This window comes from Priestia sp. ST2 (assembly GCF_055810735.1).
In genome coordinates this window covers 576,716-633,015 of the sequence record NZ_JBVVNT010000002.1, presented here as the reverse complement: position 1 = coordinate 633,015, position 56,300 = coordinate 576,716, and the positions used below count along the sequence as shown (strand labels likewise).

The following is a 56,300-nucleotide window of genomic DNA, read 5'->3' as shown; positions in this document are numbered from 1 at the left end:
TGCAAACACGTGATTTCCGATTGTGATCGTAACCTGTTTTTGACGAAGCCATTGGTCGCTTGTTTTATCTGGATTAAAGAAGAATAATGAACCTTTTCCTTGACCTCTAAAAGCTAGTGCTTCATTTACAGCTTTTTTTGCTTCAGCATCAGCTGCTTTATTAATTTCACCGTTTTGTACAGGTGTAAACTGTGTACCTTGATAAATGACATCATGAATAGAGTTTGGGAAAGAATCGCTATCCACGCGATTTAAGACAACTGTTGCTACAGCCACTTTGCCAGCGTAAGGTTCGCCTTTTGCTTCAGCTTGTACAAGGCGAGCTAACAATTCTTTATCACTTTCGCTAATAGAGTTAGGGATTGTTAGTGTTTCATTTGCATTAATAGAGTCCGTAGATTTGTGATTCGCTTCTTTTAACTGTTTAACCGTAACGCCGTATTCAGTGCCAATCTTGTAAAGAGTCTCTCCGGCTTTTACGCGATGAGTTGTTTCAGCGGCATTTGCCCCGTGACTCATGCCGAACATAGGAACTGCCAGTGCTCCAATAATTGCTAGTTTCTTAAACATAAAGTAAGTACCTCCTGAAATCCTTTTGAACGCCCCTTTTATCACGGATCGGTGCGTGCTGTGCACCGAACTTTATATGTACGTTTCAAAGATTAACAGGTGTCAATACATCTTGTCACTGCTTAAAACATACCAATCTAGGAAGATATTATAATAGTTAACAGATAATTTGAAAAATACGTTGACTGATAATAAAGGAGTGAATTATAATGAACGAGTAAATAGTTAACCGTTTAACTGGAGAGATTTTATGGGAGAAAAGATAACGATTCGTGATGTAGCGAAGCATGCAGGGGTATCTGCAGCTTCAGTATCTTACGTCTTAAACGGAATTAACAAAGTATCCGATGAAACAAAAGAGCGAATTTTAACAGCGGTAAAAGAATTAAACTACGAACCAAATTTAACCGCCGTTAGTCTTTCGAAACAAAAATCAAATATGATTGGCGTTATGTTCCCGCTTACAGATGATTCACTTTCTACTATATTTAAAGATAACCATTATTACAGTGAAATGATTAGTGGAATTGAATATGTAATCCGTAAGCATGGTTATGATCTAGTCATATCTGGAGCGAGTAGCCCAGCTGATTGTCTAAAATGGATTCGAACGAGAAATATTGATGGTCTTCTGTTTTTAGGAGCCTTCCCGCATCGATTGTATGAGAAAATGAAAGCGTTATCGAATCCGATTGTGCTAGTAGATACATATGAAAGGTACGAACGTGATTATCATCATATTTCTGTAGACGATGAGTATGGAGGATATCTAGCTACAACACATTTAGTGAATTTGGGGCACAAAGAAATTGCCTTTGTTGCTCATCACCTCGTCAATAGTCCAGTGGATAAAAAGAGGTATATAGGCTACGAGAAAGCATTAAAAGAAGCGGGCATTACGCCATCAAAGACGTTTGTTTTTGAAGTGAACGAAAGTTCGTTTGATAACGGTTACAATTTAGGGAACAAGCTGCTGAAAGATCATAAGGATATTCGGGCGGTTTTTGCTTCCTCTGATACGCTGGCGCTTGGAATTATGAAAGCACTGCAAGAAAAGGGGAAAAAAATTCCGCAGGACTACTCAATCGTAGGGTTTGATGACATAACGTTTAGTAGCTATGCATCTCCCAGTCTAACAACCATTCGTCAAGATGTATTTAACAAAGGAGTCGTAGCTGCGACGTCGGTTATTCAAGCAATTGAACACCGTTTCAGCACGCTGCAGCATGTGAAATTATCGGTTGAACTTATTATTCGAGATTCGACTGCTAAGCGCGGGTGAACCGCAGTAAGTTAACCGGTTAACCAAAGTTTAGCATTTATGAAAAAAGGGGATATAAGTTAGCATTCACAAAAAAAGGGGATATGAAAATGATTAATGTTACAGTATGGAATGAAAATCGTCATGAACAGAAAAATCCGGTTGTAAGAGAAATTTACTCTGAAGGCATTCACGGTGCCATCGCTTCTTTTTTAGAAGAAGGAGGGTTTCGTACACACACTGCAACATTAGACGAAGTAGAACACGGGTTGACTGAAGAAGTATTAAATCAAACGGATGTTTTAGTATGGTGGGGTCATTTAGCACATGACGAAGTGAAAGATGACATCGTTGAGAAAGTAAAGCAGCGCGTGCTAGACGGTATGGGGCTTATTGTCTTGCACTCAGGTCACTTTTCTAAAATTTTTAAAACGTTAATGGGCACAAGCTGCGACTTAAAATGGCGTGAAGCAGATGAAAAAGAGCGCTTGTGGGTAGTAGAACCGAGCCATCCGATTGTGGAAGGTATTGGTGAATTTATCGAGCTTGAGCGCGAAGAAATGTATGGAGAGCACTTTGATATTCCAGCACCTGATGAACTGATTTTCACGAGCTGGTTTGAAGGCGGAGAAATTTTCAGAAGCGGCTGCACGTACAAACGCGGAAACGGAAAAGTATTTTATTTCAGACCTGGACATGAAACATATCCAACATACCATAACAAAGACATTCAGCGTGTCATTATGAATGCTATTAAATGGGCGAAGCCAGCAGAGAGAAAACGTCCTGTTTACGGCAATGCGCAACCGCTTGAATCAATCGCTGTTAAAAACTAATTAATAATGCTTAAGCAAAGGGGATAGGAAAGATGGCAAAAGTAAAAATTGGCGTTATTGGGTGCGGAAGCATTGCGCAACACCGTCACTTACCAGAATATAAGATGAATGAACAAGTAGAATTAGTAGCCGTTTGCGATATAAACACAGAACGTGCAAACAGCGTAGCGCAGCAGTACGGTGTAAAAGCTTACACAAACTACGAAGAACTTTTAGCAAGCGGTACAGTGGAAGCAGTGAGCGTATGTACGCCCAACTATCTTCATGCGCCTATTTCGGTTGCAGCGTTAAACAGCGGAGTTCATGTCCTGTGTGAAAAGCCGATGGCAACATCAGAAGAAGAAGCGAAAGCAATGATTGAAGCAGCAAAAACAAACGGTAAAAAACTAATGATCGGACATAATCAGCGCTTTGTAGCTTCTCATCAAAAAGCTCGTGAACTTATTGAAAAAGGGGAAATCGGTAAAATTTACAGTTTCCGCACGGCATTTGGCCACGGCGGTCCTGAAGGTTGGAGCGTGGACGGAAAAGACAGCTGGTTCTTCAAAAAAGACGAAGCGTTTATTGGGGCTATGGGGGATTTAGGCGTTCACAAAACCGATATGCTCCGCTACATATTGAATGAAGAAATTGTAGAAGTCGGTGCATTTGTAGAAAGCAATGCAAAAGACTTTGCAAATGTAGACGACAATGCTGTATGCGTATTAAAAACGCAAAGCGGGATTATCGGGACGCTTGCGGCAAGCTGGGCTTACAATGGAAAAGAAGATAACTCCACGATTGTTTACGGAGAGAAAGGGATTCTTCGTTTAGAGGACGATCCGACGTATTCATTAGTTGCACAATATGCAACGGGTGAAGTGGTGAACTATGAATTAGGAAAAATCCAGTCGAACGATGAGGGCGGACAAAGTAATTCTCACGTCATTGAACAATTTGTAGATGCAGTTGCAGAAGATAAAGAATCTCCTGTTCCTGGTGAAGAAGGATTAAAATCACTTGCTGTTATTTTAGCAGCTTTAAAATCAAGTCAAACGAAACAAATTACGCGCGTGTAAGAGGTGAAAAACGTGAGAATTGGCATAATCGGAGCAGGAGGGATTGCTGTAAGCAGGCATATCCCAGCATTCAAACAACTGGGTGATGAATGTGTGATTTGGGGGCTTAGCGATATTAATAGTGAAAGAGCCACAGAGGTAGCCAATGAGCATAATATTCCTCACGTATTTGTTGATTACAAAGATATGTTTAAAGAAGTGGATGCTGTATGTATTTGTACACCGAATAAATTTCACGCCGAGTTTGCAGTAGAAGCGCTAAAAGCAGGCGTTCACGTCATATGTGAAAAGCCAATGGCGATGTCTAAAGAGCAAGGTGAAGAAATGCTTGCTGCTGCTAGAGAATCAGGTAAGCAGTTAGCGATTGCGTATCATTACCGATTCATGAAAGAAGCGCAGGCAGCGAAAAAAATGATGACAGAGGTAGGGCGCCCATTAGTTGCACGTGTCAGAGCAATGCGTCGCCGAAAGGTTCCCGGTTGGGGGGTATTTACGAACAAAGATCTTCAAGGAGGAGGCAGCTTAATTGATTACGGCTGCCATTTGCTTGATTTAACGCTTTGGCTGATGGGAAACCCAAAGCATACTGAAGTGCTGGGAAGTACATATAATGACCTGAGTAAAACGCCTAACCAATTAAATCAATGGGGAGCATTTGATCATGAAACATTCAGCGTGGATGATCATGTAACGGCCTATATTAAATTTGAAAATGGAGCGTCGCTTCTTTTAGAAACTTCTTGGGCTGCTAATATCGCAGATGATGAAGAGCACGTAAGCATATCAGGGGTAGATGGCGGTTTAAGCGTGTTTCCGTTTGAACTATACACGTCTAAAAACGGTATGCTCATGAACAGTACGTCACCTTGGATAGATGGAGAAGATGATTACAGCCTGAGTCAGGCTAAAAATTTCGTTGAAGCGTGTAAAGGAAATGCTGAATTAGTGGTAAAGCCACAAGAAGCGCTTCAAGTCTCAGCTATTATTGACGAAATATATCGCACAGGGGGAAATTAAAATGAAACTTGGAGTATTTACGGTCTTATTTGCGGATCTTTCTTTTGAAGAGATGCTAGATAAAGTAAAAGCAGCAGGTCTTCATGCTGTTGAAATCGGAACGGGCGGCTATCCGGGAAACAGCCATTGTCCGCTAGATGAGCTGCTTGAAGATGAAGAAAAAAGAGAAGTCTATATGAAGCAGATAAAAGACCGCGGACTTACAATCAGCGCATTTAGCTGCCACGGCAATCCTATTTCACCTGAGGCAAGTTTTGCAAAAGAATCTGACGAAACGCTTCGCAAGACCATCCAACTAGCATCACTAGTAGGTGTTCCAGTGGTTAACTGCTTCTCTGGAACAGCAGGAGATCACGAAGAAGCGAAGTACCCAAACTGGCCTGTTACTCCCTGGCCTAACGAGTATGGAGACGTATTGAATTGGCAGTGGGAAAATAAGCTTGTTCCTTATTGGAAAGAAATTGGAGAACTAGCGGAGGAGCATAACGTGAAAATTGGTTTAGAACTTCACGGCGGATTTTTAGTTCATACTCCGCATACGCTCCTAAAGCTTCGCGAAAAAACAAGTCCAGCGATTGGCGCTAACCTTGATCCAAGTCATTTATGGTGGCAAGGAATTGATCCGGTAGGAGCTATTAAAATTTTAGCAAAAGAAAATGCGATTCATCATTTCCATGCAAAGGATACGTACTTGGACCAGGATAATATTAATATGTATGGCCTGACGGATATGCAGCCATACGGAGAAGTCCAAACGCGTGCATGGACGTTTAGATCCGTAGGGTGCGGACATGATGTAAAAGAGTGGTCTGATATGATGAGTGCACTTCGCACATACGGATACGATTATGTAGTCAGCATTGAGCATGAAGATCCAATCATGTCGATCGAAGAAGGATTTAAACGCGCGGTTACAAACTTACAAAGTGTATTAATTGAAGAAACTCCCTCACAAATGTGGTGGGCGTAAGCAAAAAGAAGCACCTCTAAAAAGAGGTGCTTCTTTTATTTTTGTTAATAAATCAATTCGCCTTTTGTTCACCTGAATTTCGATACAAACGGGTGATTGGCAACCCAAAAGCGCCAAGGGTAATCCTTCGCTTCACCAGAATTATCAATGCCAACGCGAGGTCCGGCGGAAATCTCTGAAGGAGTGAAGCCACGAGCAATATAAAGAGGAGGGCTGGTTAAATCATGACCGTACAAATCCATTGAAACCCCTAGTGCTTTTGTTAGTTTCCCAGGACCGTTTGTCCAATTTGTTTCGTTTTCCATCCCTCGACGTCTATTTTTCATCAAATTTTTTCCGCTAAATGGCTCAATAGCTCGAATGAGGACGCCTTCTGGACAATTGATGTCGCTGCTTACAACATTGAGTAAACAATGTGTATGCATTGTATGCGTATAGGCATGACCAGGAGGACCGAACATTACCTCCGTTCTTTTTGTGCGCCGGTTATTAAAGCTATGAGCTGCTCGGTCGAAAGGCCCTTTATAAGCCTCAGTTTCTACAATAAAACCAGATGCAGTTCCTTCTGCCGTTTCGTGAACAAGAAGACATCCTAACAGCGACTGAGCTAATTCAAGTGTAGGCTGTTGATAAAATAAAAGAGGAAGTGGTTCAATCGCTAAAAGAGAACGCGTCATTTGCTGTAGTCCATCCTTTCAAAACAGAGTCATTCACGCTGTTATGCGCATGTTTTATTATGATGTTTTCTTTGTTATTTTGCAAAGAAAGGCACTGATTAATACAGTAATCTTTCTTACTCCACGTTCAAGTATTTATCATGATTCAACTTACTCTATGAAATTATTTTATTTTAAAGAATGGTTTCGTTTTGCACGTATAGGGGGAATATTTTACTACAATACTTCGCATTTGCTGCTGGTATGATATACACAGTTCATCCATATTTTACATGCTTTTAGTTTTAAAAATTAGTGATCCGTCTTTTCTTTATTTTCGTTCTACACATGAAAGCAAAATAAAAAGATTGAATTGTAGAAAGTTCTTTATAAATGGAAATAAGGAAAAAATATCCTTCAAAGAGTATTTAAGGGATTTTAGAACATATTAAAAATAAAATTTATACACTGTGAGGAATAGCTATGAACATCCACTTTGATACATTAATGAACTTATCAATTAAACATATTTTTGGGCCTGCATCTCAAACGATCAACCATCTGACATATCATTCAAAGCAGGTTCACGACGGATCAGTATTTTTTAGTATAAAAGGTGAAAATGAAGATGGACATCAATATATTAAAGAAGCTATAGCTAGAGGAGCCGTAGCAGTCTTTGGGACAAGCATTGAGGAGCTGCGTCTTTTAAGCACTCAGTATTCTCACTGTACGTTTTTAGCTGTTGACGACGTTCGCAAAGTAATGGCGTCTTTTTCTAAAATGTATTTTGATTATACGGATGAAAAGATTGAGACAATTGGCGTTACAGGTACAAATGGTAAAACAACCGTAGCAGCTTACGTAAGGTCGCTTTTAACTCTTTTAAAATTGCCGACAGGATCGATTGGCACGACCGGCATTTGGTCATCAAAGAAGAAGTTAGTTTATAAAAAAAGTACGCCTACAACACCTGAATCGATAGACTTGCATAAAATTTTTTATGATTTGTATACAAGAGGCGATGAAGCGGCAGTGATGGAAGTATCTTCAATTGCGATTGATCAGCAGCGAGTAGAAAATATTTATTTTGATGTAGCCATTCACACAAATCTTTCAGAAGAGCATTTAGAGTATCATAAAACGTTTGAACACTATAAAAAGTGCAAGATGAAATTATTTCAGCAGGCAAAACATGCCGTTATTAATATAGATGATCAGGACATGGGTAAAGACTTAAGCAGGCTATTTAAAGGACCTAAAGTCACGTATAGCTTATTAAATAATGCGGAGGCCACTCTGCAAGCAAAAAATATTACTGTCAAAGAAGGGGGCTCTTTCTTTGATTTGCTGTATAAAGGACAGTCATACAAAGTAGCAGTGCCTGTATATGGCGATTACAACATTGCTAACGTGCTAGCAGCCATTGGTACAGCTCTTCACTTTGAATACCACATTGAGGATATTATTAGCGTGCTTCCTCAATTGGAAAGTCCAGAAGGGCGCTTTCAAGTGATAGAAGGTCCTAATAACCAAAAAGTGATTTTAGACTATGCCCATACGCCTGTTGCCCTTACGCGTCTAATAGAAGAAGTAAAAAAGATGGAGTATAACCAGCTAATTGTCATGATTGCAGGCATTGGCATTCGAGATTTTAATAAAATGCCTAAAATGGCGCGTGTCATTGAAGGAAAAGCTGATGAAATTGTCGTAACTGTTGATCATCCAGGTCATCATGATCCGAACGTAATTGTAGATCAAGTAATGACAGGCTTTTCAAATCCAAGCGCAAGTAATATTCACCGTGCCCCTACTCGAACAGAAGGAGTATTAAAGTCGCTTTCTTTAGGAAAGCCGAATGACATTATTTTACTTACAAGCGGCTGTATTAACGGCGCTCAGCTTGTAAAAGGCAACGAAATTCCGCATTCAGATGAAGAGATTATTGCCTCTTATTATGCATCGTTAAGCAATATTTCTTAATACTCTTCTTCATTTATCGCACGAACGTGGAGAAATTGAAACAGCATACGAAAGAAGGTCTCTTACTATTTTTAGAGACCTTCTTTTTGCATCAAAACTATAGGCTGTTTTCTCGCTGTGTTTTTGGTTCTTCAATTTTTACATCATGTTCTTTAGCCAGCTTTTTAATAGCTGCATTGTAATCGCGTATGCCTTTTCGTGCCTCATCAAGCATAGCATTTGCCTCAGCAATAAGGTTGCGGTCCTGCTTTTCTAAAGCGCTGACAATTTTAATGAAAGCGTTATACTGGGTATTGGCAGCCTTTATATAGCCTTCATGAACCTTTCGAAGATCGTCGGTTTCTACATCGATGTTTTCCAGTTCGTCAACAAATTTACGATAAGTAGGAATGACTTCACTCGTCATCGTATCATACATCACTGCGTCACTTGTGTAGTTAGCGCCTGTAACAGAATCGTATGCGTCAATCGCTTCTTTTTCAAGCTGAGCGGCTTTTTTTAAATCTTGGTTGTTATAGTCGATTAAATCATCTTGAACAGGATCACTAAAGCAGGCGGATAATAAAAACAAAAGAGGGACAAGACAAAATAAAACCTTCTTCAACGAATTTCACCTCCGTTTAACAATGTATGAAATATCTGCTTGGCAAAGTCGGTTTTAATAACTGGAGAAAAAGAAGGGAGTGTATAAAAGGATTTTTAAAGGTCGGCAGTGAATTTATTCATAAGTCGGTTTGTAGTTGACCACCCCTTAGTAGCAGGAAGGAAGAGAAAATGATTAAAATAAAAAGAGACCACTTAACGAACAATGAAGTTATTGAACTAGTAAGTTCTCACCTTCAAGGAATGAACTTACATTCACCCCCTGAAAGTATTCATGCTCTAAATGTTGAAAGCTTAAAACACCGTGATATTACGTTTTGGAGCGTGTGGGAAGACAGCCAGCTAGCAGGATGCGGGGCTATAAAAGAGTTAGATGAGCACCACGGAGAAATTAAATCGATGCGAACAGCCGCAGCTCATTTGCGAAAAGGAATTGCTAGAGAGCTGCTGCAGTACATAATAAATGAAGCGCAAAAACGAGGGTACCGACGCTTAAGCTTAGAAACAGGATCCGCGTCTGCTTTTGAACCGGCTAGAAAGCTGTACGCCAGTTTTGGATTTTACGAGTGCGAACCGTTTTCTACCTACAAAGAAGATCCATACAGTGTATTTATGACAAAGAAATTGAATGATTGATTAAAAGAGGCTGTAACAAAAGTATTTTAGTCAAAGAAGATCCGAACGATGAATCAAGATTCTTGATGAAGAATCCAACTCGTTCGGATTTTTTATGGTGATGGTGAACGTAGGTTTCATATATGTAGTGGCTTCTAGCGGTTGATTTAGTTATGTCTCAACCTCTTTGTTTTTTGTTTTGTCATAATTCATATAAAAAGGTATAAACTAGGTTTTTTCACTAGACAAAAAGGATTTTCCTATGTAGTATAGGTGTCAGATAATACAAAACGAATGTTCAGTATAAATAATAAATGTGCGGGGCGGTGGAAATAGCTTGAATAAAAAAAAGCTTCAAAGTGAACAAACCAAAAGAAAAGTGGCAGATGCCGCTAAAGCATTGTTTTCTCAAAAAGGCTATAAAGCTACATCTGTTGAGGAAATTGTAGAAGCTACGGGAAGCAGTAAAGGGAATATTTATTATCACTTTAAAAGTAAAGAAGGGCTTTTTCTCTATTTAATAGACGAATGGGATCTCGAGTGGGAACGAAACTGGAAAGAAAGAGAGTCTCTTTACAAAACAACAAGAGATAAGCTTTTTGGAATTGCGGAGCAAATCATTTTAGATGATTTAAATCATCCTCTTACGAAAGCTGCCGATGAGTTTTTTAACAACGAGGAAAAGGGCAGCGACATCGAAGAGCGAATTGATGAGATGGTGAAACGACACGTGGAGTTTAACCGGGAGCTTTTGCAAAAAGGCATTGATGAAGGAGAGTTTTCTCCTAAAAATGCAGAACAGCTTGCAGTGATTTTAGAAGGGCTGTTTGTTGGAATGAGCCGCATGTCTCGAAAAACGAACATGGAAAATGCCCTGCAGCTATACCATTCAGCAATCGATGTATTTTTAAATGGAATTATAGCAAGGTCTTCTTAAATAATCGGGGATGCTTATTGCGGTAATGAGTAATCCCTCATTATTTTGTATTTTTATAGACCGAACGTTCAGTATTTTTGTAATCAGGAGGTTTATATGTCATTATTGTTAAGAAATCGAGCGGCGATTTTGCTGCTCATGCTAAACATTTTTATTATTTTTACAGGAATCGGTCTCGTTATTCCAATTATGCCAACATATATGACGGAGCTTCATATCAACGGCAGCGTGATGGGCCTCTTAGTAGCGGTGTTTTCACTGACTCAATTTTTGTTTTCACCTTTAGCGGGTCGGTTATCAGATTCGTTAGGGAGAAAGAAAATTATTGTAGCGGGAATGATTGTTTTTGCCTTGTCTGAATGGTTCTTTGGTTCAGTGAGTACACCTCTTTTATTATTTGTATCGAGAATGTTAGGCGGTGTCGGGGCCGCGCTCATTATGCCTGCTGTTATGGCCTATACAGCGGACGTGACGTCTGCTAAAGAACGTGCTAAAGGAATGGGCTATGTGACGGCGGCGATTACAACAGGATTTATTATTGGACCTGGTATCGGCGGCTTTTTAGCTGAATACGGCATGCGTGTACCATTTTATATGGCCGCAGTAGCAGGAGGCTTGGCTGCAGTGATTACGCTTTTTGTTTTGCCAGAGTCTCGTCCTGTACAAAATCATGCTGTTTCAAACAATGAGAATCCAAAAGAAGATCGGCTGCTACTCCAGCTTATGAATTCCTATAAAGAACCTTATTTTCTAAGTTTAATTATTGTTTTTGTGACATCGTTTGGATTATCCAATTATGAAACGATTTTTTCGCTATTTGTTGATCATAAATTTAGCTTTACGCCCAAAGATATTGCGTTTGTTATTACGTTTGGCTCTATTGCGGGGGCCGTAGTGCAGGTTACGATTTTTGGCTGGATTTTAAATAAGTTTGGTGAAAAAAGAGTGATTTCGTTTTGCTTGATGATGACGGGACTTTTTATTTTACTTACGCTGTTTGTGCACACGTACTGGCTTATTATTGTTGTGACATTCATCGTCTTTTTAGCAACAGATATTTTACGTCCGGCAATCAGCACGCAAATGTCGATGATGGCACAAGACGACCAAGGGTATGTAGCCGGACTAAATTCTGCTTATACAAGTCTTGGGAATATTATTGGACCCGTTGTAGCAGGCTTTCTTTTTGATATAAACATTAATTATCCGTACGTATCAGCTGCACTTGTACTGCTGCTTTGTTTTCTTTTATCTTTAAGAGCAGGGAAGGACAGAAAAACAGCTGTGAGAAATCAAGCGGTTCAAGAGAAATAACCATAAGGAAAAAATGATAGAATTCTTAGGGAATTGAAGACCTCGAGTAGCTTACTGGAGGTCTATTGATTATTCTTTTAGGAATGGTGTAAGGTTTAAAGCGCCACTCACCCTATAGAGAAGCTTTATTTTATCGGCAAAACAGTGAAATGGTTGCAAATAAAAAAGGTTAATAGTAAACTTTAAACGTAACAAGAATAGTATGGGAGCTTGCGCGGGGCAGGCTGAGAGTACAGGGACGCCTGTTGACCATTTGAACCTGTTGGATAATGCCAGCGCAGGGAATGTGAGTACATACCAAAGCACTTTGCGCATGCAAGGTGCTTTTTTGTCTTTTTTTTGCAGTGTTAAAACTAAATGAAAAGAGTGAAAAAAACATGGATATTAGTAAAATTTCAGCTCAATTAGAAAAAGTAAGAGATACAAGTCCGCTTGTTCATAATATTACGAATGTTGTGGTAACCAACTTTACAGCAAATGGACTGCTTGCACTAGGAGCTTCACCTGTTATGGCTTATGCGAAGGAAGAAGTGGCTGACATGGCACGAATCGCCGGAGCGCTTGTCTTAAATATGGGTACACTGACGGCTCAAGAAGTAGAAGCGATGAGAATAGCAGGAAAATCAGCAAATGAAAATGGCGTGCCGGTTATTTTCGATCCTGTAGGAGCCGGAGCGACACCGTTTCGTACAGAAGTAGCACGTCAGCTTGTAGAAGAATTAAATATGGCAGTTATTCGTGGTAACGCTGCTGAAGTTGCGAATGTCGTAGGCGAGTCATGGCTCATTAAAGGCGTTGATTCATTAGAAGGGCAAGGAGACGTCATTGAACTTGCTGAAAAAGCAGCGAACAAATTAGATACGGTGATTGTTATCACGGGTAAACAAGATGTAATCACAGATGGAAACAAAACGTATACAGTAGACAACGGTCACCCGTTATTTACGAAAGTGACGGGGACTGGGTGTCTGCTAACATCAATTATAGGAGCTTTCGCTGCTGTAGAAAAAGAATATGTCGAGGCAAGCGTTGCTGCTTTAAGTTTTTACGGAGTGGCAGGTGAAATCGCCGCAGCGAAAAAAGGTGAAGAAGGGCCGGGAAGCTTTCAAATTGAGCTGTTAAATCAGCTTCATCTTTTATCTGGGCAGGATATTGAATCATATGCAAGAGTACATCAACGTTAAAAGGAGCCGGAAAATGACAAATGAAGAAATCAAAAAGCTGCTGCAAGTTTATTTTATAATGGGCAGCAATAACTGTAAAAAAGATCCGAAAGAAGTGTTGAAAGAAGCAATTGAAGGCGGCGTTACCGTGTTTCAATTCCGTGAAAAAGGCGAGGGTGCCTTAACAGGAGAAGCGAAATATCAGCTGGCGAAGGAACTTCAGCAAATTTGTCAGCAGCACAGCGTTCCTTTTGTGGTGAATGATGATCTGGACTTAGCGATCCGCTTACAAGCAGATGGCGTTCATATTGGACAAGAAGATGAAAAAGCTCATATTGTTCGAGAGAAAATAGGAAAAGGAATTGTGGGCGTCTCTGTTCATAATGTACAAGAGCTGCAGCAAGCGATAAAAGACGGGGCGGATTATGTAGGAATGGGACCTGTTTTTCCTACTTCTACAAAAAAAGACGCAAAAGCAGTGCAAGGTACAAAGTTAATTGAAGAAGTGCGAAACCAGAATATTGACTTTCCAATTGTAGGAATCGGCGGGATCACGCCTGAAAATGCCAAACAAGTAGTAGAAGCAGGTGCAGATGGCGTTTCTATTATTACCGCGATTAGCTTAGCAGCGTCTCCAAAAGAAAAAGCAGCTCAATTGAAAGAAGCGGTAAGAAAATAAAAAAAGCGCACAGTGTGCGCTTTTTTATTATAGCTGAACAGTTTGAGGAGTTTCTTCGCCTTCATTCATAAAGCGAATTTCGTTCGGCGTAATTTCAAGAACAACATACTCAGGGTCATTTGGACCGTCAAACCATTCTTTCATGTGATCGTTCCATATACGCCCTTTTAATTGATCACCAGTACGAAGAACAGCTGTACCAGATAATTCTAAGTATTGATCGCCATATCCTTCGCCGCTGTAGCCCAATAGTACGTGCACGTTCGGATTGGCTTCGATTTCCTCTGCCTTATGTGTATTGATATTTGTTGGTGTGTAAAGAGCGATACCATCTTCATCGCTAAAGAATGTCATATAGCGAGAGTGGGGTTTGTTGTTTACAACTGTGGCTAATGTTCCTACACGATTTCCTTCTAATACTTCGTTTACTTTTTTAGCAATTTTTTGTTCATTCATTTTATCCATCTCCTTTATTACTTTTTATGTTCCTCAATCGAAGATAAATAAAACATACATGTCTAAAAAAAATATAAGTTAACAATAAAATAATTATGTAAACTAGTAAAATGAAAAATAAAAAAAGCTAGCTACAGCTAACTAAAAAATAAGCCCGCACTGCCGTAACCCTAAGTGTCTTAAATACCCAGATCTACTAGGTGGGTGCCCTCATAGCCGGGTTTAGCGTCCCAAGAAGGGCGTGCTATCTGCAGCTAAATTTTGAGCTCCCTTTTAACACTCAAAGGTTTAAGACAACATGAGTATACGCACAGCGCAGGTATGTATAACAAATGTAAATAAAATGCCGATATATAAATGTTTTCTAATTAATCAACTTTCATCGTACAAGAAATGATTATAACGGAATAATGAATGGAACGCAAGACTTTTATTTAAAGTTTTTCTTCTCTAACATCTTGGCGGGGAAACAGCAACAAAATAAGAAAAGGGCCCGCAACTGGAATGAAACATAAAAGAAGGTAAGGCCGGGATGCTATCCTTTCTTTTGTCATAACGGAGTAAGAAAGCCACGTTAAAACAAAAAAATCAGCGGTCATCACGCTAACAAGCTGTGACTGCATAAAAGCATCTCCATAAGCTTTTATTGAACCTAAGGATAGTCCGTATGCGTAACCTGCAATCGTGAGCGCTAAGCATAATCCAATCCATAGACGAGAAGAAATGATAGCAATGAAACGTGAAGGAATACGCGAACGTGTTCGAACTTTTTGTCCTTTCCAATGATAATAGAACAAAAGAGAAAAAGCTCCAAGCGCAAATGATAGAAGAGAAAATGGCCATCCAAGCAGTTTGTATGTATCTTTTTTACAGATCATTACCATAAACAATACTGGGAAAAGTCCTAAAAAAGAGAATACTATAACCACGAGCGGATCTACCTGTTGAAAATTTCCTGTGATAAGATTTTTAAACAGCAAATCATTACCGGCGCTTGCTCCTGGAGCTAGCAGCAAGGCGTATAGTACAAGCATAGCCCATACAATGATATACATATTCTCAACTCCTTTTAATTGTTTTAGTGTACAAAAACCATTTCAGTATATTTCCCCGTCTTGTGACGAAGGGAAACGCTTGAAACTCTTCTTTAATTAGGTGTAATATTACACTAAAGAAATGTACGTGTATAGAAAGAAAGGGCTGTGAAAATGAATAAACAAGAAGTAATTAAATCAGTATCGGATAAAATACGATTAATTCGTTTAGAAAGAAACTATTCACAAGACAGAATGGCTGAAGTCATTGGTATTTCTAAAAAAACATTGGTTCAAATTGAAAAAGGGCGCACAGAAGCAGGGTGGACGACCACTGTTGCAGTATGCGGTTTGTTTGGTGACAGTGAAATCCTTCAATCGGTTTTGGGAGACGTTCCTTTAGAAGTAGTAGAAATCATTGCTCATAACGGCGTATCTTCTCCAAAAGATAAAACGCTCGGAGGAAGAGTATGGTGGAAAGAAATTCAAAAAGAAGACTTTTTTCGTCTGCAGCAAAATATGATTAGTCAGCACTATCGCATTTTAGATGACCAAGACTATCGATGGTTTAGTTCATTTGATAAAAGCGAAGCGGTAAAAAGGTTTGAACAATTAACGAATGAATAAAAAGAGGCCGGGACATAACAAAATCACTGCATATATGAAACCTACGTTCACTCTATCCATAAAAAAATCCGAACGAATTTGATTCTCCATTAAGAGTCTTGATTTATCGTTCGGATTTTTCTTCCACTGCTATACTTTTGTCTCAGCCACTACTGATTCATTAACGTACCTGATGAGGGACGACTGAACCAATTCCATAGCTCTACATCTCCAAGTGACGCATATGTGATCGACGGATCATTCTTTAATTTCAGAAGCTTTTTTGTAGGCCCTGTAATCACAACGCCGTACACACCGACGCCGTGTTTTTTTACATAAGAATATCGCTGCTTTAGCAACAGATCGGAATGGTCCAGCTGACGAACTTTTTGGACCGTTTCTTCATTATCGGCTAATAATTTCATCATATTTAAAACATTCGACTTGCTAGTAGAGTGGGTTTGATTTCCTTTGTGATCGTAAGGTAAGTCTAAAAACTCTGGAAAGCCAAATGTTGATGTTAAGTCAATTAATGGCTCATCTTTTGTGCTTGTTTTTTGTTCGTGCCCTGTATTAAGCGCGTACCAAGAGGTAGAAAAATCACGGCTGTCGATGGCGTTCATTTTTTGCTGAACTTCTTTTAGCGAATACGTATCATCAAAAGAAATAGCCACTTCGCTTACCGTTCCTTTTGGTAGATTTTCTAACGCTTTCCATGTTTCGTTTGTCCATTCCTTATACTCTTTTGCATGCAGCTTTAGTTTTTTGGGATCAGGATAGACAAAAGAAAGGTTAAGGTCGTATTTGCCGCCGGAAAATTCTTTTTCTACACCGCTTGTTTTATCAAACAGTTGATGAAATGTAAACGTCCCAATGGCCTGCTCTTCACGTCCAATTTGCTTATAAGCTTCCATTTGCGACTGCATGCGGAAAAAGGACTGTGTATCAGAAGTGGTTTCACGTATATGAACGTTCGGAAAAGCAGATTCGATAGCCGCTTGATTCACGCTGTTTATGTATTCGGTTTTTGATTGATGATAATATACAATAGATAAAAAGCTGCCGATTATCCATAGCAGAACGACAGAGCCAATGACAGTTGTCACATTTGAAAGGCGCTGCTTCCATTTGGCGATATAAATGGACTTTTTAACTTTTTTATTATCCAACATCGTATCGTCACTTAGTGAAGTAGCTGATGAAGTTGGCGATAACAGTTCATCTTCAGTTAGCAAGTGCTCCAAATGAGCCGAGCATGCTTCACAATTTTCCGTATGTTCTTCAAGTGCTTCTGCTTCTTTGTCTGTCAAAGTGCCGTTTTTATATTTTTCCCATTGATGCTTCATATCTTGACAGCTCATCCGTCCTCTTCCTTTCTTTTTTTCAATTGTTGACGACCACGATACAAGTCCATTTTCACTTTTGACAGAGTATAGCCAGTCATTTCTGCAATCTCTTCATATGTGAAGCCGTGATAATCTCGTAACAGTACAATATTCTGCTTAGCCGGAGGCAAAGCAGATACATCAGAAAGCCAGCCGTCGATTTCACTTTGAATCATCACTTGTTCTTCAGCACTTGGCTGAGGAGTAAAGTGCCATTCTTCTATTTCGACAGTAGGGCGTTTTTTTTCTTTTCGATACCAGTCAATAAAGGCGTGATAAGCAATTTTGAACAGCCAAGGCTTCACTTCTTCGCCTTTATATGTTTCTAAGTGTAAAAGTGCCCGGTAAAAGGTCTCCTGCATTAAATCTTCCGCTGATTCTTTTCTGCGAGTAAGAGAGAGAAGATAGCGCAGCAAATCATGCATGTGCTGTTTATAAATGTGTTCAAAGTTATGCTGTTGTGCCATTTTCTCCCCCTTTCATTTAATCAACGCAATTTGTGGATAAAAGTTTCGGTTTTTTTATCAAAAATCGTATGTAATAGATAAAAGATGCTTAAAATACGATATATAGCTTATCATACTAAAAAGAAAACCATATGAAATTCGACATAATTCCATGTAATTTGTCATTTTTTTAAAAAACTAAAGGGTAATTGGTGTTCGAAGGAAACAGAAAATGTTATGATAGAACAAGGATGTGCTCTTACAAAAAACAGCTACATACATAATAAAAAATACAGCGTTTGTTTGCAAAATAAAAATGGACAAACACATGGTGTTTAACCATGGATGTTTGTGGGAAAATAAACTAAGTATTTTCAACAAAAAGTAAATTAAATTGTGTTTTCACTTATAAAAAACACGGTAAATTGGAAAAGGTGGGGTCATGATGGACGTAGAAAATACACAAGGTACAGAAGAACAAGCACCTAAAGTCAAAGCAGCTAAAGTTGGCGATACCATTCAGCCAAAAAAAGGCGACTATAAAGGATTTAAAGGAATTGTTATGGTAGTGCGAGACAATTCGGTTATCGTAGATTTTGGGAAAGATGCTGAAACGGGCGAATCCATGAAAACAGTCGTTAATCATAAAAACTATAAAATCGTAAAAAAGTAGGTGAATAACCTACTTTTTTTTACTGAATATATGTTTAAAGACTGCGGTTTTTCTATCGGAAACCTTAGAGAAAAGCGTAGGTAAAGCAATTCTTTGAGAAGAAGAATGTTTTTTAGTAAACTATAGAAAGTATGCAGAAAGAAAGGATTTTTGTTATGTCAATTCAACTATCACAATTATCATTACCACAAGAGGTTCTTTCGCTTTTAGCGAATCGTAAATATGAAAATTTGTCCGATGCTGATCAGCTATTAATTGGAAAAGGCGGCTATACAGCAGAAGAAGCAGATATTTTAGAAGATGCTATTATTGCCTTGTCACTAGGGAAAAACGTACTTTTAAAAGGACCAACAGGTTCAGGTAAAACAAAGCTTGCTGAAACGCTGTCGCATTTATTTTCTCAGCCGATGCATAGCGTTAACTGCTCGGTTGACTTAGATGCAGAAGCGCTGCTTGGTTTTAAAACAATTGCTGAACAAGAAGGGAAAACAGGTATTGAGTTTGTGGAAGGACCTGTTATTCAGGCAATGAAAAAAGGGCATTTATTATATATTGATGAAATTAACATGGCTAAACCTGAAACACTTCCTATTTTAAATGGGGTTCTTGATTACCGAAAAATGATTACGAACCCATTCACTGGAGATGTAGTACGCGGTCAGCAAACGTTCGGCGTAGTAGCGGCTATTAATGAGGGGTATGTTGGTACCGTTCCATTAAACGAAGCGTTAAAAAATCGTTTTGTTGTTATTGAAGTGCCGTATATTCAAGGAGGCAGCTTAAAGCAAGTTCTGATGTCTCAGTCTCAGTTAAAAGACGAAAAATTAATTGATAAATTTGTCACGCTCTCTGCGGATTTAATTACTCAAGTTCAAAGCGGCCATGTATCAGAAGAAGCTGCGTCTATTCGTGCGCTTATCGATACGTGTGATTTAGCTCTTTATATGCCGCCTCTTCGCGCGATTAGACGCGGTATTATTGAAAAGCTAGAAGATGAAAGGGAAAAAGCCGCCATTCAAAATATTGCTGAAACATTATTTGAGTAAGGAGTGGCGCTATGCGATTTATTAAATTTAACGACAAAAATGTAGATTCCTTTCTCTATATGGAGCTGGCAGATTTAACGAAAACATTAACAAAAAATGATGAAATTGAAGTAGAGTATCGCGTTTCTTCTTATTATGATCCTGTACACGGCATTATTTACCTCAGTCACTTTTGGGATAACCGTCCAGAAGAAGACAAAGTGTACGGCTTAAAAAGTGATGTATTTTTAAGAAGTATTGGAAGCTATAAGCATTCAAACTTCAAAGAAATTAATGCATATTTAAAGAAAATAAATAAAACCTCGGTACCTGGCTTAGCTAAGCAGCTGTTTATGCTGTTTGAAGATATTCGTTTAGAAGAAGTATGCAAACGCGAACGCCCTGGAACGAAAAAAGCCTTCGCCGTCAGAAGACAGCTCTACAGAAAATATTTTGCTACACAAATGAGCGCAAATCTAACAAAAAGCGTGTATACGGATGCACTTTTTAACGGCATCTACTTGCTATTGACGGCTGAAAATCCATTTGAAGAAATTCCTTCAATGAGTGAATCGATTAATTTAGCGATGCCTTTTATCCGCAGACAGCTAACAAATGTATATGAAGCTAAAACAACAAAAGATGTATCGCGCATCTGTCTTGAACTTGTAGATGTCTTTGATGATATTGTTGAAAAAGATATGCTTAATACTTATTTCTTCTTGGCTGAACTTCAGTATGATCAGTTAGAAGAAGGGTTAACATTTGAAGATCTAAAACGCAAAGATTCATTAGTGAACGATGATATTTTAGAGCATGAAAAAGACGGAGATGAAGACATTCACGAAGAGAAAATGGAAATGTGGCATCGAGAGACAAGCGAAGCGACGCAAAGTTTTCTACAGTTTGATATGGATCAAGGCTCAAAAACAGACATGCTAGGCGATGGTGTTCGTGAAGGCGACGATGGAGATCAAGCAATGGGCATGGTGCAAGGGTCTTCTCAAAAAACATCGCGGAACGATTATTCTCAAATCGAAGCCATGGAGCAAACGCATCCGGAAAAAGACGGGGAAGCGGATTATGAGTATGGGAAAGAAAATAAGCATGCCTATGCTGTTTTTATAGATTCTAAACTTCCGAACGACGATCATGTTGTTCAGTATGATGAGAATAAAAAAATTATTGCATCGTATCAAAAAAAATTAAAGCAAATGATTGAAAAAACGCTTGAACATAAAAAAACGCTTCCTAGAAGCGAGCTGCACTTTGGCCGATTAAATAAAAAGCTTCTAAAACTATGGACAGACGACAATCCTCGTTTATTTTATAAAAAAGATGAAGATTCTGCGCAAATTGATGCCGTCTTTTCTCTTTTAGTTGACTGTTCCGCATCAATGTACGACAAAATGGATGAAACGAAGCTTGGGATTACGCTATTTCATGAAGCGTTAAAGTCTGTTATGGTGCCTCATCAAATTGTAGGGTTTTGGGAAGATACAAATGATGCCACCGAAACGAGCCAGCCTAACTACCTGCAGACAGTTATGGACTTTCAAGCATCTTTAAAGCGTAAAAGCGGTCCTGAAATTATGCAGCTTGAGCCTGAAGAAGACAACCGTGATGGATTTGCCATTCGCCATATGACACGCCGCTTGCTTCAGCGTTCTGAACAGCAGAAGTTTTTACTTGTGTTTTCAGACGGTGAACCAGCCGCTATGGGATATGAACAAAATGGTATTGTAGATACGCACGAAGCGGTATTAGAAGCACGCAAGCACGGAATTGAAGTCATCAACGTCTTTTTATCCAACGGGGAAATTGATGAAGGACAAAAGAAAACCATTCAAAATATGTACGGGAAATATAGTATTCTAGTACCAAACATCGAAGAACTTCCCGATGTGCTATTTCCTTTACTCAAGAAATTACTTCATAAAAGCATTTAAAAAAGTCGAAGCATATTGCTTCGACTTTTTTTGCTATTGACCGTTAAAGAAGAGCGAGGTAAGTTAAATATATATGAAAAAGAGAGAAGGAATGGCAAGTGGAAGGAGTTCAAACGTCATCTAGAAGAGCATGGGGGCTGCTGCTTGTAATCATTGGCGCCACAATGTGGGGAGTATCTGGCACGGTGGCTCAATATTTATTTCAGCATAAAAGTTTTAACGCAGAGTGGCTGGTTGTCGTTCGTATGTTAGTATCCGGATTGCTGCTTTTGGCAATAGCCTCTAAGCAGCGCAATATTTTTGCAATTTGGAAAACAAAAGAAGAGAGGACTTCGCTGCTTTTGTTTGGTGTAATCGGTATGCTCGGCGTGCAGTATACATATTTTGCAGCTATTGAAGCAGGAAACGCTGCTACAGCTACAGTGCTTCAATATACGTCGCCAATATTTATTATTGGCTATTTAGCTGTGCAAGCAAGAAAGTGGCCGGTGAAAGTAGAAATGATTTCTGTTGTGCTCGTCATAATGGGGACCTTTTTTCTTGCAACAAGCGGGAATTTTAACGAGCTGTCTATTACAGGATGGGCGTTGTTTTGGGGAATTGGGGCAGCTGTGACGTCTGCTTTTTATACGCTTCAGCCTAAGCGTCTTCTTACGAAATGGAGCTCAATTGAAGTAGTAGGCTGGGGAATGGTGATAGGCGGCGTAAGTTTTTCATTTATTCACCCGCCGTGGCATATAGCAGGTGAATGGTCGCTATTGTCGCTGTGTGCGGTGTTATTTGTAATCATATTCGGAACGCTCATTGCATTTTATTGCTATTTGGAAAGCTTGAAGCATATTAGCGCTTCTGAAGCCATTGTTCTTGCGTCAGCAGAGCCTTTATCAGCAGCGGCGCTCTCTGTTCTATGGCTTCATGTGACCTTTGGATGGACGGAGTGGTTAGGTACGATTCTTATTATCGCTACGGTATTTTTACTTTCTCAGCGAAAGCCAGAGGTGACGTCATAAGTAAAAAGGACTTTCAAATGAAAGTCCTTCTTGTTTTTATAGAGGTTTTAGCGTAAACGTGTTTGTATACGAGCGGTTAGCATATAGTGTGTAATCAGGATGTGTTTTAGCTTGCCAGCTATCGTCTCCGCCAACGCCCATTTGCTTGTAGTTAACCCGCACGGTTACTGAATCGCTTGCCGGCAATTTGTAAAAATGATCGTAAGCCTCCAGTTCAAAAGGTGAGTAAGGTAAAGCATTCAGCTCGACTGTTGGCAAACCTTTTATCAAAAAGCCGCGTCCTTGATCGTTTGTAATAGTGGCCCATCGAACGTCCGTTTTATTTCCGCATTCTTGAGGGCGTAAATACGGTGTGACTTGCTCTTTTACACTGCCTTTATGAAGGGCCAGCTTAGCGCCAGTTTTACGATCCCAATAATTTTCATGAGGTCCTTTTCCGTACCATGTTAAAGAATCAAAAGTCGCATTCATCGTAAACAGCATGCCGATTTCTGGAATTTCAGGCATTGTCTCAGAAGGTGCTAAAGATTGTTCAATTTTCATTTCACCATCGTTATATAGCGTATACGTTACATAGCAAGAAGCAAGAGAGTTGTCTAAAGCTAGTTCAACCGAAATGATAACAAAGTCAATTTGCGGCTGAACACTTATTTTTTGCACATGCTGCTCTAAGCTTGCTTGACGCCACGTTTGACATCTTTCATGCAGTTTATTCCCGAGGTCATTATCGGTTACTGCACGCCAAAAATTTGGACGGAAACCCGACGCAAGCAGCTCGGTGTGCTCGTAGTTGTAAGAAATAAACTGTCCTTTTCGCTTATCAAAAATGGCCGTGAAGTTAGTTCCTGTAACCGTAAGCGTTTGTTCATTTTGGTTAACGGTTAAAGCAGGATGAGCAGCTTTTACTGAAGGCACAGCGGTTTTGGCAGGCAGTACAAACTGTTCGTACGCCACTTCATATCCAGCTGAAGCCCAGGCTGTATCTTTAGACAATCTGAGAGAAAGAGTTAAAACAAATTCGTCAGCTTCATTTTCTTGCTCACAAAGAGGATAAGAAAGCGTCAGTTCGTCTGTACCATCAGGAGCTACATTTAAAAGAGACGCATGCTTTTCAACGAGTTCACCGTTTTTTTCAACAGTCCAAACAAAATCATAGGCGTTCAAGTTTGTAAACAAGTGTTTGTTTTGAACGGCAAACTTTCCTTTTGCAGTGTCGACTGCTGTCCACTTTACGGGCTGATAGCATTTTTTTACTTCTGCAATTTTGGGGCTAGCTGTCCCATCAGCAAAGATTAAGCCGTTTCCACAGAAGTTGCCATCGTTAGGAGTATCACCAAAATCTCCCCCGTAAGCTAAGTAAGAAGTACCGTCTTCTGCTGTTGCTTGAAGGGCTTGATCTTTCCAGTCCCATATAAAACCGCCTTGTAAGATCGGATATTGATCGAACAGCTCCCAGTATTTGTACAGATTCCCGCATGAATTACCCATTGCATGACTGTATTCACATAAGATGTAAGGTTTTTTCGGATTCATTAATGCATAGCGCTCTACATCTGCTGGCTTAACGTACATCGTGCTTTCTATATCTGAAGCATCATAGTCGCGATGATGGAAGATTCCTTCATAATGAACAAGTCTCGTGGAATCTTTTTCTTTAAAAAAGGTATACATATGCTGAAAGTTTTCTCCGCCAAATGATTCGTTTCCAAGCGACCAAATAATGATAGAAGGGTGGTTTTTGTCACGTTCGTACATGGAACGACATCGATCCAATACGTTTTCTTTCCATTCTGGCTTGCTTCCTGGAACGGCTTTTTGCTCACCTTCTTGTAAATAAGTCCACGTTCCGTGCGTTTCTAAATTGGTTTCATCAATAACGTACAGCCCGTATTCATCACATAGTTCATACCATACTGAATCGTTAGGATAATGGGATGTACGCACCGCGTTAATATTATGCTGTTTCATCAGCGAAATGTCGTGAAGCATGTCTTCGCGCGTGATGCCTGCCCGGCCTTTTACTGAATCAAATTCGTGGCGATTCACTCCTCGAAGTACAATACGTTTGCCGTTGATTGTCATAAGACCGTTCTTTAGTTCAAACGTACGGAAGCCGACTTTACAGCTTTCTGTTTCGATAATAGAACCAGCAGAATTCTTTAAGCTGAGTACAAGCGTATACAAATTAGGACTTTCTGCGCTCCATTTTGCAGGGCTTTTAATGTGTGTACGCAAGGAGACTGTACGTTGATCGCTCACACTTAAATTTGTTTGCAGCGGAGCTTGTAGTACTTCTTGGCCATTGGCGTCATACAGCATGGCTTCAAATGTTAGACCTTGAGTATCGTGCTCAAAGTAATTTAAAATATCAGCTGAAACGATAAGTTCACCATCTTCGTAGTTGTTATCAAGCGACGAACGAACGCTAAAGTCATAGATGTGAACCGGTGGAGTAGAATAGAGATACACATCTCGGAAGATGCCGCTCATTCGCCAAAAATCTTGGTCTTCAAGCCAGCTTGCATCACTCCAGCGATATACTTCTACTGCTATCGTATTTTCACCTTCTTGAAGGTAAGAAGTTATATCAAATTCAGCTGGAGTAAAGCTGTCTTCGCTGTAACCAACAAACTCACCGTTAATCCATACGTAAAAAGCAGATTCGACGCCTTGGAAGCTGACGTACACCGGCTGATCTTTCCATTCTGATTTAGGTGTAAAAGTACGGATGTACTGACCGACAGGGTTATATTTAGTCGGTGCAAAAGGAGGTTCGAGCTCTTCATTTTCAACCCAAGGGTATGTCACGTTTGTATATTGAGGATAGTCATATCCTTGCAGCTGCCAGTGTGAAGGAACTGAAATAGAGTCCCATTTCTCATATGAAAACTCAGGTGCGAAAAAGTTTTTGACGCGGCCATCTGCATTTTCAGCAAAATGAAAATACCAGCTGCCATTTAAGCTTTGATAGTAAACAGAAGATTTTCTATCATTTTTCAAGGCCTCTTCGACCGTTTGATAAGGCATAAGTAAAGCGTGTGCTTTTGAACGGTTCAATTGAAAAATTTCAGGGTTGTTATTCCATTCAGGGTATCCGTTTGCAGGTGCTGTATAATGAAATTTCTTGCCGGTTTTTAACACGTCGATCCCTCATTTCTAAAGTACTAGGTTATTAGTTTATATGAAAATGATAACGTTTTCTGAAAACCTTATCAATCTAATTATTTTCATGATAATATAACTATATTCACATAAAAAGGGGGAAGTAATGTGGACCGTATGTACTTTCCGGCTCTTTCAGATGAAGATATGAAACTGCCATTCTATGTTACAAGCGCTGGAAGCTGGAGACACCAAACGCATATTAAGCGTCAGGGAGAGTTTCCTGATTATCAATGGATTCAATGCCTAAAAGGAAGAGGCGAGCTTCGTGTAAACGACGAGGTTTATATTATAAAAGAAAATGAAGGGATGTTTCTGACGCCGCACGTTCCGCACGAATACTATCCCGTTACGAGCGAATGGCAAGTATGCTGGGTTTCTTTTAACGGAAGTGTGATTGATGATATCATGCTTTCTCTTCAATTTATTAATTCGGGAAAAATCGTCCTTACAAATCCTGAAAGTCTTTACAGGATGCTTCAAGAACTAATGGATCGGTTAGAAGAAAATCATACCTCTAGCACCATGCAGTGCTCTGAACTACTATACAGCGTCATTTTAAAACTTCGCCAAGACAGCGTATATATAGAAAGTAAAAGTCGTCTGCAGCAAATTACTCAGCTAAACCCAGTCCTTCGTTATATCGAGGAATATTATCATCAGCCGTTAACGCTAGAAGTACTGGCGCAGCAGCTCAACGTAACGGAGCAGTATACGTGTTTGCTTTTTCAACAATCTCTTGGCATCCGGCCATTTGAATACGTAACGCGCGTGCGGATTCAAAAAGCAAAGAAACTGTTGCTTAAAAACAACCAAATCTCTGTACAAGATATAGCAAGACAAGTAGGGTATGAACATCCAAGCTACTTTATCAAGCGTTTCAAAGAACAGGAAAACGTTACGCCAACTATTTTTCGAAAAATGTATTTTTCATAAGCTACATATATCGGGGTTTATCTAGGTCATAAGACATGATGTGTATGCTGGTTATTTCGTATGAGTTTTAAAAAAGAAATTAAATGTAGTTTTAAGTGAAAACGGGGAGGAAAAGTAGAGAGAAGAAACAAAAAGGAGGGATAAACGTGTTTGGGTTAAATGATCTTCCAAAATTTGTGTGGTCATTCTGTCTTGTATTGCCACTTGTATCATTTGTTCATCAGCTGGGGCATTCCGTCATGGCAATTATTTTCGGAGGGAAGGTCGATTTTACTATTGGGCGAGGGAAAACGATTCTTAAAATGGGGAAGTTTAAAATTAAGTCAGTCTACTTTTTAGACTCGTTTTGTAAATATGAAAATCTTAAGAATGACAGTCGCATTTCTCATGCAGTGGTGTATGCTGGTGGTGTACTGTTTAATTTGCTTACTATTTTTATAATAAATGGATTAATTATGGCTAATATTCTGCCTGAAGATATATTTTGCTATCAATTTGTTTATTTTTCAGTCTATTATGTTATTTTCTCACTGCTGCCAATTCAATATACAGAGACAACTGCAAGTGATGGACGTGCTATATATAACGTATTACGGTACGGGAAAACGTGTGATCCAGATTAAAGGGCTGTGTGCAGCAGCCTTTTTTGGTGCGTTTTTTCTCGTTCATTTAAATAAAAAAAGGAAAACTTTACGAAAAGAAAATAGTAGCGGATAATAAAGATAGAAGATGTTGGAATGTAAGAAAGGAGAGGATTCATACGATTATTGAGACAGAACGAATGACGCTGCGAGCCATGGCCGAAAGCGATGCAGGAAATTTACTGAAAATCTTTGAGGATGCTGAAGCAATGAAGTATTATTCTTCTACTAAAAGCGAACAAGACATACGCCGCTGGATTCAATGGATGAAGCAGCATTATCAAACGTACGGCATTAGCATGTGGATCGCTGAGGATAAACAGAAAGGAGAGTTTCTAGGGCAGTGCGGCATGGTTCTTCAAAAAGTAGACGGAAAGGTAGATCCAGAACTTGGTTATTTATTTTTACGCAGCCGCTGGGGGGAAGGCTATGCGAGGGAAGCAGCAAAAGCTTGCTTAGATTATGGACTTCATACGCTGAAATTTCAGAAGATTATATCATTAATAGATCCTGACAATTTCCCATCGATTAAAGTGGCTGAAAGAATTGGCATGAAAAAAGAAAAGCAAGTTAACAAATGGGATAAATCGTTATTCTTTTATAGTATATATAATGAAAAATGAGAGTATAGGAGTGGTAGCATGATCAAAATTAAGAACGTTTCGGTAAAACGAGCAGAAAAAGAAATTTTAAAAAACGTGTCGTGGTTAGTGGAAAAAGGGGAACATTGGTGTTTGCTTGGGTTAAATGGTTCCGGAAAAACGACGCTTTTAAATATAATCAACGGATATATCTGGCCTACAAAAGGTCAAGTAGAAGTTCTTTCAAGGAAATTTGGAGAAACAAATCTGTCTGAGCTCAGAAAAGAAATCGGGTGGGTAAGTTCTTCGCTTCAGCAGCGGTTTCGAGATGACGATACGGTTTTAGAATTGATTTTAAGCGGCAAATTTGCATCTATTGGTTTATATGAACAAGTGGAGCAAAAAGATATGAACCAAGCCATAGAATTAATGCAGCTGCTAAATTGCGCAGATTTACAAAATCAGGCGTACGGAACACTTTCTCAAGGAGAGCGCCAGCGGGTGCTAATTGCCCGAGCTCTTATGGCTTCACCAAAGCTTTTAATACTTGATGAGCCATGTACAGGTCTAGATATAATGGCCCGAGAACAGCTTCTTCAGCTGATTGCAAAAATGGCAGAGCAGCCAAAAGCGCCTACGCTTATTTATGTTACTCACCATGTAGAAGAAATTTTGCCTTGCTTTACCCATACGCTTTGTATGCGCCAAGGAGAAGTGTTTTCTTCTGGAAAAACGAAAGACCAGCTCACTGAGCCGCATCTTTCTAAATTTTTTAATCACTCCGTAGAGATTAAGCAGCAGAAGGAACGCACTTGGCTGTCATTAAAAGAACCGGTACCGGTAAAAAGCTGATCTAACGTCGAGAAACCTTCTTACATACAATGGGAAAAAGAGCGCTGCTTGCAATGGAAACAAGCTCATTGTGAAGATAATGTTTACATGCTACATAAATAGTGGTGCCGCAAATAATATCAATTAGTAAAAAAGCAGCAATGTCATGTTTATCAATGGTTACAAATACAAAAAAAGAGGAATCATAAGCTGTCATCGTTGGCTCCTTTGATTATATCGTTATGTTACTTTATTCACAAAAGGCTTGGGCTATACGAACTTTTAAAGAAGTAAGATGATGACAGCTGGTTCTCTTTTCTACAGCTGATAATATTCTTGTTCGAGTATACTCATGATAAGATCTGTCTGAAATGCTTCTTCAATAAAAGCACCTTCACGCTCTATTCCTTCTTTTACAAAACCGCATTTTTCATAACAAGCAATGGCTCTATGGTTGTATTCGAGCACTCGTAAATCGACTCTGTGCAAGTGAAGGTGTTCAAATGCATACGCAAGTACCAATTTTGTAACTTCAGTGCCTAGCCCTTGATTCCAAACGGAGGAATCAAATAAACCAATTGCATACCGTGCGCGCCGGTCGTACTCGTTAACGGTCAGCCGGGCCTCTCCAACAAAACGCTGCTGATATTCAATGCACCAATTCAGCTTTTGAGACTTTATGTACTCGACGTGCCGCTTGGCATCTTGTAATGTAAGAGGTTTTAAGTTTCGGGTATCGCCTCCGTACATGCGAATAAGTTCTTTTGTTTGTTTGCATGCTAGGTAGTCATTTACATCGCTGTCCTTTGGTTTTCTTAGTATCACGTTTTTTCCTTTTAAAAATGGTGAAACATTATTCATTTGATGCATCCTTTCTTTTCTAACATTTAAAAAGGTATTCCACTTGTTTCTTAAAAAACCTGCTTTTACGTATAAAAAGAAATTGAGACACAACTATGTCCATCGAATCTCAAGACAAACAAATGGGATCAATGTGCTAGTATGGAGTGCTTGTTACACCGCGGTTGATTTCCGTGCAAGACTTGGCTTCCCATTAACTGCTCTACATATATGAAGCAAGCCTACGTTCATCCTACAAATAAAAAAATCCGAACGAGTTGGATTCTCAAGCAAGAATCTCGATTCATCGTTCGGATCTTCCTTCAGCTAAACTCCTTTTGTCCCACCCTTTTTACGAAGAATGTTTTTTTGCGTAGTGGGCAAGCACAAGAAGAGGAAAAATATCATTGTAGCTGTGGTACTGAATATAAAATTGTCCAGGGAGACCAATTCCTGTGGGGTAATGAGTTTGCTGCTCTGTAAGATTTGGATTCAGTAAAAATTTAATTCCTTTTTCAACGGATCGATCTTTTAACGGACATATTGTCATTAAAGCATCGAGAGCCCAAGCCGTTTGAGAAGGGGTGCTAAACGATAGTGGCACATATTTTTTTAAAGAAGCGCTATAACATGATTCTCCGAATCCACCGTCTTCTTGTTGAATGCTTTTGAGCCAGTTGATAGCTTTGATGATACGCGGATCAGAAGCAGAAATCCCTACAGCACGGAGTCCTGTAATAGCGGCCCACGTTCCGTAAATATAGCAAACTCCCCACCGGCCGTACCAGCTCCCGTTATCCAATTGATGATCAAACAGCCATTTTACTGCAGCTTTAATCGAAGGGTGGGATTTATTCATGCCAGCAAAGTTTCCGAGACACTCAAGCACTCGACCGGTTAAATCGGCAGTAGCCGGATCCGTCGCTGCATCTTTTGCATTTTCAAGCGGTAGATAAGTAAATAAAATAGAGTCGGTATTTTTTTCAAATGCAGGAAAACCCCCGTCTTTGTTTTGCATGGATAGCAGCCAGTTAATGCCTCTTTGCCAAGACTCCAAATAATCTGTGTCGGTTTGCGCTCTTCTAGAAAGAGCTCTGATAGCAGCAGACGTATCGTCTAAGTCAGGGTTATTCGTATTAATATCGGAAAACCCCCAGCCTCCAGGCGCTGTATTTGGGTTATGAAACTGCCAATCTCCAAGCTTTGTATGCTGTCTTTTCTTTAAATAGCGAGTTGTGCCTTTAATCATGGGATCTTGCTGCGGTACACCTGCTTCCTGTAGAGCGTAAGAGAGCAGCGCGGTATCCCAAACGGTTGACGTGGAGTTTTCTACGTGCACGTGGCCGCTGCATGTACTAAGTAGTGAACAAATCCCGTCAATTGCTTTTTGGATCACAAATGAATCTTTTTTATAGCCAAGAGCCAAAAGACCGTAAATCATAAAAAAAGTAGAGGTGGCGTAGCTGTAGAGTGTTCCATCTTTTTCAATTCTTTCTAGCATGTAACGCTCGGCTGCTTGATAACCAAGCTTGTGGATGTAAGAAGGTAAAGAAGCCAGCTGTTTTAAATGGTCGACTAAAAAAATAGAAGCGCGTGATTCTTGAGCATTTTCCTTCGATTCCTGTTTCTGTTCTCTTACATCTAAATGAGAAAGAGAAGGTGTATGTCTAGAAGTAAGTGAGAATTTTTTGTTTCCTGCTATCATCATCGGAACGAAGTGAATTCTGGCATAAGTGCTTAATTCATAAAAGTTAAGCGGTACATAGGTAGGCACGAGCAAAAGAGAAAGCGGGAGGTAAAATAGCTTTGGCCACTCGTATAAACCGTTAACAGAAAGCATCCATCTTGTGAGAAAATGAGCGCGCGAAATGCCTCCCGAATCTATAATATATCTTTCTGCTTTTCGCAAAATCCGGTCGTTTTTTTGGTAATACCCTGAATATAAAAGAGCTGTATAAGCTTGAATAGTGGCGGATAAGTTATGTTCTTCATCATCAAACAACGTCCAAAGACCATCTTCATTTTGAAGGGAAACGATCCGTTCGGTTAATTGTTTAATCAACACTTCTTTATCTAAATCAAAGGTGCGAAGAAGCATAATTAAAAACGCATCAGGCATAACGCCTGTTTCAAAACAGTAGCGAAATGACCCGTCATTTTTTTGTGTTGGGCGCAGATAGGCGATTCTTCGCTGAATCTCTAGCTGAACTTCCTTTAGCAATATGATCACCTCTTATGATAATGCTTTTCAATCTTTCGACCTGTTTCTTTATAACTGTATTCAAAGGAAGAGAGTTCTATGAGAGGAGAAAGTTGCAAAGAATAGAGCGCTTGCTGCACAATAAAGGTAATGGAAAATTGGAGTGATAGAAGTGAAAGAAATACAGGTAGAAGTCATTCAAGGACGAGGCTCTTACCGAGAGCTTGGTAAAATGCAAGGGAAATTACATAAAGGAACAAAGCTGTTTGAAAATCATCAAAAAAGAAGAAAACGTTCATTACGAAGCTATCAAACGATAGCAAAAGAAGCTCGTCATTATTACGACTTATTTGCTCGTGGACTGTGGGATGAGCTAGTGGGCTTAGCAGAAGGCTTAGATTGGCCTCTTGAAGACGTTATTCATGAATACAGCGGGTATCAGCAAGAGTGGAAAAAAACGGGATGTTCTGCTCTTATGCAGCACGGCGTGTATGTACGAAACTACGATTATCATCCTAAAACGTACGAAGGTCGATTTTTGCTTTTTCAGCCAAATGAAGGATATGCAAGCGTCGGATTTGGAACGAGAATGATTGGGCGAATGGATGGAATGAATGAAAAAGGACTGGCAATTGGCTATCATTTTGTTAATCGCCGCCGTCAAACAAACGGATTTATTTGCTGTACGCTCGCTCGGTTTATTTTAGAAACATGTGAAACGACAGAAGAGGCTATTGCTATTTTAGAAAGAGCACCGCATCGTCATGCGTTTAATTATTCCATTTATGACCGCAGCGGACAGGGAGCAGTAGTCGAAGCATCTGGAAGAGGCGTTCATGTACAAAGAGGGACGATGATGGGATGTACGAACCATTTTAATCAGCTGATCGAAGAAAATCGTCATCATTTGGTAGAGTCAAAGGAAAGGCTCGATCATATTCGAGATCATATTGAAAAAAAGCTATCGCCTCTTGAAGCTTTCTCTTTATTTAATGAAGATGAATACGGTATTTTTAAAGAAGATTACCGGAATTCTGCTGGAACGCTTCATACAGTAGCATATGTACCGGAGACGCTGCAAGTCATTGTGGGGATTGGACGAAAAGCAAAGCCTCTCATTTTCTCGTTTGAAGATTGGGTGAAAGGAGAACAATTAACTATAACGAAAATAAAAGGAACGGTAAATACAGATGAACCATTTCCGTTTCAGTAAGGAGCAGCATAATGAGAATTGTAACGAATCAAGAGATGTATCAAGTGGATGATTATATGATGAATACAATTGGGATGAGTGAAGAGTCCCTTATGGAAAATGCCGGGCAGGCTGCTGCCAACGCGCTGAGTGAGCGAATCAAAAAACATGAAAACATAGGGCTGCTTATAGGAACGGGAAACAATGGAGGAGACGGCTTTGTTATTGCCCGTGCTTTGAAGTCAAAAGGCTATGAAGTTGACGTCTGGGTAGTTCCTGCACGGGAAAAAATAAAAGACGCGGCTAAAAAAGCCATGATCATCTATGAAAATGCTGGGTTCACGTGGCAATCGGCTGGAGACAACTTCTCTGTGAAAAAGTATACGGTTCTTATTGATTGTTTATTAGGTATAGGCGTAAAAGGCAGTATCAAATCTCCTTACGATGACATTATAAAAAAAATAAACGATTCTAATGCTTACATATACAGCATCGATGTCCCAAGTGGAGTAATGGAACAGAAGCAAGAGCTTACGGTACGTGCAGATGCTACGATTACGCTTCAGCAGCCGAAAGTCACGGCATTTACATACCCGAGTAAAGAAAGTTACGGTGAATTGATTGTAGTAGATATCGGTATTCCGCCGCTAGCAATTGAAAAAAGTTCATCTCTTAAGGAAGTATGGTCAACTCAGCATATTAAACAATCTTTTCCCATTCGAAACGCTTCGTCTAATAAAGGTACACATGGAAAAGGAATCGTAATAGGAGGTTCGCTTCAAACACCCGGAGCGCCGATGCTAACGTCAAAAGCAGCGCTCACAAGCGGAGCGGGACTTTTAACACTTGCGCTTCCGAGCGATATTCATGCGATTGCAGCTGCTCACATGCTGGAAGTGATGTATAAACCATGTCCAAGCAAAGAAGGATTTTTTGCAGGCGAGATTCCTTTAGAAGAAGGGAAGTATGATGCAATTGCAGTCGGACCAGGGCTTGGGAGAACCAAAGAAACGAAGAAAGTCGTCGAACAAGTGCTTCACCAGCCGGTTTCTGTTGTGGTGGACGCCGATGCTCTTTTTCATCTTCCCCATTTAGAAAAAGAAGTAAAAGAAAGAGAACATGCAACGATTTTAACGCCTCATCCGGGAGAAATGGCAAGGCTCGTGGACACAACAATCGCCGAAGTAGAAGCAAATCGATTTTCAATAGCTAGGCAATACGCAGTAGAACATGGTGTGTACCTTGTATTAAAAGGTCCAAACACGATTGTTACAACACCTGACGGAAAACAATACGTAAATACCACTGGAAACGCGGGACTTGCAAAAGGCGGAACGGGTGACACGTTAACAGGGATCATCCTCGCTTTTATTATGCAGCATGATTCTCTTCAAGAAGCAATCAGCAATGCGGTATATGTTCACGGAAAAGCAGCGGATGTGCTGCTCGATCAGGGGCATACAATGATGGATATGTTAGCAAGCGACGTTATTTCTGCACTGCCGGCAGTCTTAGGGCAGCTGAGTAAAAAGTAATTTCTTCTAGATTATTAAAATTTGTTGACAAATTCCTTCAAAAAGTTGTCAAAACTCTTTGTAAATGATAACGTTATTTTACGTAAGATTTTACATAGAAAGAAAGTGATGTTGTGTACTACTCAATGAGACCAAGAGGTATTCATTTAGCTGTGCCTACACTTTTCTTCCTTATCACAGTCGTGTTATTTGCGATGATGCAGTTTGGTTTTTATTTGGATTCCAGCATTCTTCGTAAAATTTGGGTCATCGTTATGGCTTTATTGCCCATTGCTGGACTAATCACGGCTATTAAAGGTAGAAGAGGAAGCGCAAAGCCGTGGTTAATTATAGGGAATGTGATTCTTATTTTAACCGTTACAATAATGAGCGTACAGGCTATTATTTACTAAACAAAAAACGTGTTCGCCAAATAGGCGGACACGTTTTTATTAGGAAAGAGAAACGATTTGCTTGGTTACATAGGCAGCTTCTCCTGCGATTACCACACCATACGTATTCTCTGTTTTTGTAATTTCTACATGAACGAAGCCATCTTTATCTATTTCCTGTCCTTGCTCAATGACAAATTGCCAGCGGCCGTTATCTTGCTGGTCCACATATCTCGCATAATAGGCGCCCATTACGCCTGATGCTGTTCCAGTTACGGCGTCTTCTACCGTACCTGAAAATGGTGAAGAGAAATGTCTTCCGTGCATATGAGCTTCTGAGTGAATCGTTTCAAAACAAAAGGGATGAATAGATGCTTTTGGCATATCTGTTAAAATATGAGGAAAATCTTCTTGATTAGGCTTCATCTTTTTACAGGCATCTAAATTTTTTAAAGGTACAATAAGCGTCCAGTTCCCTGTACTTCCATATACAATAGGCAGTCTTTGATCAAGGTCATCAATATGAAGATTAAGAGCTTTTGCCAGTTTTTCTTTTGAACCTGAAAACGGATGAAACTGCGGAGAAGCTTGACTCATGGTGATAACAGGTTGTCCGTTTCTATTCTGTACAGTCATCGGCAAAATTCCAGCATTTGTTTCCACTGTAAATGTAGTTTTTGGAAGTTTGTTTTTACTGTGTAAAGCATAAAGAGAAGCGACGGTCGCATGACCGCACAAATCTGCTTCTTGTCCGGGTGTAAAATATCGAATTCGTAAATCAGCGCGGGAAGACTTCATGATAAAAGCCGTTTCGTTAAACTGTACTTGATAAGCAATCATCTGCATTTCTTCAGCTGAAAAATCATCTCCATTAAACACAATTCCTGCAGGGTTTCCTTTATTAGGGCGCGTACTGAACGCATCGTATTGATAAACAATCGCTTCTTTCATAGAAATTACCTCCATTTTTATATCATTGTATGAAAGCTTTAACCAGTGTTATTAAATGATCGGCTATTAAAATAGTGAAATACCTGAACGTTAGAATAAAAAAACAGCAGTTTTTACCTGCTGCTTTTCACTTCCCAAAACTATTTTTGCATCGCGGCATTTATTCCTTCTTTTCTAACTTCTAGCATATGAGTAGCTTTTTTATCAATATCTTTAGCTGTATCGGAAGAAATGACGCCTACGCTGCTTAAGTCATAGGCAAGACTTGTAATAAGCAGTTGCTCTCTTTGTGCTAGTGTGCCGTATGTAAGTGCAGCGGTTTTAGCTTGAATGCCACTCATATTTAATTCATCAGTAGAAGAAGCTGCATCGTTTTTTGCGGCTATTGCTTCTTGATAAAGAGAATCATATCCTCCAAACCCCACTTGGGCAATTAGAAAATTATAAATGTCATCGGCTGATTTTTTAGAAGCCTGGGAAAAAGCTCTTTGAAATTTATTGCGCGGTAAAAAGTTTAGTGCCGCCTGTCTTCCGTCTTCATAAATTTTTTCTTGTATTTCTTTCGTCGCTTTTTCGTCGTTTTTTTTCTGCGCTGCATCTAGCTGTTTGCGATATTTTTGAATAATGACTCCGTCCTGCTGATTGTTTCCCTCTTTGAAAGTAGCCGCGGCTTGTGGAACATCTGACGTTGCTAGAGTCTCAGCAGCGTTCTCTGAAGAAGAAAAGAACGTATTTTTGACAAAAATAAGTGCAAAGATCAGCAAAATAAACCATAAAAACCTGAATTTCTTAAACAAAATGTTCACCTCTGTATAATATTTCAAAATTATGTAAAACAACATGGACCAGTATACAACAATTTTAGTGTTTTTTTACACATTTACCCAAAAATAAGAAAATAGTAAGAGGCGTTTTTATTCATCTAATAGATATATAGGTTCATTGTTATGGTTCTAAAGAAACCATTGATCTATTTGTACTGATTCACATAATCGAATATGTTTTTGCTAATAAGGCTTAAAGTGACAAGGATAAAAAGCGTTCGGACGTACGTCACGCCTTTTGATAGAGCGACATTTGACCCGACAAAAGAACCCGCGATCATCGCAAACCCCATAATTAATCCGTAAGAAAATACAACAGAATCGAAATATAAAAACACAAGCAAAGCACCTAAGTTACTGCCGAAATTTAAAAATTTTGCGCTGCCTGCTGACTGCAGGAAATCAAATCCCATAAATAAAAAAGCAAATAAAATAAATGAACCTGTGCCTGCTCCTAAAAATCCATCGTAAAAGCCAATAATAAAAATAAGTGCGGTAAAGAAAATAAGTTTCTTAATAGACAGCGGCTTATACGTAGACGTGGTGCCCCAGTTTTTTTTGAAGATTGTATAAATAGCAACTAAAACAAGGAGAATCAAAATAACAGGTTTCAAAAAAGCGGAGGATAGAAAATGAACGGTGATTGAACCTCCTAAAGAACCAATAAATACAAAAGGAAACCATTTACCTACGACGCGAAAATCGACTTTTCCGGATTTGACAAATCGAATGGTACTCGTTAACACGCCCATCGTTCCGGCTAACTTATTTGTAGCTAAGGCAGCAGCAGGAGGCAGGCCTAAAAATAAAAGGGCAGGCGTTGAAATTAAACCGCCTCCGCCAACTACAGAGTCAATGAATGCGGCTAAAAAACCAAATAGTAAAAGCAAAAGAACAATCTGTAAACTTAATTCTTCCATAAAGCACCTTCCTCATGTCATAATATATAGTGACTACTTAAATAGTAACTATATAAAAAGCAGTTGTAAATATGTAAATGATGAAAATTTCAAATAACTTAAAAAACAGGGAGGTTTCCTTTATGGAAAATATTATTCAGCAGCTGCAGTCGCTTGGATTTAATCAGTATGAATCAAAAGTATACGTGACGCTTGTCAAAAAAGGATCTTCCACTGCTTATAGCATTAGTAAACATTCAGGTGTGCCAAGAGCGCGTGTATACGATATTTTACAAACACTAGAGGAAAAAGGCATGGTGTTAAAAGAAGAGAGTAATGATGGCACCCAGTACACATCGCTGCCCGTCGATGCTTTTTTGCATTCGCTGCAAAAAAAATGGCACGAAACGTATGAAGACGTTAGCGAAACGCTTAAACGTCTTGAAGCTGCAGAGTCTATAGAAGAAAGCCGGGTTATGACGATGAAAGGAGAAACAGCCATTCTTGCTTTTTGTGAGTCGCTATTGTTAAAAGCAAAAAATAAAATTGTCATCTCGCTTTGGCCCGATATTTATAATGAGTTGAAGCCTCTTTTATTACAGCTAAGGGAGAGCGTCACACTAAAAGGAATTGTGTTTGAACAAGATGAAGCGATGGAGGAATTTGACCGGCACCGCCATACAAGCTATACCGAAAACATTGGGAATCAAAACTGGTTTATTATATCTGTTGACAGCAGTGAAATGATTTATGGTCATAAAGAAATGGCGTACTATACGAATAACGCAGTCAACATTAATTTACTTGAAAATTATATTTGGCATGATATTCTCGTTAACAGACTTGTAGAAAAAAGTGATAGAGAAATGGACAGGTGGATCGAAAAGGAAAGAGAAAGTTTTTTTACGTAGAAAAGAGACTTAGACATAACGAAATCACTTCCATCGAAAGACGAACAAACGGGATAAATGATCTAGTATGAATGGCTTGTTACATCGCAGTTAATTTCCGTGCAAGGCTTCGCTTTCCGCGGGCGGCCGATGAGCCTCCTCGTCGCTTATGCGCCTGTGGGGTCTCATCTGTTCCGCTTTCCCCGAAGGAGTCTTCGCATTGCCCTCCAATTAACTGCTGGAAGCAGCCACCATGCATGAAAGCTACGTTCATCTTACCAACAGAAAAATCCGAACAAAGTTGATGCTCCATTAAGAGTCTCGAGTCCTCGTTCGGATCTTCCTTCAATTAAAATATTTTTGTTACAGCCTCTTTATATTAAAAAGTTTGGGCAAGTTTTTTTGCTTCTGCTATTCCTTTTTCTTTAATTTCTTGGGCTTTATCTGGCATTGCGTTATGCCCTTCCACAAAAATGCCGTCTAACGAAGGTACTCCGAAGAAATTCATCATAATCCCAATATAACGATGCCCCATTTCCATATCAGCTGCAGGGCCTTCAGAATAAATGCCTCCGCGCGCTTGAATATGAAGCGCTTTTTTATCCGTTAATAGTCCAACCGGACCCTCTGCCGTGTATTTAAATGACTTACCCGCTACGGCTACAGAGTCTAAATAGGCTTTCATAACCGGTGGAAACGAAAAGTTCCACATAGGCGTTACAAAAATATATTTGTCCGCTGATACAAACTGTTCGCTCAATTCTGCAAGGCGATTGACCTTCTCCTGTTCATGAGAAGAAAGTTCAGAGCCAGACTGAAGTTTGCCCCAGCCGCTAAATACATCCGCATCAATATGAGGGATATTTTCTTTATAAAGGTCAATATGTACAACTTCGTCACTTGAATTGTGCTCTTTGTAAGCATCGATAAATGCTTTTCCAGTTGCCATACTAAATGATTGAGACTCATCGTGAGGATGAGCTGTAATATAAAGTACTTTTGCCACGTCTTATCATCTCTTTCTTGTTTGAAATAATGTACTGTCTTATCGTTATCACTCCCATAAAAAACTATACGCGCTTTGTCAGGCAAGCTAAAAAAGAACGCAAGAAAGGGATGCCTATATAGAAAATAATGGTATAATAAATGTTTAAATATTTACATAACAAGTATTTCTAACAGAAGTAAATAAGAGGTGTCGAGATGAAAGAAAAATGGATAATCGTTACGGGTGCAGGTTCTGGAATTGGCAAAGAAATTGTAAAAGAGTGTGTGTCGAAGGGCTATTCAGTTATTGCTTGTGATATTAACGATGGAGCTTTGAAACAGCTAGCTGAAGATACAAAGGGCCATATTGAAACACACGTAGTAGATGTTAAAAAAGGAAACGATGTAAAAGATCTTTTTTACCAAATAAAAGATAAAAATTTGTATGGGTTAGTCAATAATGCGGGCGTATATTTAGGAAAAAATTTATTGGACTATGAAGAAAATGAAATAGATTTTGTGATGGACATTAATATTAAAGGATATGTTTATTTTTCCAAGTACTTTGGCGAATTATTAATGAAAAAAGAAACGGAAGGAGCGATTATTAATATATCCTCCGTGTCAGGAATGGAAGGAAGCTCCGATGCTATATATGGAATGTCTAAAGCAGCAATACTAGGATTAACCAAGAGCTGTGCGATGAATTTTTCTCCTTATATCCGGGTGAATGCCGTAGCACCTACAATGGTAAATACCGATATGATGAAAAATATTCCAGAATGGCGCAAAAATGAATACATTGCTCATCAGCTGATTCCAAGCTTTGTTACGCCTCAAGACGTGGCAGATACGGTTCTTTTTTTACTGAGCCCTCAAGCAAAACATTATGCAGGAGCCACTTTCGATTTAAATAGCGGATGTTATTTGCGCTGAATACTCTTTCAAAAGGAATGGAGACATTAACTACATCAATCCAAAGGCGCACAAATGGGATAAATAATTTAGTATGGCGCTTGTTACACGGCTGTCGCTTTCCGTGCAAGGCTTCGCTTTCCGCGGGCGGCCGATGAGCCTCCTCGTCGCTTGCGCTCCTGTGGGGTCTCATCTGTTACGCTTTTCCCGCAGGAGTCTTCGCCTTGCCCTCCAATCAACAGCTAGAAGCACCTACATACATGAAACCTACGTTCACTATCACCATGAAAAATTCAAATGCACTTAATTCTCAATAAAGGATTTTAATTCATAGTTCGGATCTTCCTTCAACTAAAATACGTTTGTCCCATCCTCCTTTTTGTTTTCTTAAGAATTCTTAAGAAATTTACTTAACGTTTCTTTAGATTTTTTTTCTATTCTAGAAAGAGTAGAAAGAAGGAATAGAAAATGAATTTAGCTTTTATGTATCAATATTTTCACCAGCCGCGAACGGTAGGCGCACTTTTGCCGAGCTCTACGCAATTAGCGAAAAAAATGGTAAAAGGGATTGATTTTGAACATGCAGACTGTATAGTAGAGTACGGGCCAGGAACCGGAGTTTTTACCCGTGAATTAATGAGAAGACGAAGCGCTTGTACAACTTTGCTTCTTATCGAATACAATCGGCATTTTTACGAAAAAGTAAAGGAACAAGTAAGAGATGAAAAAAATGTGTATGTGATACACGGATCCGCTGAAAATGTTCAAAAGTACTTGATACAGTATGATATTCCAAAAGTGGATTACGTACTATCAGGTCTTCCTTTTGCTTCTTTAACGTCTGAAGTGTCGGACTGTATTTTGCAAAACACGCGCAGCGTATTAGCGAAGGAAGGGAAATTTATTACGTTTCAGTATACGAATTTAAAAAAACAGCTGATCCGCTCGTTTTTCCCTCAGATTAAAGTGGAAAAAGAGTGGAGAAATGTTCCTCCTGCATATATTTTTACATGCGAAAAAAATCAGATATAAGGAGTTTGTAAATGAAAGACAGAATTTTGATTATAGATGACGATGAGCAAATTCGTAATTTAATTGCTATTTACTTAAAAAATGAAGGATTTGAAGCGCTGAAAGTTTCTAATGCTGTATCTGGATTAGCGCTTTTAGAGGAACAAGAAGTAGATTTAATTATATTAGATATTATGATGCCGCAGATGAATGGAATCGATGCTGCTTTTAAAATACGTGAAGAAAAAAACATGCCCATTATTATGCTGTCGGCTAAGTCAGAAGATATGGACAAGATTTCTGGGTTAACAGCAGGCGCAGATGATTACTTAACAAAACCATTTAATCCTCTCGAGCTCATCGCACGAGTAAAATCACAAATTAGACGCTATAAAAAATACAATGAACGTGCTGAGCGCGATATTATTCAAATTGGCGATTTGGAAATTAACCGCAGCACCCGGCTTGTCTTTGTGCGCGGCCAAGAGATTCGTTTAACACCAAAAGAGTTTGATATTTTAGAGCTGCTGGTACGCTACAAAGGAACGGTGATGAGTATGGGGAAAATATATGAAGCCGTATGGCAAGAAGATGCGTTTAAATCGGATAATACCGTAATGGTTCATATTACAAAGATTCGCGAAAAAATTGAGGATAATCCCAAAAAGCCAATTTATATTAAAACCATATGGGGCGTAGGATACAGAATATGAGAAGAATAAGTGTAAAGCTTCTTTTTGCTATCATTATAAGTTTTTTGGCTACCAATTTAATTTTTATTTTAATTGCTAGGCTTGTTTTGAGCAGGTATATACAAGAAGAGAAAATGAATGTCCCTGCATATAATGTATTAGCGTTTGGACTTTTCTTTATCGCCGTTGTGGTCTTTGTTTTTGTTTTTTTAGCACTTATTCGTTCTCATATTCGTTATCTGAAAGAAATCTCTAAACAAGTTCAAAAAATTTCAAATGGAGATTTAGGCGCAACCATCCATGTACGAGGAAAAGATGAACTGGCTGAATTAAGTCAAAACATTAACAAAATGTCTGCGCAGCTTCGTACAAAATTTGATCGTGAACGAGAGCTGGAGCAAGCAAAAAATCAGCTAATATCCAGTGTATCTCACGATTTGCGTACGCCGTTAACATCCATCGTTGGGTACCTAGATTTAATCAAAAAAAGAGAAAGTATGGATGATGAAACATTATATAGCTACTTATATATTGTTGATTCAAAAGCAAAATACTTAACTGATTTAATAGAAGAATTGTTCGACTATACAAAATTAACGAGTCCTGATCTTCAGCTTCAACGAAATGAGGTCGATATGAAACGTTTGCTTCAACAGGTAATAGGAGAGTACGAGCCAATTTTAACAAGAGAAGGCATTGATGTTCATACTACCTTTGCTTGTGAATGGAATGCATTTATTGATGTGGAAAAAATGGTAAGAGTATTTCAAAACTTGCTCGAAAATGTCAAGAAATACAGCAAAAAGCCTTCCGTATTAGAGGTGAATCAGGAGATTGACGAGGGTTACATAGTTATTTCTTTTAGGAACAGCATTAACATCAGTGAAAAAATTGAGGTAGAAAAGTTGTTTGATCGATTTTATCGAGGTGATGAATCAAGAACGGACGCGAATGGTTCAGGTTTAGGACTGGCTATTGCAAAACAAATTATTCAGCTGCATCAAGGAGAGATACGAGCGGAACGTCAGCATAATAAGCTCACTTTTTTTATAAAGCTGCCGTTAACACAAGAAAGCCTTAAGAATCACTTGTAAAGATTCTTAAGGCTTTTTGCGACTATTTTGATGCCGTATTCAAATTCTGCAAGCGTCGCATAAGAAAAGGATATTCTGATATGCTGTGAAGCCTCATGGTCATACAATGCGCCTGGATTTAAAAGAACTCCTTCGTCGAGACAGTGCTTAAATAACTTCCGCATCGAAACAGGCTTATGCAGCGTAAGCCAAAAATAAAAACCACCGCTCGGAGCATTCCACACAGCGAGATTCTTCAAATACTTCTCTAGAATAGCCAGTGTTTGCTGAGATTTTTCTTTTAATTTATAGCGTACGCTGGCCACATGCTTGTCATAGAGTCCGGTTTTGAGAGCTTCAGCAGCAGCCCATTGAGATAAGGAACTGGCTCCGTAGTCAACTTGCATTTTAAGGTCAGCTAATCGCTCAATTACATGTTCAGGCCCTATAATCCATCCAATTCGAAATCCTGGACTGAATGTTTTAGAGAACGTTCCTAAATAAAGAACCATTCCATTTTTATCTTGAGCTTTTAACGAAAGTGGAGGCGGTGAATGGAACCAAAGCTCTCCGTAAGCATCATCTTCAATAATAGGCAAATGCATTCTTTCACACTGGCGAAGCAGCTCTTGGCGCCTTTTTTCACTCATCGTTACATTGGTGGGGTTATGAAAGTTCGGTATTGTATATAAAGCTGTGCCTTTTTCTTTTTCGTGCTGGTCTTTTAATGAAGCTAAATGCATTCCTTCTTCGTCTAACGAAACGCCCGTTATTTTCATTTGTGCGGACTGAAATAACGGCAGAGAATAAAGATAAGAAGGCTTTTCAGCTAATATATTGGCACCTGGAGGCAGCAGGCCGATTGAAATTAACTGAAGGGCTTGAAGTGAACCGGATACAATTAAAATAGATGAAGGAGAAGTTTCAATGCCTCGTTTTTTTACATGCTTGACTAACTCTTGTCGGAGTTCATCATTTCCTCTTGGGTGCTCGTAGCCCAAGTGTACGCTTCTATGATTAATTCCGCTAAATAGTTCCGAAAGCTGCTGGGAAGGAAGCAGGTCAGGTGCTAACTCTCCAGTTCCTAACCGAATAATGCCCGGTTGAAATTCAGCTTCGTTAATATGACGGATAGTCGGAGAATTTGGTTGGTATATTCCTGCTTCTACATACGAATTCCAGTTCATGTGAGAACCTGATGCTAGTAAGCTCCACGTATTGTTAATGACCTTGGTGCCACCGCCTTTGTTTCCGCTGAGCAGTCCTTCAGCAATTAAGTTTTCGGTTGCTGTCACCACCGTGCTTCTATTTACAGAAAAGCTAGCAGCTAAATGGCGCTGCGAAGGAATTTTAGTTCCAATAGGCCACTCTCCATTTATGATTTTCTCTTTCATATACTCTTGAATTTGTTTGTGCATTGGCTTTTTATCAGTCGGATCTGGAGTCCAGTTCATGTGAGACCACCTTTTTATAATTTGGTTGGTATTATAAATCAAAACTTGGGTGGAGACAACAGGGGATGTCAATTGTAGTATAAAAGAGAAAGGAGAGAACAACATGTTTACAGTGGTTATACATGCTTTATTGTTAGCATTCGGTTTGATTTTACCTTTAGGGGTACAAAATGTGTTTGTTTTTAATCAAGGAGCCAATCAACGAACGTTCAAACAGGCGCTTCCCGTAGTTTTCACGGCTTCTGTTTGTGATACGATTTTAATTCTAGTAGCAGTGCTGGGAGTTTCAGCAGCAGCCGCTGCTTTTTCATTTTTTCAAACGCTTATTTTTGGAATAGGTCTTCTTTTTTTAGCGTATATGGGCTTTGTGACGTGGAAGAGCGAACCGTCAAAAACGTCAGTAAAGGAAGAAATGACGGTGAAAGCACAAATTTTATTTGCTGCTTCTGTATCTCTGCTAAATCCTCACGCGCTGATGGATATTATGGGCGTGATTGGAACAAATTCTCTACTGTACAGCGGAAAGGAAAAATGGGTTTTTACGCTGGTGACAATATCCGTTTCATGGATATGGTTTTTGTCCTTAGCTTTTGCAGGAAAAGCAGTAGGAAAAATGGATTCAAATGGGAAAATAATGATTTGGGTGAATAAGGCTTCTGCATGTATGATTTGGGGAGTAGCTCTTTACATGGCAAAAAGTATGTTTTTTCAGTAAAATAGATGCTAAAAGGAAAGTTATGTAATAGAAAGAAGTACTTTTTTCTAGAAAGCGAGGGGTAAAGATGATTCAAGGAATTAATCATATGTGCTTTTCTGTGTCAAATTTAGAACAATCCATCATATTTTATCAGAAAGTGCTAGGAGCGGAACTTTTAGTGAAAGGAAAATCCACCGCTTACTTTAGTCTGAATGGACTGTGGCTGGCGTTAAACGAAGAAAAAAATATTCCTAGATCAGACATTCAGTATTCGTATACTCATTTAGCGTTTTCTATTTCTATTGAAAACTTTGACGAAGCAAGAGAACTGTTAAAACAGCATAATGTAACCATCTTACCGGGAAGAAACCGCGACGAAAGAGACAGAAAATCTATTTATTTTACGGATCCGGACGGTCATGAATTTGAATTTCACACTGGTACGCTCCAAGACCGTTTAGCGTATTATCAAGAAGAAAAGCCTCATATGACATTTTATTCGCCAGAAGAGTAGTATTAAAATAGTTATATAAGGTTACAGTTTTATTACATTCGCATTCCTCGCTCAGTTATCATTAAATAAACGATACTGTTGTGATATAATGGAAAAAAAGTGAGGAGGAGGAAGAATGTATACCGCAAAACAGGTGAAGTTTGGTTCGCATATTGTGATAGGCGTACTTTTCGGCATCCTAGCTGCGATGTTAATCGGCACTTTTTATCAAAATGTACCAGGTGTATTACCATACGGGATGATTAGCGGACTTGCAGTAGGACTCATAGCAGATACATATTATACAATTAAAACAAAAATAAAGGTTATCTAATATAGTGTAGTACTATCTTCAGGAGAAATAAAAGATTCCTCTTGAAAATAGTACTATTTTTATGAAGAAAATGGTTAATTTCCACTTTAGAAAAACAAGTCAGTGAGCTACAAAAATTGTAAATTTATTATTTTGAATCACAAATAGGGGGTTGAAATATCACATTAACTCTAAGTATAGAATTATATGTTAAGGTAAATAACCGTTTTCTAAACAGTGAAACGGTTTTTACTTTTTTTCTAATTAGTTTTATTGCGCGTCAGATAAAAGGTCTAATAATTAAGTAATTGTTAGTAAAACTGCGGATAAGAGGTTTTTAAAGCTGCTACTAACAGATAAAATACTGTTGCTTTTAATGGTTCATCTATAGAAAACTTGATAATTTTACTAAAATCGTTCTCTTGGAGTACATAATATATGCTATCATTGTTGGGTGAAAAAACTACATACCAAAAAAAGGAGAAACAAATGAAAAAATTAAGAAGAATCGGCCTAGGACTTGTAGCATCTTTGCTATCTATTAGTTTAGTAGCTTGTGGGTCAACAAAAGAAGAACAAAAACAAGGATCTGCTAAGCAAGAGCAGAAACAAATGGGGAAAGAGCAGAAGAAACTCGAACAAAAACTCTCCAAATTAGAGAGTGAGTATGAAGAATATACAAAAGAAAAAGGATATATGGAATCTGATGATTATCTTGTTTTTGAAGCAGACTTTAACATACTTGCAAAGTCAATTGAAAGCAAGAATATTCTTCAAGGCGATGATGGTGAACTAGACAAACACTTAAAAGACTTAAAAACTGAGATAGACAATTTAAGTAATGATCAAGCAATAAAAGCTCAAAAGCGTTACGGTTCGGCAGTAGATGTGTACGAGGCTGCAATAGGTACTCATATGCATATTGTATTAACGAAAGCCGATATTACTCAGCACTTTAATGCAGTAAACACGATTGAGTTAGACAAAGATTTTAATGCAGATAGCTACGATTATGAAAAAATTGATGCAGACGCAACTGAGGCTATTAAGTCTATACAAGGAATGCCTATGAAAAGAATAAAGCTTATTAAGGAAGAGTTGGAGAAATATAAAGATAGCTTTAGTACTGAAGAATATAATCAATTGAATTCCGCAGTCACTAGCGTAACTTCGTCATTAAATAAACAAGTTGAAATGCTAGAAGTTCTACAAAAAGAAAGCGGTAAGGATAAATCAACTTTAGAAGAAAACACAAAAGCTGCTGAAACACAATTTTTAGATGCTAAAGAAAAAGTGTCTACATTTGAATCTAAATATGATATCCAAATGTAAGATATATGCTTTAAATACAATTGTTTATTAAAATAAAAAGCCGTTTCTTAACCAAAGAAACGGCTTTTTACTATTTCTCTCTATTGATCTTTGGTGTACGCAAGAAGAAAGAGAGTAAAAGTGCAACCAGACCTAATAATGTAGCAAATAAGAATACATCGTTCCTACCATCTATAGTCGGAGTTGTTATTGCTTTAGCGTATAGCGATATAATACCGCTATTACCTAACTGACTAAGTTGACTACTAAAGAAATCATTGTTAGTTGTTAGTGTATTAGTGTAGTTTGAAAGATGTTCAGTAGTTTGCTGTGTCATAATTGTAACAAGTATAGCCGTACCAATCGAACCTGGAACTTGACGAATTGTATTACTTAAAGCTGTACCGTGAGAAATTAAATGGTGAGGTAATTGGTTCATACCTGCAGTCATAATAGGCACCATAATTAATGCATCTGGCAATAATAGTAGATCTGATTGAAGCGGCGTAAAGCCTCAAATGCTTTGTAGATACATTGGCAGCAGTTTTGAAATTATTTAGGATGAAACATAAAAAATTATAATCAGATTTGTTGAAAATCAATCCAAAAATTATTAATGTAATTTTCTGAAACTTTTCTTCGTGCTAAAACGTATAGTAAGTATAGGGAATGTTAATTTAAATTCCGTTTTGCGGAAAAACATTTAATATACAGTCGGAGGATATATGCTGTATTACGCGACGCTAGGTGAACTAAAGAAAAAAAGGGACCTGAAGCGATTTAACTTATGAAATTAATCCTTTTATTGGGTCAGCAAAAGGAGGGGTTAGTAAAACTAATCAAATTTTTAAGAGGTAATCAAATGTAATATTGAAATTAAAAAAGGGGGTAGTAAAATGACAATGTGGCTGTGGGCAGGCGGATGTATAGTGTTTTTGTTAGCAATGGGTTACATTGCAGATCGTGTAGCCGTAAGGAGAAGCATTGAATTTAGTCCGGAGGATGGAATTAAAAATACTACAGATGCAGAACAAATATATGTGGAGAGCTATTTAAATGAAACAAAAAATACGAATAATAATATACCGCTTTAATAGAAATTATAAATAAAAGGCTTATCCGCTGCTACTTGCATTAGGGATAAGCCTTTTTGTTTTATACTTAGTTCCAAACTTCGTCTAAAGTATCTCTAAACAATTGATCTAATTCATATGTAGGGTCATCTAATTCTACGGATAAAGTTCTCACGTATTTGTCTAAACGGTCAATTTCTAAGTTCAAAAATTCATTAATAACATTGATGCGTGGTTCTAAATCTAACTCATCACCACTAATTTTACGCTTTAACAGCTTGCTAACCTCTTCTTTTAATTCTCCTTCTGGTAACAGTTTCTCTAAGAGAATAGGAAATTTTAGTGGAGGAAATTCGTTATATTGCTCAATCCACTTAGCAGCTAGCACAGGTCTTAAAACATAAAAATATTTTTTGATTTTTACTTCGTCACCTTGTAAATACTCTCGAAAGTTATTTCTAGCCATATTTAAATAGTGGTATATACAAGAAGTAGGAGTAAAGATGTTAGAATGTAGTTCTTTCATTTTATCAAATGTTGAATACGCCTTGTAATATATAATGTTTGATTGTATCCATTCTAGTAAGGGTGGGTTTGATTTTCTAAAAAGTTTTAATGTCTTGGTTACGTCCCAGCCGCTAACATCTAATAGGTCATTAATAGGTAGCTCTATTACATCTCGCTTTTTACCTACACCCATTGGATCAATGCTTAAATATTTATTCCTCTTATGAATATAAATAAATCTAACATCATAATCGCTATCTTTAGATGGAAAGTCCCACGCTCTACTTCCAGATTCACAAGCGTATAATACTTTTACGTCGTAATCTTCTTCAATTTTCTTTAAAGCTGCAACGATTGTTTCTCTCATAACCCAACCTCATTTTCTTTTAATGCTTTCTATATACAAAAGCTATTACTATTTCTCCTATTATATTTCATAATGGATGGAAAATGGTAAATAAATAAAAGAAGCTTCCTTTAGGACTCTAAAAATCTACGAAAATATAGAGGGTAAAGAATTATATCACTCAAAAAGCACTACATCCAATCCGTTTCTGCGGTAACAGGTTAGAAGCGTATACAGTTCTGCACGGTGATGGTATAAATGAGACTGAATTTCAAGCAGCCACTCAAAACGTGTATACGTGCATCCCCAATAGGATGTCTGCAGTGAAAATAGCTTTTGTTCGTCAAAAGAAGAGTAAACTGCTTTTAGCTGATTGAAGCCCTCTACTAAAGCTACTTTGAGTTCAAGCTTTGTATAAGCTGGATGCTGCAGATAAAAGTCATTCATTTTATCTGCAGAGTAGCCTAAGGAAATATAATAGTCTGCACTGCAAATGAGACATAAATGCTGAAGCAGCTCTTGAATAGACCGCTTGTGAGGGAGGGGACGATAAGCAAGCTCTTCTTCTGTAACGTCATTAATAATTGCGGTTAGGGAATGGATGTTAACGTTTATTTGATTAAATACCGTCTCACAATACGAATTCATATATTCACATCCTTTTTATTCAACTAAATACCGCATTTTTTGATCGAGCCAGTACTCTGATTTTTCATTGTTATCGAGCTTAATATAGCAATCGACAATTTCATCATAAATGAATTCCTTTTCTTCTACTAAATCAATAAATTTAATGAGTAAAAATACGGCTTTTGAAACTTTTCCATTCTCACAAAGCCATTCTTTCATCCAGATTAATAAGTCAAGAAGAATAATCTCTATTTTTACTCGGATATCAAGGAACCAATCGTCATAAATCGTTGTTAAATAATGAGGAACTAATTGGTGCAGTCGCTGTTCAGCTTCCTTAAATTTCAACGCCGGATCAGACTGTTCGGTAATCCACTGAAGGTCAGTTAGTAAGTCTAATCCATCGCTTGACACATCGGCGTTTAAAGAAATGAGCTGCCTGTTAACAAGTAAAACTGGCTCTTCCTTTTCTGCGTTCAATAACTTTTTTAAATGAGACAAGTAGACGCGTAAATTCTTTCTGGCATTGCTTAAAGGTACATCAGGCCACAGCGCTTCGCATAGCTGTTCTCTGCTGATAGAATGATGAAAAATAAGATATAGTAAAATTTCTTGAGCAAAGCGCTTATTCCAGCCTTCTGTAATAAGCTGGCCATTTACATATACGGAAAAAGAGTACAAAAAATCTACTTTAAGAGAGGGTGTATGTGCATGAAAATCTTTTTGTATATCTATAGCTGTGTCACTTTCCCAGTTCTTAAGTATTTTCATAGGATCATTCTTTAAAGAAGGTAATTGTTGTGTATTACTTTTAATAAAATCTATAACAATTTCTTTGAGTAAAGCTGTTTTTTCTTTTACTAGAAATGAAGAATGAGCGTTAGGTATGGTCATATGACTGTAGTTTTTTAAAAACATCGTTTTTGAAATCAGATACTGTGATGAAAGCAGCAAATCATGTTGGCCAGATAAAGTGAGTACAGGAAGTGAAATACTAGTCAACTCTTGAAATAGATTGTCTGTAATAGATAGTTTAAGAAAGCGGAAATATACCCCGGGATCCATTTTTTTTAGTCTTTCAATTACCTGTTGTATGTTTGTAGGTTCCAGACTCTCTAGTTTGCCTAATTCGAAAATTTTTTCTACCGGTATTTGGTTTTTACTTTCTTCGTTGTAACATCTCTTAATCTTTTGAAGGGTGCTATCGGAATAAAAAGGAAGAGACAATAGTATCAGTCCTTCAATAAGAAATTCATAGCGAGCAGCAAATTTAACAGCGATTTGTCCTCCAAATCCCACTCCAACTAAGTAACATTTTTTTATATGTAACGTATGTAATAAGTGGAAAAGATCTTCAATATGAGCCTCGAACGATATCTCCCCTGTAGCGGAGGCGCTGTTTCCTGTCTCTCTCAAATCGTATTGAATAACAGAATAATGTTGGGTTAATTCTGCAGTAATAGAATCAAAAAGCGTATGATCAGTGATAACAGAATGAATCATCACAATGGTGTCTGTCTGGTCAGTGAACGCGGGCGAATGAACTTCATAGTAAATTTTTTCTGTCGCCGTATGCAGAAAAGGCATAAAAACAATCCTCCTAGTGTCTAACTGTAGCGTTTGTGTAACGGTAAAATTATTATGATAAGAATAGACAAAAATTTCAAAAAAATAGGTGCTTTTTAGTAATTAAAAAATGTCTAATGTTCTAGTAATATCCATTATACTGTAAAACCATAGTGAGAAATAAGAGAGAATGCCCAAAAATAGAAAAAAGAAAACGTTATCAATTTCGAAAAAAGAAGAAAGGAGGAGAATTATGAATTTTAAAGACGAAAATACGTTAGACTTAGAATGGGTTATGCTCATAATGGAAGCAAAACAAACAGGTATAAGCATCGAGGAAGTTAGACAATTTTTACAAAGCATTAGTTCAAATGCTTAGCCGATACAATGATAAGGGAATAAATCGTTCCCAAGTATAGATAACCTTTATAACCAGTCTCAAGCTATCTTCACTAGATGCATAATCACCCTTTTTTAGATGTATAATCACCCCTTTATGGTAAGAACGTTTATTTATAATGCACGGTAAAGTGAAATTATGGTATTATTATCGATAAGTAAGCATTAGTAAGGGTGATTAAAATGACAATTGGCCAACGTATTCGAGATCTCAGAACGAAACAAGGAATATCGCTAACAGAACTTGCAAACCGAGCGGGTGTTGCTAAATCCTACATATCTTCAGTAGAAAGAGGAATTCAGCTCAACCCATCTATTCAATTTCTAAACAAAATTTCTACCTCATTGAACGTGAGTATTGATAGATTAATTCATGAGCCTATGGATAAATCTGAATCGTTGGATATTGATGATGAGTGGCTTGAGTTAGCAAAAGAAGCAGCGGAGTCAGGAATAAGCAAAGAGCAGTTTAAACAATTTCTTGAATTTCAAAAATGGCAGCGGGCAAAGCAAGATTAACTTCGCGGAATATACATAAAAGAGAACTTACATAGAATAACTGCTAAAAAATCATGATTACAAAAAAGAGATTCCATTTATCTATGGAATCTCTTTTTTAGGCTTAAGAAGAAATAAAATGGGACGAGAATTCTTTTTCTCGCTGAAACTGAATACGTTCAAGAGTTATTAATTTAGGCTTTCTTTTCTGTTCAAACTGTCTCAATGTTTCTGAAATCTCTTTGTTTTGATAAAAAACTTGATGCAGTAAGTCAGACAGTAAGTCAGCGTCTTTTAATGACTCGTTTAATCCAAAAGCGCCAGTGGGGGTCATCGTATGAGCAGCATCCCCTAATAATAACAGGTGATGCTTTGACCATACTTCGCTTATGCTGCTTTGCACAGAAAGAAGCGTAAAGTCTGACCACGACGTAATAAACCTTTCTATTGAAAGGTTTAAGCTAGGGAAAGCGTCTATTAAACGCTGAATAAACGGTCTAAACGATTGTTTCCGAAGAGCAGGATAGCTGCCTTTTTCAATATTCCATCCGATTTGAACAAAGCCTTTTGCTTGAGAAAAAAGCGCCACCTGCTGCTGCTTCACAAGTGCAAATTTAATAGAAGGCTCCCAATTGGCTGGTGCAGGAATTTTCGCCCAAAGCAAATCGTATCCATGATTGTGGATATTGGTTTTTATGTGCGCAAGTTTGCGAACAGTTGAATATCGACCATCTGCTCCAATAATGATTTTACTTTCAACTATTATTTCACCTTGGCCTTTTTGCTGAGCTTTTATTCCAGTATATTGGCCTTTTTCATTCTGCATTAGTTCCGTTATTTTTGTGCCCAGCATAAGTTTGTAGGAGGGATGGATGCTTGCTTGGTTATTTATAGACTGAAGGAGATGCTGCTGTGGCACATGAATTCCTGCATGTCCAAGTTCAGATTCTATCGTTTTGAATATATGTCCATCCTTCCAGTATTCGACCCTAGACATTCGAAGGAGGCCTAAGCTTTCAATTTCTTCAAATATATGATGTTTCTTAAGAATCATTTCTCCATTTTCATTTAAATGTTCGCCTCGAAATTCTTTTCCAAGCGTATCAGATCTCTCTATCAGTATAGTTGATATATTTTGTTTAGCCAGTAGATAGGCCAGTAGAGCACCGCCTGGTCCGGCTCCTATTATACACACTTCTGTTCGATAGTTCATTTTCTTCACCTTGTTTGTTATATGCAATTAAGTTACTTTTAGTAAGTATATTAACTTTTATAAATGTTAATGTCAACTTTTTTATAGCTTTTCTTCTATGAAATTCGCTCTTTGGACAAAACACAAATAAGGTTCTATATAATCAAAGTCAAAGATTAAGTTTTATGGTAAACTAAAATACACAAATTATTTTGAATAATTTGTATAAAAAGGTTAAATTTCAAAATTGTTGAGAAAAAGCACGGTTGGAAAGCTGCAGGATTTTTAGCAAGAAGAGTAGAGATCGTTTCTGAAAATTCTAGCAAACTCCAATTTCGACTGGAGGATGATTATGACAAAAGTAGAACATTATATTCAAACATTGGGTAACAGTGCAGATTTGCTAACAAAAAGGCAGACAAGCATTTACTTCGAAAAACTTTCAAACACCTTTCCTTTTTTAACAATCATGCAAATTAATTGGAGAAAAGTATTAATTAAAAAGTCCACCCGGCATATTGAAGAAATCAAAAAATGGCTTCAAGAGATGAATATAAAAGAACATCAGGTTGTTTTATTCTGGAAACGAGCAACTAAAGCTGTAAGCGTCGATTTAGCTCAGGCTTTACTGTTTTTTCAACAAACAGCTGATCTGACAGAAGAAGCATTTATTTACTGTCCGTCTGTTGACTATGTAATTGAGTATTTTAAAGACGGTAAAATGATGATTGGTTTAGCAGCACGTTAATTAAAAGGAAAAAAAGCTGAGAGAGGAGGCGAATTAGAACTTCTTCACTCAGCTTTTTATGCATATAAAATCTGAAAAATACGAAACATAACGTTATTTACAACATAAATTACCTTCTCTTTATAATTAGTGGGAAAAGTATTGACATTTTCCATAAAACAAATATAATTAACATTAATCATATTGTTAATTGTAAAAAGAGCGATCAGGAGAAATGATGAATGTCGAACAATAAAGCAATGACGAATCAAACGAAAAAAGAATACCCTAAACCCTATGGCTATACGTCAGATATTGCTGTATTTACGATTGTGACGGAAGAAAAAGAACCATACAAACCACCTAAAATGAGTTTGAAATTAATGCTTATCCAACGAGCAATGGTGAATGGAGAGGGAGAAAAGAACAGCGAAGCAGGAAAGTGGGCGCTTCCCGGCGGATTTGTCCATCCTGATGAATCAGCTTTTGAAGCGGCCAAAAGAGAGCTCGAAGAAGAAACTGGCGTAAAGGATATTCATTTAAAACACTATGGTGTCTATGATGAGCCTGGCAGAGACGATAGAGGATGGGTCATTACAAACGCACATTATGCAATCGTCCCAGAAGATAGTCTAATAAAGCGAAAAGCGAATGATGATGCCGCTCGAGTTGAATTGTTTAAAATAGATGAAATCTTTTCATTGCCTTTAGCTTTTGATCATGAAATCATCATTCGAGATGCAATCAAGGAAATTAAGAAAGATTTATTGCAAACGACCATTGCCCAGAAATTTCTGCCTTCTCAGTTTACATACTCTGAGCTGCAGGCTGTGCTGCTTACCGTAACGGATGATGCAGCGATTAAAAGTGATCAGGCCTTTGCACGAAAAATAAGAATGCTGCCATTTATTGAAGAAGTAGACGGAAAAACAACGACGAGAACGTCTAAAAAACCAACAAAGCTCTACCGGTTTGTTGAAATGAATGTGATGAAGCCAATCTATACAGCACGCTATTAAAAGAAAAACTTTCAATTTAAATAATTAACAATATGTTAACTGTTAATTTTTACGTATGAGGGGGAAACATAATGAAAAAAGCACTGATTAACATCGATTATACAAATGATTTTGTAGCTGAAAACGGAGCTTTGACATGCGGAGAACCAGGGAGACAAATAGAAACATTCATAAGCGATATTGCGCGTCAATTTATTGAGCAAAACGAGTATGTGGTGTTCGCCATTGATTTTCATAAAGAAAATGATTCCTTACATCCAGAATCAGCGCTGTTTCCGCCTCATAATGTTGAAGGTTCTGCAGGAAGAGAGCTATACGGAAAGTTAAATGATTTATATAATGTGTATCGATCACAGGCAAATGTAGAATGGATGAATAAAACGAGATACAGCGCATTTGCTGGAACAGATCTGGAGATTAAACTTCGAGAAAGACAAATTACCGATGTCTACTTAGCAGGTGTATGTACGGATATTTGTGTACTTCATACAGCAGTAGATGCCTATAATAAAGGATTTGCTATTTATATTTATGAAAAAGCCGTAGCAAGCTTTAATCAAAAAGGCCATGAGTGGGCGCTTGAACATTTTAAATCTTGCCTCGGGGCAGAAATTATTTAAGGACATAAAAGTGGAGGAAATCAATGAATATGTTTACAGATGACAGCGTAATGCTACACACCGATTTATATCAAATTAATATGGGAGAAACGTACTGGGAAGATAATATTCATCAAAAGAAGGCTGTTTTTGAAGTTTTCTTCCGCAAACTTCCTTTTGGAAATGGCTATGCTGTTTTTGCTGGATTAGAAAGAATTATTGAATATATTAAAGCATTTAAATTTAGCGAATCAGATTTAACCTACTTGCATGAAGAATTAGGTTTTAAAGAAGATTATTTAGCTTACTTAAAAGATCTTACGTTTACTGGAACGATTCGATGTATGCGTGAAGGTGAGCTTGTATTTCATAATGAACCAATTTTACGTGTAGAAGCACCATTAATTGAAGCTCAGCTCGTAGAAACAGCTATTTTGAATATTGTGAATTACCAAACGCTGATTGCGACGAAAGCAGCTCGAATCAAACATGTAGTAGGAGATCAAGTGGCAATGGAATTTGGGACACGCCGCGCTCAAGAAATGGACGCTGCCATTTGGGGAACAAGAGCAGCCTATATTGGCGGATTTGGTGCTACTTCTAACGTGCGAGCAGGAAAGAAATTTGGAATTCCAGTTGCAGGAACGCATGCTCATGCCATGGTGCAGGCTTATAAAGACGAATATATTGCATTTCATA

General features: G+C 38.3%; 61 protein-coding genes, 1 other RNA gene, 1 pseudogene and 1 riboswitch (2 of these 64 running past the window's edge). Of the genes and pseudogenes, 39 read left to right on the top strand and 24 right to left on the bottom strand.

Going from position 1 to position 56,300, the window contains the following annotated elements:
• A protein-coding gene (locus AC0KUU_RS09665) for a cell wall hydrolase (RefSeq protein WP_043982174.1) crosses the window boundary here: on the bottom strand, positions 1–570 show its 5' portion. 6 nt of this gene lie to the left of the window's left edge; 570 of the gene's 576 nt are visible here — the first part of the coding sequence; its start codon is at positions 568–570; the stop codon falls past the left edge of the window.
• 250 nt (positions 571–820) lie between these two features.
• Here AC0KUU_RS09665 and AC0KUU_RS09660 point away from each other — a divergent pair, with 250 nt between their 5' ends.
• The 5 genes from AC0KUU_RS09660 to AC0KUU_RS09640 all read left to right on the top strand — a co-directional run bounded on the left by AC0KUU_RS09660 (position 821) and on the right by AC0KUU_RS09640 (position 5,712).
• Entirely contained in the window at positions 821–1,852 is a 1,032-nt protein-coding gene (locus tag AC0KUU_RS09660) for a LacI family DNA-binding transcriptional regulator (protein WP_016763945.1), read from the top strand.
• An 89-nt stretch (positions 1,853–1,941) separates the two neighbouring features.
• On the top strand, positions 1,942–2,667 hold the full coding sequence (locus tag AC0KUU_RS09655) for a ThuA domain-containing protein (RefSeq protein ID WP_028413517.1): 726 nt from the start codon (positions 1,942–1,944) through the stop codon (positions 2,665–2,667).
• A gap of 32 nt (positions 2,668–2,699) precedes the next feature.
• Positions 2,700–3,725 (top strand): Gfo/Idh/MocA family protein, encoded by a 1,026-nt coding sequence (locus tag AC0KUU_RS09650; protein WP_043982175.1) that lies wholly within the window; start codon positions 2,700–2,702, stop codon positions 3,723–3,725.
• A 12-nt stretch (positions 3,726–3,737) separates the two neighbouring features.
• Positions 3,738–4,742, top strand: coding sequence for a Gfo/Idh/MocA family protein (locus AC0KUU_RS09645; RefSeq protein WP_043982176.1), 1,005 nt, complete (start codon positions 3,738–3,740; stop codon positions 4,740–4,742).
• Between the two features lies 1 nt (position 4,743).
• A complete protein-coding gene (locus AC0KUU_RS09640; RefSeq protein WP_043982177.1) occupies positions 4,744–5,712 on the top strand; it encodes a sugar phosphate isomerase/epimerase family protein in 969 nt (322 codons plus the stop codon).
• A gap of 68 nt (positions 5,713–5,780) precedes the next feature.
• On the opposite strand, the gene AC0KUU_RS09635 is transcribed toward AC0KUU_RS09640, so the two are convergent.
• A complete protein-coding gene (locus tag AC0KUU_RS09635; protein ID WP_043982178.1) occupies positions 5,781–6,389 on the bottom strand; it encodes a DNA-3-methyladenine glycosylase in 609 nt (202 codons plus the stop codon).
• A 462-nt stretch (positions 6,390–6,851) separates the two neighbouring features.
• Here AC0KUU_RS09635 and AC0KUU_RS09630 point away from each other — a divergent pair, with 462 nt between their 5' ends.
• Positions 6,852–8,351 (top strand): UDP-N-acetylmuramoyl-L-alanyl-D-glutamate--2,6-diaminopimelate ligase, encoded by a 1,500-nt coding sequence (locus AC0KUU_RS09630; RefSeq protein WP_165575223.1) that lies wholly within the window; start codon positions 6,852–6,854, stop codon positions 8,349–8,351.
• A 97-nt stretch (positions 8,352–8,448) separates the two neighbouring features.
• Here the strand turns inward: AC0KUU_RS09630 and AC0KUU_RS09625 are convergent, their stop codons facing one another.
• Entirely contained in the window at positions 8,449–8,955 is a 507-nt protein-coding gene (locus AC0KUU_RS09625; RefSeq protein ID WP_013082979.1) for a hypothetical protein, read from the bottom strand.
• Positions 8,956–9,125: 170 nt separating this feature from the next.
• On the opposite strand from AC0KUU_RS09625, the gene AC0KUU_RS09620 reads away from it, so the two are divergent.
• The 5 genes from AC0KUU_RS09620 (at position 9,126) to thiE (ending at position 13,662) form a co-directional block, all read left to right on the top strand.
• Positions 9,126–9,590, top strand: a complete 465-nt coding sequence (locus AC0KUU_RS09620; protein ID WP_035335654.1) for a GNAT family N-acetyltransferase — start codon at positions 9,126–9,128, stop codon at positions 9,588–9,590.
• A 316-nt stretch (positions 9,591–9,906) separates the two neighbouring features.
• Positions 9,907–10,506, top strand: coding sequence for a TetR/AcrR family transcriptional regulator (locus AC0KUU_RS09615; RefSeq protein ID WP_043982181.1), 600 nt, complete (start codon positions 9,907–9,909; stop codon positions 10,504–10,506).
• A gap of 96 nt (positions 10,507–10,602) precedes the next feature.
• Positions 10,603–11,820: an MFS transporter gene (locus AC0KUU_RS09610; protein WP_013056861.1), complete on the top strand. Its 1,218-nt coding sequence runs from the start codon at positions 10,603–10,605 to the stop codon at positions 11,818–11,820.
• 192 nt (positions 11,821–12,012) lie between these two features.
• Positions 12,013–12,121, top strand: a riboswitch (TPP riboswitch).
• A gap of 76 nt (positions 12,122–12,197) precedes the next feature.
• A complete protein-coding gene (gene thiM / locus AC0KUU_RS09605; protein WP_043982183.1) occupies positions 12,198–13,004 on the top strand; it encodes a hydroxyethylthiazole kinase in 807 nt (268 codons plus the stop codon).
• A gap of 13 nt (positions 13,005–13,017) precedes the next feature.
• On the top strand, positions 13,018–13,662 hold the full coding sequence (thiE, locus tag AC0KUU_RS09600) for a thiamine phosphate synthase (RefSeq protein WP_043982184.1): 645 nt from the start codon (positions 13,018–13,020) through the stop codon (positions 13,660–13,662).
• 27 nt (positions 13,663–13,689) lie between these two features.
• Here the strand turns inward: thiE and AC0KUU_RS09595 are convergent, their stop codons facing one another.
• The 3 genes from AC0KUU_RS09595 to AC0KUU_RS09585 all read right to left on the bottom strand — a co-directional run bounded on the left by AC0KUU_RS09595 (position 13,690) and on the right by AC0KUU_RS09585 (position 15,173).
• Positions 13,690–14,118 carry a pyridoxamine 5'-phosphate oxidase family protein gene (locus tag AC0KUU_RS09595; RefSeq protein WP_013082985.1) on the bottom strand — a complete coding sequence of 143 codons (429 nt, stop codon included), beginning with the start codon at positions 14,116–14,118 and terminating at the stop codon, positions 13,690–13,692.
• A gap of 147 nt (positions 14,119–14,265) precedes the next feature.
• A non-coding RNA gene (ssrS, locus tag AC0KUU_RS09590) (6S RNA) lies at positions 14,266–14,443 on the bottom strand.
• 109 nt (positions 14,444–14,552) lie between these two features.
• Positions 14,553–15,173 carry a hypothetical protein gene (locus AC0KUU_RS09585; RefSeq protein WP_043982185.1) on the bottom strand — a complete coding sequence of 207 codons (621 nt, stop codon included), beginning with the start codon at positions 15,171–15,173 and terminating at the stop codon, positions 14,553–14,555.
• 153 nt (positions 15,174–15,326) lie between these two features.
• Here AC0KUU_RS09585 and AC0KUU_RS09580 point away from each other — a divergent pair, with 153 nt between their 5' ends.
• Positions 15,327–15,779, top strand: a complete 453-nt coding sequence (locus AC0KUU_RS09580; protein ID WP_043982186.1) for a helix-turn-helix transcriptional regulator — start codon at positions 15,327–15,329, stop codon at positions 15,777–15,779.
• A gap of 149 nt (positions 15,780–15,928) precedes the next feature.
• On the opposite strand, the gene AC0KUU_RS09575 is transcribed toward AC0KUU_RS09580, so the two are convergent.
• Both AC0KUU_RS09575 and AC0KUU_RS09570 read right to left on the bottom strand, forming a co-directional pair.
• Entirely contained in the window at positions 15,929–17,119 is a 1,191-nt protein-coding gene (locus AC0KUU_RS09575; protein ID WP_043982187.1) for an anti-sigma factor, read from the bottom strand.
• Positions 17,116–17,610, bottom strand: a complete 495-nt coding sequence (locus AC0KUU_RS09570; RefSeq protein ID WP_016763958.1) for an RNA polymerase sigma factor — start codon at positions 17,608–17,610, stop codon at positions 17,116–17,118. Before AC0KUU_RS09570 ends, AC0KUU_RS09575 begins: the two co-directional genes overlap by 4 nt.
• Positions 17,611–18,031: 421 nt before the next feature.
• Between AC0KUU_RS09570 and AC0KUU_RS09565 the strand changes: the two genes are divergently transcribed.
• From AC0KUU_RS09565 to AC0KUU_RS09550, 4 genes are all read left to right on the top strand, one after another.
• Positions 18,032–18,262, top strand: coding sequence for a YkvS family protein (locus AC0KUU_RS09565; protein WP_013056869.1), 231 nt, complete (start codon positions 18,032–18,034; stop codon positions 18,260–18,262).
• Positions 18,263–18,393: 131 nt separating this feature from the next.
• Entirely contained in the window at positions 18,394–19,308 is a 915-nt protein-coding gene (locus tag AC0KUU_RS09560) for an AAA family ATPase (RefSeq protein ID WP_043982189.1), read from the top strand.
• Between the two features lie 11 nt (positions 19,309–19,319).
• Positions 19,320–21,236: a vWA domain-containing protein gene (locus AC0KUU_RS09555; protein WP_043982191.1), complete on the top strand. Its 1,917-nt coding sequence runs from the start codon at positions 19,320–19,322 to the stop codon at positions 21,234–21,236.
• 98 nt (positions 21,237–21,334) lie between these two features.
• On the top strand, positions 21,335–22,246 hold the full coding sequence (locus AC0KUU_RS09550) for an EamA family transporter (RefSeq protein WP_043982193.1): 912 nt from the start codon (positions 21,335–21,337) through the stop codon (positions 22,244–22,246).
• Positions 22,247–22,282: 36 nt separating this feature from the next.
• Here the strand turns inward: AC0KUU_RS09550 and lacZ are convergent, their stop codons facing one another.
• Positions 22,283–25,387 (bottom strand): beta-galactosidase, LacZ type, encoded by a 3,105-nt coding sequence (lacZ, locus tag AC0KUU_RS09545; protein WP_322551984.1) that lies wholly within the window; start codon positions 25,385–25,387, stop codon positions 22,283–22,285.
• 138 nt (positions 25,388–25,525) lie between these two features.
• On the opposite strand from lacZ, the gene AC0KUU_RS09540 reads away from it, so the two are divergent.
• The 4 genes from AC0KUU_RS09540 (at position 25,526) to AC0KUU_RS09525 (ending at position 28,418) form a co-directional block, all read left to right on the top strand.
• Complete coding sequence (locus tag AC0KUU_RS09540) at positions 25,526–26,344, top strand: AraC family transcriptional regulator (RefSeq protein WP_237075032.1); 819 nt, start codon at positions 25,526–25,528, stop codon at positions 26,342–26,344.
• Between the two features lie 146 nt (positions 26,345–26,490).
• Entirely contained in the window at positions 26,491–26,967 is a 477-nt protein-coding gene (locus AC0KUU_RS09535; protein WP_013082995.1) for a site-2 protease family protein, read from the top strand.
• A gap of 158 nt (positions 26,968–27,125) precedes the next feature.
• Positions 27,126–27,608 carry a GNAT family N-acetyltransferase gene (locus AC0KUU_RS09530; protein ID WP_322551985.1) on the top strand — a complete coding sequence of 161 codons (483 nt, stop codon included), beginning with the start codon at positions 27,126–27,128 and terminating at the stop codon, positions 27,606–27,608.
• Between the two features lie 18 nt (positions 27,609–27,626).
• Positions 27,627–28,418: an ABC transporter ATP-binding protein gene (locus AC0KUU_RS09525; RefSeq protein WP_162214157.1), complete on the top strand. Its 792-nt coding sequence runs from the start codon at positions 27,627–27,629 to the stop codon at positions 28,416–28,418.
• A gap of 1 nt (position 28,419) precedes the next feature.
• Here AC0KUU_RS09525 and AC0KUU_RS09520 read toward each other — a convergent pair whose 3' ends face one another.
• The 3 genes from AC0KUU_RS09520 to AC0KUU_RS09510 all read right to left on the bottom strand — a co-directional run bounded on the left by AC0KUU_RS09520 (position 28,420) and on the right by AC0KUU_RS09510 (position 31,467).
• Positions 28,420–28,614, bottom strand: a complete 195-nt coding sequence (locus AC0KUU_RS09520; RefSeq protein WP_322551986.1) for a hypothetical protein — start codon at positions 28,612–28,614, stop codon at positions 28,420–28,422.
• 101 nt (positions 28,615–28,715) lie between these two features.
• Positions 28,716–29,258 (bottom strand): GNAT family N-acetyltransferase, encoded by a 543-nt coding sequence (locus AC0KUU_RS09515; protein WP_043982205.1) that lies wholly within the window; start codon positions 29,256–29,258, stop codon positions 28,716–28,718.
• Between the two features lie 331 nt (positions 29,259–29,589).
• Positions 29,590–31,467, bottom strand: coding sequence for a terpene cyclase/mutase family protein (locus tag AC0KUU_RS09510; protein WP_322551987.1), 1,878 nt, complete (start codon positions 31,465–31,467; stop codon positions 29,590–29,592).
• 142 nt (positions 31,468–31,609) lie between these two features.
• Between AC0KUU_RS09510 and AC0KUU_RS09505 the strand changes: the two genes are divergently transcribed.
• The 3 genes from AC0KUU_RS09505 to AC0KUU_RS09495 all read left to right on the top strand — a co-directional run bounded on the left by AC0KUU_RS09505 (position 31,610) and on the right by AC0KUU_RS09495 (position 34,556).
• Positions 31,610–32,650 (top strand): C45 family peptidase, encoded by a 1,041-nt coding sequence (locus tag AC0KUU_RS09505; RefSeq protein WP_322551988.1) that lies wholly within the window; start codon positions 31,610–31,612, stop codon positions 32,648–32,650.
• A gap of 11 nt (positions 32,651–32,661) precedes the next feature.
• The gene (locus AC0KUU_RS09500) at positions 32,662–34,164 is read left to right on the top strand and encodes a bifunctional ADP-dependent NAD(P)H-hydrate dehydratase/NAD(P)H-hydrate epimerase (RefSeq protein ID WP_043982211.1); all 1,503 of its coding nucleotides are present in this window, start codon (positions 32,662–32,664) and stop codon (positions 34,162–34,164) included.
• A 113-nt stretch (positions 34,165–34,277) separates the two neighbouring features.
• Positions 34,278–34,556: a hypothetical protein gene (locus AC0KUU_RS09495; protein WP_223268911.1), complete on the top strand. Its 279-nt coding sequence runs from the start codon at positions 34,278–34,280 to the stop codon at positions 34,554–34,556.
• Positions 34,557–34,595: 39 nt separating this feature from the next.
• Here AC0KUU_RS09495 and AC0KUU_RS09490 read toward each other — a convergent pair whose 3' ends face one another.
• The 3 genes from AC0KUU_RS09490 to AC0KUU_RS09480 form a co-directional block, all read right to left on the bottom strand.
• The gene (locus AC0KUU_RS09490) at positions 34,596–35,486 is read right to left on the bottom strand and encodes a PhzF family phenazine biosynthesis isomerase (RefSeq protein WP_043982212.1); all 891 of its coding nucleotides are present in this window, start codon (positions 35,484–35,486) and stop codon (positions 34,596–34,598) included.
• 140 nt (positions 35,487–35,626) lie between these two features.
• A complete protein-coding gene (locus AC0KUU_RS09485) occupies positions 35,627–36,292 on the bottom strand; it encodes a hypothetical protein (protein WP_241771400.1) in 666 nt (221 codons plus the stop codon).
• A gap of 164 nt (positions 36,293–36,456) precedes the next feature.
• Positions 36,457–37,230 carry a sulfite exporter TauE/SafE family protein gene (locus AC0KUU_RS09480; RefSeq protein WP_025752213.1) on the bottom strand — a complete coding sequence of 258 codons (774 nt, stop codon included), beginning with the start codon at positions 37,228–37,230 and terminating at the stop codon, positions 36,457–36,459.
• A gap of 122 nt (positions 37,231–37,352) precedes the next feature.
• On the opposite strand from AC0KUU_RS09480, the gene AC0KUU_RS09475 reads away from it, so the two are divergent.
• Entirely contained in the window at positions 37,353–38,120 is a 768-nt protein-coding gene (locus tag AC0KUU_RS09475) for a TrmB family transcriptional regulator (protein ID WP_043982216.1), read from the top strand.
• 79 nt (positions 38,121–38,199) lie between these two features.
• On the opposite strand, the gene AC0KUU_RS09470 is transcribed toward AC0KUU_RS09475, so the two are convergent.
• Positions 38,200–38,412: a hypothetical protein gene (locus AC0KUU_RS09470; RefSeq protein ID WP_043982217.1), complete on the bottom strand. Its 213-nt coding sequence runs from the start codon at positions 38,410–38,412 to the stop codon at positions 38,200–38,202.
• 66 nt (positions 38,413–38,478) lie between these two features.
• Positions 38,479–39,105, bottom strand: coding sequence for an FMN-dependent NADH-azoreductase (locus AC0KUU_RS09465; protein ID WP_043982218.1), 627 nt, complete (start codon positions 39,103–39,105; stop codon positions 38,479–38,481).
• A 197-nt stretch (positions 39,106–39,302) separates the two neighbouring features.
• On the opposite strand from AC0KUU_RS09465, the gene AC0KUU_RS09460 reads away from it, so the two are divergent.
• Positions 39,303–40,022: an SDR family NAD(P)-dependent oxidoreductase gene (locus tag AC0KUU_RS09460; protein WP_322551989.1), complete on the top strand. Its 720-nt coding sequence runs from the start codon at positions 39,303–39,305 to the stop codon at positions 40,020–40,022.
• A gap of 83 nt (positions 40,023–40,105) precedes the next feature.
• Here AC0KUU_RS09460 and AC0KUU_RS09455 read toward each other — a convergent pair whose 3' ends face one another.
• Positions 40,106–40,240: a hypothetical protein gene (locus tag AC0KUU_RS09455; protein ID WP_272911204.1), complete on the bottom strand. Its 135-nt coding sequence runs from the start codon at positions 40,238–40,240 to the stop codon at positions 40,106–40,108.
• Positions 40,241–40,469: 229 nt separating this feature from the next.
• Here AC0KUU_RS09455 and AC0KUU_RS09450 point away from each other — a divergent pair, with 229 nt between their 5' ends.
• Genes AC0KUU_RS09450 through AC0KUU_RS09440 form a run of 3 tightly spaced genes read left to right on the top strand, consistent with a single transcriptional unit; the run spans position 40,470 to position 42,798 of the window.
• Entirely contained in the window at positions 40,470–41,033 is a 564-nt protein-coding gene (locus tag AC0KUU_RS09450) for a class I SAM-dependent methyltransferase (protein ID WP_322551990.1), read from the top strand.
• 11 nt (positions 41,034–41,044) lie between these two features.
• Positions 41,045–41,725 carry a response regulator transcription factor gene (locus AC0KUU_RS09445; RefSeq protein WP_237074867.1) on the top strand — a complete coding sequence of 227 codons (681 nt, stop codon included), beginning with the start codon at positions 41,045–41,047 and terminating at the stop codon, positions 41,723–41,725.
• Positions 41,722–42,798, top strand: coding sequence for a HAMP domain-containing sensor histidine kinase (locus AC0KUU_RS09440; RefSeq protein WP_043982222.1), 1,077 nt, complete (start codon positions 41,722–41,724; stop codon positions 42,796–42,798). Before AC0KUU_RS09445 ends, AC0KUU_RS09440 begins: the two co-directional genes overlap by 4 nt.
• On the opposite strand, the gene AC0KUU_RS09435 is transcribed toward AC0KUU_RS09440, so the two are convergent.
• Positions 42,789–44,231, bottom strand: coding sequence for an aminotransferase-like domain-containing protein (locus tag AC0KUU_RS09435; RefSeq protein ID WP_322551991.1), 1,443 nt, complete (start codon positions 44,229–44,231; stop codon positions 42,789–42,791). The genes AC0KUU_RS09440 and AC0KUU_RS09435 overlap by 10 nt on opposite strands.
• A 103-nt stretch (positions 44,232–44,334) precedes the next feature.
• Between AC0KUU_RS09435 and AC0KUU_RS09430 the strand changes: the two genes are divergently transcribed.
• From AC0KUU_RS09430 to AC0KUU_RS09415, 4 genes are all read left to right on the top strand, one after another.
• On the top strand, positions 44,335–44,946 hold the full coding sequence (locus AC0KUU_RS09430) for a LysE/ArgO family amino acid transporter (RefSeq protein WP_043982225.1): 612 nt from the start codon (positions 44,335–44,337) through the stop codon (positions 44,944–44,946).
• Between the two features lie 67 nt (positions 44,947–45,013).
• Positions 45,014–45,442 carry a metallothiol transferase FosB gene (fosB, locus tag AC0KUU_RS09425; RefSeq protein ID WP_322551992.1) on the top strand — a complete coding sequence of 143 codons (429 nt, stop codon included), beginning with the start codon at positions 45,014–45,016 and terminating at the stop codon, positions 45,440–45,442.
• Positions 45,443–45,557: 115 nt separating this feature from the next.
• On the top strand, positions 45,558–45,755 hold the full coding sequence (locus AC0KUU_RS09420; RefSeq protein WP_016763981.1) for a hypothetical protein: 198 nt from the start codon (positions 45,558–45,560) through the stop codon (positions 45,753–45,755).
• Between the two features lie 468 nt (positions 45,756–46,223).
• Positions 46,224–47,066 carry a hypothetical protein gene (locus tag AC0KUU_RS09415; RefSeq protein ID WP_322551993.1) on the top strand — a complete coding sequence of 281 codons (843 nt, stop codon included), beginning with the start codon at positions 46,224–46,226 and terminating at the stop codon, positions 47,064–47,066.
• 255 nt (positions 47,067–47,321) lie between these two features.
• Here AC0KUU_RS09415 and AC0KUU_RS09410 read toward each other — a convergent pair.
• A pseudogene (locus AC0KUU_RS09410) lies at positions 47,322–47,517 on the bottom strand (multidrug resistance protein); the annotation flags it as partial.
• A 424-nt stretch (positions 47,518–47,941) separates the two neighbouring features.
• Between AC0KUU_RS09410 and AC0KUU_RS09405 the strand changes: the two are divergent.
• A complete protein-coding gene (locus tag AC0KUU_RS09405; RefSeq protein WP_322551994.1) occupies positions 47,942–48,139 on the top strand; it encodes a hypothetical protein in 198 nt (65 codons plus the stop codon).
• 67 nt (positions 48,140–48,206) lie between these two features.
• On the opposite strand, the gene AC0KUU_RS09400 is transcribed toward AC0KUU_RS09405, so the two are convergent.
• The 3 genes from AC0KUU_RS09400 to AC0KUU_RS09390 form a co-directional block, all read right to left on the bottom strand.
• Positions 48,207–48,992 (bottom strand): nucleotidyltransferase domain-containing protein, encoded by a 786-nt coding sequence (locus AC0KUU_RS09400; protein ID WP_322551995.1) that lies wholly within the window; start codon positions 48,990–48,992, stop codon positions 48,207–48,209.
• A gap of 156 nt (positions 48,993–49,148) precedes the next feature.
• The gene (locus AC0KUU_RS09395) at positions 49,149–49,619 is read right to left on the bottom strand and encodes a DinB family protein (RefSeq protein ID WP_043982232.1); all 471 of its coding nucleotides are present in this window, start codon (positions 49,617–49,619) and stop codon (positions 49,149–49,151) included.
• 15 nt (positions 49,620–49,634) lie between these two features.
• Positions 49,635–51,188, bottom strand: a complete 1,554-nt coding sequence (locus AC0KUU_RS09390; protein WP_043982234.1) for an alpha/beta hydrolase — start codon at positions 51,186–51,188, stop codon at positions 49,635–49,637.
• Positions 51,189–51,420: 232 nt separating this feature from the next.
• Between AC0KUU_RS09390 and AC0KUU_RS09385 the strand changes: the two genes are divergently transcribed.
• Both AC0KUU_RS09385 and AC0KUU_RS09380 read left to right on the top strand, forming a co-directional pair.
• The gene (locus tag AC0KUU_RS09385; RefSeq protein ID WP_013083022.1) at positions 51,421–51,546 is read left to right on the top strand and encodes an anti-repressor SinI family protein; all 126 of its coding nucleotides are present in this window, start codon (positions 51,421–51,423) and stop codon (positions 51,544–51,546) included.
• Positions 51,547–51,749: 203 nt separating this feature from the next.
• Positions 51,750–52,085, top strand: a complete 336-nt coding sequence (locus AC0KUU_RS09380) for a helix-turn-helix domain-containing protein (RefSeq protein WP_013056901.1) — start codon at positions 51,750–51,752, stop codon at positions 52,083–52,085.
• Positions 52,086–52,188: 103 nt separating this feature from the next.
• Here the strand turns inward: AC0KUU_RS09380 and AC0KUU_RS09375 are convergent, their stop codons facing one another.
• The gene (locus tag AC0KUU_RS09375; protein WP_043982235.1) at positions 52,189–53,277 is read right to left on the bottom strand and encodes an FAD-dependent monooxygenase; all 1,089 of its coding nucleotides are present in this window, start codon (positions 53,275–53,277) and stop codon (positions 52,189–52,191) included.
• 331 nt (positions 53,278–53,608) lie between these two features.
• Between AC0KUU_RS09375 and AC0KUU_RS09370 the strand changes: the two genes are divergently transcribed.
• From AC0KUU_RS09370 to AC0KUU_RS09355, 4 genes are all read left to right on the top strand, one after another.
• Positions 53,609–54,004: a CDI toxin immunity protein gene (locus AC0KUU_RS09370; RefSeq protein ID WP_013056903.1), complete on the top strand. Its 396-nt coding sequence runs from the start codon at positions 53,609–53,611 to the stop codon at positions 54,002–54,004.
• 221 nt (positions 54,005–54,225) lie between these two features.
• Positions 54,226–55,002 (top strand): NUDIX domain-containing protein, encoded by a 777-nt coding sequence (locus tag AC0KUU_RS09365; protein ID WP_322551996.1) that lies wholly within the window; start codon positions 54,226–54,228, stop codon positions 55,000–55,002.
• Between the two features lie 71 nt (positions 55,003–55,073).
• Positions 55,074–55,622, top strand: a complete 549-nt coding sequence (locus tag AC0KUU_RS09360) for a cysteine hydrolase family protein (RefSeq protein ID WP_322551997.1) — start codon at positions 55,074–55,076, stop codon at positions 55,620–55,622.
• 23 nt (positions 55,623–55,645) lie between these two features.
• A protein-coding gene (locus AC0KUU_RS09355; RefSeq protein WP_043982238.1) for a nicotinate phosphoribosyltransferase crosses the window boundary here: on the top strand, positions 55,646–56,300 show its 5' portion. It continues 815 nt past the right edge of the window; the window shows 655 of its 1,470 coding nt (coding positions 1–655); its start codon is at positions 55,646–55,648; the stop codon falls past the right edge of the window.

Coding starts and splice junctions, on each gene's coding strand:
- AC0KUU_RS09660 (WP_016763945.1), top strand. CDS start 821: ATGGGAGAAAAGATAACGATTCGTGATGTAGCGAAGCATGCAGGGGTA.
- AC0KUU_RS09655 (WP_028413517.1), top strand. CDS start 1,942: ATGATTAATGTTACAGTATGGAATGAAAATCGTCATGAACAGAAAAAT.
- AC0KUU_RS09650 (WP_043982175.1), top strand. CDS start 2,700: ATGGCAAAAGTAAAAATTGGCGTTATTGGGTGCGGAAGCATTGCGCAA.
- AC0KUU_RS09640 (WP_043982177.1), top strand. CDS start 4,744: ATGAAACTTGGAGTATTTACGGTCTTATTTGCGGATCTTTCTTTTGAA.
- AC0KUU_RS09635 (WP_043982178.1), bottom strand. CDS start 6,389: ATGACGCGTTCTCTTTTAGCGATTGAACCACTTCCTCTTTTATTTTAT.
- AC0KUU_RS09630 (WP_165575223.1), top strand. CDS start 6,852: ATGAACATCCACTTTGATACATTAATGAACTTATCAATTAAACATATT.
- AC0KUU_RS09620 (WP_035335654.1), top strand. CDS start 9,126: ATGATTAAAATAAAAAGAGACCACTTAACGAACAATGAAGTTATTGAA.
- AC0KUU_RS09610 (WP_013056861.1), top strand. CDS start 10,603: ATGTCATTATTGTTAAGAAATCGAGCGGCGATTTTGCTGCTCATGCTA.
- thiM (WP_043982183.1), top strand. CDS start 12,198: ATGGATATTAGTAAAATTTCAGCTCAATTAGAAAAAGTAAGAGATACA.
- thiE (WP_043982184.1), top strand. CDS start 13,018: ATGACAAATGAAGAAATCAAAAAGCTGCTGCAAGTTTATTTTATAATG.
- AC0KUU_RS09595 (WP_013082985.1), bottom strand. CDS start 14,118: ATGAATGAACAAAAAATTGCTAAAAAAGTAAACGAAGTATTAGAAGGA.
- AC0KUU_RS09585 (WP_043982185.1), bottom strand. CDS start 15,173: ATGTATATCATTGTATGGGCTATGCTTGTACTATACGCCTTGCTGCTA.
- AC0KUU_RS09580 (WP_043982186.1), top strand. CDS start 15,327: ATGAATAAACAAGAAGTAATTAAATCAGTATCGGATAAAATACGATTA.
- AC0KUU_RS09575 (WP_043982187.1), bottom strand. CDS start 17,119: ATGAGCTGTCAAGATATGAAGCATCAATGGGAAAAATATAAAAACGGC.
- AC0KUU_RS09570 (WP_016763958.1), bottom strand. CDS start 17,610: ATGGCACAACAGCATAACTTTGAACACATTTATAAACAGCACATGCAT.
- AC0KUU_RS09565 (WP_013056869.1), top strand. CDS start 18,032: ATGATGGACGTAGAAAATACACAAGGTACAGAAGAACAAGCACCTAAA.
- AC0KUU_RS09560 (WP_043982189.1), top strand. CDS start 18,394: ATGCAGAAAGAAAGGATTTTTGTTATGTCAATTCAACTATCACAATTA.
- AC0KUU_RS09555 (WP_043982191.1), top strand. CDS start 19,320: ATGCGATTTATTAAATTTAACGACAAAAATGTAGATTCCTTTCTCTAT.
- AC0KUU_RS09540 (WP_237075032.1), top strand. CDS start 25,526: ATGTACTTTCCGGCTCTTTCAGATGAAGATATGAAACTGCCATTCTAT.
- AC0KUU_RS09530 (WP_322551985.1), top strand. CDS start 27,126: ATGACGCTGCGAGCCATGGCCGAAAGCGATGCAGGAAATTTACTGAAA.
- AC0KUU_RS09525 (WP_162214157.1), top strand. CDS start 27,627: ATGATCAAAATTAAGAACGTTTCGGTAAAACGAGCAGAAAAAGAAATT.
- AC0KUU_RS09520 (WP_322551986.1), bottom strand. CDS start 28,614: ATGACAGCTTATGATTCCTCTTTTTTTGTATTTGTAACCATTGATAAA.
- AC0KUU_RS09515 (WP_043982205.1), bottom strand. CDS start 29,258: ATGAATAATGTTTCACCATTTTTAAAAGGAAAAAACGTGATACTAAGA.
- AC0KUU_RS09500 (WP_043982211.1), top strand. CDS start 32,662: ATGAGAATTGTAACGAATCAAGAGATGTATCAAGTGGATGATTATATG.
- AC0KUU_RS09490 (WP_043982212.1), bottom strand. CDS start 35,486: ATGAAAGAAGCGATTGTTTATCAATACGATGCGTTCAGTACGCGCCCT.
- AC0KUU_RS09480 (WP_025752213.1), bottom strand. CDS start 37,230: ATGGAAGAATTAAGTTTACAGATTGTTCTTTTGCTTTTACTATTTGGT.
- AC0KUU_RS09475 (WP_043982216.1), top strand. CDS start 37,353: ATGGAAAATATTATTCAGCAGCTGCAGTCGCTTGGATTTAATCAGTAT.
- AC0KUU_RS09470 (WP_043982217.1), bottom strand. CDS start 38,412: ATGGAGCATCAACTTTGTTCGGATTTTTCTGTTGGTAAGATGAACGTA.
- AC0KUU_RS09460 (WP_322551989.1), top strand. CDS start 39,303: ATGAAAGAAAAATGGATAATCGTTACGGGTGCAGGTTCTGGAATTGGC.
- AC0KUU_RS09450 (WP_322551990.1), top strand. CDS start 40,470: ATGAATTTAGCTTTTATGTATCAATATTTTCACCAGCCGCGAACGGTA.
- AC0KUU_RS09445 (WP_237074867.1), top strand. CDS start 41,045: ATGAAAGACAGAATTTTGATTATAGATGACGATGAGCAAATTCGTAAT.
- AC0KUU_RS09440 (WP_043982222.1), top strand. CDS start 41,722: ATGAGAAGAATAAGTGTAAAGCTTCTTTTTGCTATCATTATAAGTTTT.
- AC0KUU_RS09435 (WP_322551991.1), bottom strand. CDS start 44,231: ATGAACTGGACTCCAGATCCGACTGATAAAAAGCCAATGCACAAACAA.
- AC0KUU_RS09430 (WP_043982225.1), top strand. CDS start 44,335: ATGTTTACAGTGGTTATACATGCTTTATTGTTAGCATTCGGTTTGATT.
- fosB (WP_322551992.1), top strand. CDS start 45,014: ATGATTCAAGGAATTAATCATATGTGCTTTTCTGTGTCAAATTTAGAA.
- AC0KUU_RS09420 (WP_016763981.1), top strand. CDS start 45,558: ATGTATACCGCAAAACAGGTGAAGTTTGGTTCGCATATTGTGATAGGC.
- AC0KUU_RS09415 (WP_322551993.1), top strand. CDS start 46,224: ATGAAAAAATTAAGAAGAATCGGCCTAGGACTTGTAGCATCTTTGCTA.
- AC0KUU_RS09405 (WP_322551994.1), top strand. CDS start 47,942: ATGACAATGTGGCTGTGGGCAGGCGGATGTATAGTGTTTTTGTTAGCA.
- AC0KUU_RS09400 (WP_322551995.1), bottom strand. CDS start 48,992: ATGAGAGAAACAATCGTTGCAGCTTTAAAGAAAATTGAAGAAGATTAC.
- AC0KUU_RS09395 (WP_043982232.1), bottom strand. CDS start 49,619: ATGAATTCGTATTGTGAGACGGTATTTAATCAAATAAACGTTAACATC.
- AC0KUU_RS09390 (WP_043982234.1), bottom strand. CDS start 51,188: ATGCCTTTTCTGCATACGGCGACAGAAAAAATTTACTATGAAGTTCAT.
- AC0KUU_RS09385 (WP_013083022.1), top strand. CDS start 51,421: ATGAATTTTAAAGACGAAAATACGTTAGACTTAGAATGGGTTATGCTC.
- AC0KUU_RS09380 (WP_013056901.1), top strand. CDS start 51,750: ATGACAATTGGCCAACGTATTCGAGATCTCAGAACGAAACAAGGAATA.
- AC0KUU_RS09375 (WP_043982235.1), bottom strand. CDS start 53,277: ATGAACTATCGAACAGAAGTGTGTATAATAGGAGCCGGACCAGGCGGT.
- AC0KUU_RS09370 (WP_013056903.1), top strand. CDS start 53,609: ATGACAAAAGTAGAACATTATATTCAAACATTGGGTAACAGTGCAGAT.
- AC0KUU_RS09365 (WP_322551996.1), top strand. CDS start 54,226: ATGTCGAACAATAAAGCAATGACGAATCAAACGAAAAAAGAATACCCT.
- AC0KUU_RS09360 (WP_322551997.1), top strand. CDS start 55,074: ATGAAAAAAGCACTGATTAACATCGATTATACAAATGATTTTGTAGCT.